Genomic DNA, 57671 nt, shown 5'->3' on the forward strand with positions numbered 1-57671 from the left:
GGACCGCACCGTCTGGACCGGTCAGGCGGCGCAGGTCGTCGTGCCGGCGATCGACGGCTCGATGGGCATCCTGCCCAAGATGCAGCCCACCCTGGCGATCCTCGGCACCGGCGTGGTGCGGATCATCGACCAGGACGGTCACGTCGAGGCGCTCGAGGTCGACGGCGGCTTCGTCTCCGTCGACGCGGACGTCGTGACCATCGGCGTCGATGACGCCGCGATCGTCGAGCCCACGGCTTCTCGTCTCTGAGCCGACTGCGCACAACGCATGGACGACCTGAGCATCCCGATCCCCCTCCTGGGGATCGGGATGCTCTTCGTCGTGCTGGTGCTCCTCCTGCTGGTACTCCTGCTGCTGGCGCTGCGTCAGCGGATCGTGTCCCGTCGGCGGGAGGCCTTCGAGTGCACCGTGCGGCGACGGGGGCTCATGGGCGGAGCGACCTGGCAGCACGGGCTGATGCGCTTCGGCACGGATCGGCTGCGCTGGTTCCGGGCGTTCTCCCTGCGGGTGCGCCCCGAGGTGGTGCTGCGGCGCAGCGACATCCGTGACGTCACCCGCGATATCCTGCCCTCCCCGGGCGAGGGCATCGCGGCTCGCTGCCTGGTGGAGTTCACGCTGCGCGACGGTCGGGAGATCAGCGCGGTCGTCGACCTGGCCTCGGGTGCGGCGCTGAACTCCTGGCTGGAGGCCGCGCCGACGGGCTCGGTGCTCGGCGACGCCGACTGAGGCGCGGCGGCATCGGAGGAGCCGGGCGGTTCCCGCCTCGTTGCCGCTCGGTCTCCGGCATCGTCCCGAGAGTGTCCGGCACCGTCCGGAGACCGGGGGAGATCAGTCGGTGACGACCGCGCCACCGCGGAGGACAGTGACGGGCTCGAGGGCCGCATCGACCAGCACCACGTCCGCACGACGTCCCGCTGCCAGGGCCCCGATCCGATCCTGCTGGCCGAGCACCGCGGCCGGGACCGTCGAGGCGGCCCGCACCGCGCGCACCAGGTCGACGCCGGCCTCGGTGACCGCGAAGCGCACCACGTCGAGGAGATGAGCGGTGCCTCCGGCGATCGCGGTGCCCCCGGTGAGGGTGGCGACGCCACCCTCGACGGTGACATCGAGCGAGCCGAGCCGATACTGGCCCTCGGGCATCCCGGCCGCCGCCATCGCGTCGGTCACGAGGACCACGTTCTGCTCGGCGGCGATCGCGAAGACATGGGCGACGGTGCGGGCATCGAGGTGCACGCCGTCGGCGATCACCTCGACCACCAGATCCCCGGCCGCCGCCGCGTCCAGCGCCGCCAGAGCGGGCCCGGGATCGCGGTGGTGGATCGGCCGCATGCCGTTGAAGAGGTGGGTCGCGGTGGGGAGAGGGGAGCGGCCGTTCTCGCGGCGCAGCTCGGCGACGGAGTGCGCGATCGCGCGGGTCATCTGGGCGCTGCTGCCGTCGGTGTGGCCGAGGGAGGGGAGCGCGCCGACCTCGGCGAGGGCCTCGATGACTCCTTCGGCGCCCGGGGTCTCCGGAGCGACCGTCATGGTGGCCAGCGCACCGCCGGAGATCTGGGCGAGCTCCCGCACCAGGTCCGCGTCCCCGTCGGTGATGTGCTCGGGATTCTGGGCGCCGCGACGCTCGACCGAGAGGAACGGCCCCTCGAGGTGGATCGCCGCGATCTCCCCGTCGGCAGCGAGCCGTGCGAGGTCCGCGACGCGGGAGCGGAGGGTGGGGGCATCAGCCGTCACCAGGGAGGCGACCAGGCTCGTGGTGCCGTGTCGACGATGCTCCCGGACCGCGGTGAGCATGTCCTCGGCGGACTCGGCGTCGGGGAACGAGGCGCCGCCACCGCCGTGGCAGTGGAGATCGACGAGACCGGGCAGGATCATCCCGTCGTGGGAGATCTCCTGGGCGGCCGTGTGCTGCGGTGCCCGGCCGGCGGGACCGGCCCAGAGGATGTCGCCGCCTGCGATCAGCAGCAGAGCGTCGGGGACGAGCCCCTGCTCGAGCACCGCGGTCCCGCGGAGCGCGATCTCGGCGGCGACCTCATCGGAGCCGGGGGAGTGCGGGGCGGGGGCGGTGCTCATGTCTTCTCCTGGTGCCCGGGGGCTCGGGCGGCGCGCGGGACGGGCAGGACGGTCAGAACAGACGGGACTCGGCGTCGTCGATGCCGCGCAGGGCGTCGTAGTCCAGGGTGACGCAGTCGATGCCGCGGTCCTCGGCGAGCACGCGGGCCTGCGGCTTGATCACCTGCGCGGCGAAGATGCCGCGCACCGGCGCGAGGAGCGGATCGCGGTTCATGAGCTCGAGGTAGCGGGTCAGCTGCTCGACGCCGTCGATCTCGCCGCGGCGCTTGATCTCGATCGCGACGGATCCGCCGTCCGCGTCACGGGCGAGGATGTCGACGGGGCCGATGGCGGTGAAGTACTCCCGGCGCACGAGAGACCAGCCGTCGCCGAGAGTGTCGATGTTCTCGGCCAGCAGCGCCTGCAGATGAGCCTCCACGCCATCCTTCTGCAGGCCGGGATCGACGCCGAGGTCGTGGGAGGAGTCCTCGAACACCTCGTGCAGACGCACCCGCAGGCGGTCGCCGGACTTGTCGTGGACCACGTCCCACTGCTCGATCCAGTCGCCCTCGGGATCCTCGCCCGCCTCCTCGTCGCCACGACGGGACGTGGTGAGGGTGCACGGAGGGCTCATCCAGTTCAGCGGCTTGTAGCTGCCGCCGTCGGAATGGATCAGCACGCTGCCGTCGGCCTTGACGATCAGCAGCCGGGGGGCGAGCGGGAGATGGGCGGTGAGCCGACCGGTGTAGTCGACAGAGCAACGGGCAACGACGAGACGCACCCGGCCAGGGTACGGCACCACCAGCACCGCTGCGACGCGCGCCCCGCGCCGGCGCCGTCCATGAGAGGCCGATGAGACGCCCATGAGAAGGCCTTTACCCAGGTGCAGATGCTCACTCGGCCCTGGTCCGGGCCTCTCCTCGCCCGTATCGTGGCCGGGTCATCTCCTCGGCCACGTGTCGAGCCCCCCTGAAGGAGCTTCAACCGTGCAACGACTCCTGGCCGTCCTCCTGGTCCTGATCGGCCTGACCGGGCTCGTGCTGGGCCGTCTGGGTGAGACCACCTGGGCCCCCGCGACCGAGACCACCGCCACGGTGGACCTCTCCGGTGCCGGACCTGCGGTCGTGATCGATCCGGGCGTGCTGTACGTGGGAGGAGAGCAGGGCGAGGTCGTCATCGAGGGCGCCTCCGACGTCTCGGTGATCACCGCGAACAACGCGGACATCGACGCCTACCTCGAGGGCGTCCACCACACCCGGGTGACCGGGGCGAGCGACTGGACCACCCTCAGCACCGAGGACGTCGACCCCGAGGGCGCCGATGAGCTGAAGAACCCCACCTCCTCCGATCTCTGGCGCACGGTCGAGACCTCGCCCAGCCCCACCACGATCGACGTCGGCGAGTTCCACGCCGCGGAGAACGGCAAGAACGAGCAGGTCTACCGCTCGCTGCTCATCGTCACCGACGGCACGCAGCAGGGCGCCGAGAAGATCTCGATCACCTGGCCCGTCGACGCCGAGAACGAGTGGGTTCCCTTCGCCTACGCGGGCGGCGCGGCGATCGCCGTGATCGGCCTGGTGCTCCTGGTCGTCTCCCTGGGCGGCCGGCGCCGTGACGAGGACGAGCTCGAGGACGGCGAGCCCGCCGTGCAGGAGCCCGCCGTTGCAGGTGCGGCGGCAGGCTCCGGTGGCGCAGTCGCAGGTGCGGAGTCCGACGCCGACGGGGCGCAGGGCGCGGGTCTCGACGAGCTCTTCGCGGACACCGGCGAGAAGCCGCGCGAGGAGAACGTGTGGTCGCTGGGCGCGGACTCCACCGCATCCGGTGACTCCGTCGCCCCGAGGGACTCCGACGCACCGAGCACCGAGGACGCGCAGCAGAGGGGCGAGAGCGCCGAGGACCGCACCCAGCCGATCGATCCCGTCGACGACGGGGGAGACCGCCGATGACCCGCCACGACCTGCGCCGCACTGCGCGGAAGGACCTCACCATGAGCACTCTCCCCGTCGGCCGTCGCGGCCTCTTCCTGGGGGCGGGCAGCCTCCTCGCCACCGGGCTCCTGGCCGCCTGCGGCTCGGAGCCGACGCCGCCCGCGGCTCCGCCGACGGGCAAGGAGCTCGCCGAGCCCGCTCCGGCGCAGACCACCGGGCAGATCACCGCGATCGTGCCTGAGGTCAACGCAGCCGTCGCCGCCGCGGACAAGGCGCTCGATCCCAAGAAGCTGGGCCCGCGCGTCTCCGGCTCCGCCGTGAAGTTCCGCACCGCCGCCTACGAGATGATCGGCAGGGCGAAGGAGTGGAAGGAGGAGCTCCGCGTCCCCGGCGCGAAGCTGCTCGTCCCGCTGACCTCCCTGTCCGAGGAGTTCCCCCGGGTCTCGATCGCCCTGGTCGAGGATTCCGCGAAGGAGGGCGTGCCGTACTTCCTCGCGCTCCAGCAGGCCGATGCGAAGTCCGGCTACACCACCTGGGGTTGGGCGCAGCAGGCCGTCGGCGTCGAGATGCCGATGGTGCCCGACGCCGCGGTGGGCTCCGAGCAGGTCACCGCCGATGCCGAGGGCCTCGTGATGACTCCGAAGAAGGCGCTCGAGCTCTACGCCGCGGTGCTCTCCAACGGCGCGGAGAGCGATCCTGACGGCCAGCTCGGGGCGAACCCGTTCCAGACCGCCACCCACGAGCGCATCCAGACCGAGCGCAAGGAGCTCAACGCGGGCGTCGAGAAGGACGAGGCCGCGACCATCCACGAGAAGTTCTCGGTCAACACCGAGGAGTTCGTGGGCCTGCGCACGGATGACGGCGGAGCGATCGTGATGGGGACCCTGACCTCGTCCCGCAAGGTCGCCATCAAGGACGGGGCGAAGGTGAGCTACGCGGAGGACAACGCGTACACCAAGGTGATCGGGAAGAAGGAGTTCTCCTCCGAGTTCGTCCGCACCTATGGCACCCACGTCGCGATGTATCTCCCCTCGGCGGATGCCGGCGGCAAGGTCCAGCCCATCGGCGCGACCCAGACCGCGCTCGGCGCCAGCGGCAAGTGATCCGGCGGTGCCGTCCGGCACCGCCCAGCCGCACTCCCTAGACTGAGGGCATATCACCGTCTTCGAAGGAGCTCACCCGTGACTGATCCGTACGGAATCATCGACCTCGCCGCGCTCAAGAAGCCCGCCGGGGCCGCGTCGGGCGGGTCGGCGAACGCCGGCACCCCCTCCGCCCACGAGATCGCCGTCACCGAGCAGGGGCTCGAGCAGATCATCGCCGACTCGCAGCAGATCCCCACCCTGCTGCTGGTCACCAGTGCCCGCGTGCCCGAGGCGGATCAGTTCCTCTCCGCGCTGCGTCGCGGCGCCGATGCGCGCGGCGGTGCGATCCGTCTGGGCGTCGTCGACGCGGACACCGAGCAGCGGGTCGCCGGCGCCCTGCGCGTCCAGCAGCTGCCCACCCTGCTCCTGCTGATCCAGGGCCAGCTGCAGCCGATCGTCGAGTCGGTGCTGCCCGAGTCGGAGATCGACACCCTCCTCACCCAGGTCATCGAGGTCGCGCGCCAGCAGGGCATGGAGCTCCCCGAGGGGGAGGGTGCCGCCCAGGAGGCTCCCGAGGAGCCGCTGCCGCCGCTGATCGCCGAGGCCTACGAGGCGATCGAGCGCGGTGACCTGGACACCGCCGTCGCCGCCTATCAGAAGCAGCTCCAGGAGAGCCCGGCCGATGCCGAGGCGAAGGCCGGGCTGGCCACCGTGTCGCTCATGCGACGCACCCAGGACGCCGACCTCGCCGCAGCCCGGGAGGCGGCGGCGCAGCAGCCCTCCGATCTGGACGCACAGCTCCTGGTCGCGGACCTCGACATGCTCGGCGGGCACGTCGAGGACGCCTTCGCGCGGCTCCTGGACCAGCTGCGCGGCGCGGACCAGGAGACCAAGGACACCGTTCGGGGACGCCTGCTCGAGCTCTTCGAGGTGGCGGGTCCTGACGATCCGCGGGTGGCTCCGGCGCGCAAGCGCCTCGCGAACCTGCTCTTCTGAGCCGTCGGGCTCGACCTTCCGCTCACGACGAGGGGCCGCGGCATCGTGCCGCGGCCCCTCGTGCGTGTCGAGCCCTGATCAGCCCCGGAGGCGCTCGGGGACCAGGATCACCGCACCCAGCGGCGGCACCGACAGCCGCACCGAGTGCTCGCGTCCGTGACGGGGGAGCGGCTCGGCGTGGACGCGGCCCAGGTTCCCCACCCCGCTGCCGCCGTACACGGGGGCGTCGGAGTTGAGCACCTCGAGCCAGGACCCGCCCTCGGGCAGCGGGACGCGGAGGTCGTGCCATGGTTCCGCCGAGAAGTTCACGACCACGACCACCGGATCGCCGGCGGCGTCGCGGCGGACGTACGAGAGCGTGTTGTGGGCGGAGTCGTCCCCGATCAGCCACTCGAAGCCGGCCGGGTCCTGATCCCTCTCGTAGAGCGCCGGGAACTCCGCCTGGACGGCGTTGAGATCCTTGACCAGCTGCTGGGCGCCGCGATGCAGCGGGTACTCCAGCAGCCACCACGGCAGCCCGGACTGCTCCGACCACTCGGTGCCCTGGGCGAACTCGATGCCCATGAAGATCAGCTGCTTGCCGGGATGCGTCCACTGGAAGGCCAGGTAGGAGCGAAGCGTCGCCGCCTGCTGCCAGTCATCGCCCGGTGCCTTGCGCAGCAGCGATCCCTTGCCGTGCACGACCTCGTCATGGCTCAGCGGCAGCACGAAGTTCTCGGAGTACTGGTAGACCATCGAGAAGGTCATCTCGCCGTGGTGGTGCTGGCGGTGCACCGGGTCCTCGGCGATGTACTCGAGGGTGTCGTGCATCCAGCCCATGTTCCACTTGAAGCCGAAGCCGAGCCCGCCGGCGTCGGTGGGACGGGTGACGCCCGGGAACGAGGTGGACTCCTCGGCGATCATCACGATGCCGGGGGCGCGCTTGTACGCGGTCGCGGTCGCCTCCTGGAGGAAGGCGATGGACTCGAGGTCCTCACGACCCCCGTGGCGGTTGGCGACCCACTGGCCCTCCTCGCGCGAGTAGTCGAGGTACAGCATCGAGGCGACCGCGTCGACGCGCAGGCCGTCGACGTGGAACTCCTCCAGCCAGTAGCAGGCGTTGGCGACCAGGAAGTTGCGCACCTCGTGGCGTCCGGTGTCGAAGATGTACGTGCCCCAGTCGGGATGCTCCCCGCGGCGCGGGTCGGCGTGCTCGTACAGCGGGGTCCCGTCGAAGCGGCCCAGCGCCCACTCGTCCTTGGGGAAGTGCGCGGGCACCCAGTCCAGGATCACGCCGATGCCGGCGCCGTGGAGGGTGTCGATGAGGTGGCGCAGCTCGTCGGGGGTGCCGAGCCGGGAGGTGGGGGCGTAGTAGCCGGTGACCTGGTAGCCCCAGGACCCGCCGAAGGGGTGCTCCGCCACCGGCATGAACTCCACGTGCGTGAAGCCCATCTCCGAGACGTACTCGGTGAGCTGGCTGGCCAGCTCGCGGTACCCCAGACCCGGGCGCCAGCTCGCCAGGTGCACCTCGTACACCGACATCCGGGAGGCGAGCGCGTCGTGCGAGGCGCGCTCGGCCAGCCAGTGGTCGTCGGTCCACTCGAAGTCGCTGTCGGTGACCACGGAGCCGGTGGCCGGGGGGACCTCGGCGAAGCGGGCCATCGGATCCGCCTTGTCCCGCCAGGTGCCGTCGGCGCCGAGGATCCGGAACTTGTACGTCTCGCCGACCCCGATGCCGGGGACGAAGATCTCCCAGACCCCCGAGGAGCCGAGCGAGCGCAGCGCGTGCAGCCGCCCCTCCCAGCCGTTGAAGGTGCCCACCACCTGGACCGCGCGGGCATTGGGCGCCCAGACGGCGAAGGAGGTCCCCGCCACGTCGTCGAGGGTGCGCACGTGCGAGCCCAGCGCCCGCCACAGCTCCTCGTGCCGTCCCTCGTGGATGAGGTGGAGATCCAGCTCGCCCACCGTGGGCAGGAAGCGGTACGGCTCCTCGAGATCGACGGGATCGGCGCCCTCCGTCCAGGTCACGCGGATCCGGTGCGAGGGGAGCTCGGCGGCCTCCACCACCGCGACCCAGATGCCGTCGTGCTCGTGCTCCATCGGCACGGTGCCTCCGTCGGGAAGCACCACGAGGACCTCGTGCGCGAAGGGCTTGAGCGTGCGGACGGTGATCGCGCCCTCGTACTCCTGGGCCCCGAGCACCGAGTGCGGGTCGTGATGGCTGCCGGTCGCGGTGGCGCCCAGCTCGTGCTCGCCCAGCGGCATCGCCGTCGGCGCCGCAGGCGTCGGAGCTGCCGGGACGACGTCCCGGGGACGGTCGGGGATCTCGGACATGTCAGCTCTCCTCGGGATGGATGATCCGCAGGATGTGCGCGGGCCGGTCGGCCGCGCGCAGGATCACGTAGGGGTCGCGACCCCAGCTGAACCGCTCACCGGTCAGCAGGTCCTCGACCTCGAAGGCCTCGCCCACCCCCAGGGCGTCGAGGTCCAGGCGCAGCGCGGTGTGGGCGTCGCGATCGTGCTCGGTCAGGGAGACCACGAGCACGGTGTCCGGCGACCCGGTGCCGCTCGCGGCGGCGTCGAGGTGCTTGGAGAAGACCAGCACCTGCTCGTCCTCGGCCTCATGGAAGCGGATCGCGGTGAGGCTCTGCAGCGCCGGGTGCTCCCGGCGGATCCGGTTCAGCGTCCCGAGCAGCGGCCCGAGGCTCTCCCCACGAGCCAGCGCCCCCGCATGGTCACGGGGCTTGAACTCGTACTTCTCGTTGTCGATCTGCTCCTGCGCCCCGGGCCGGGGCACGTCCTCGACGAGCTCGTAGCCGCTGTAGATGCCCCAGGTGGGGACCAGCGTCGCGGCGAGGATCGCGCGCAGCACGAAGGCGTTGCGACCCCCTGTGCTCATGTACGGGGTGAGGATGTCGTGGGTGGTGGGCCAGAAGCTGGGCCGCATGTACGGCGCCGACTCCACGAGCTCCTCGAGGTACTCGCGCAGCTCCTCGGCGCTCTCGCGCCACGTGAAGTAGGTGTAGCTCTGGTGGTATCCCACCTTGCCCAGGGTGTGCATCATGGTGGGCTTCGTGAACGCCTCGGCCAGGAAGATCACCTCGGGGTGCTTCGCGTCGAACTCCGCCAGCAGCTCCTCCCAGAAGCGCACCGGCTTGGTGTGGGGGTTGTCGATGCGGAACAGGGTCACGCCGTGCGCCACCCAGTGCTCGAGCATGTCGCGGATCGCGGCGTACAGGCCCTCGTAGTCGGTGTCGAAGCTCAGGGGGTAGATGTCCTGGTACTTCTTCGGCGGGTTCTCCGCGTAGGCGATGGTTCCGTCGGCCCGCACGGAGAACCATTCCGGATGCTCCTGCACCCAGGGATGGTCCGGCGAGCACTGCAGGGCGATGTCGAGGGCGACCTCGAGATCGAGCTCCTTCGCGCGGGCCACGAAGGCGTCGAAGTCCTCCAGGGTGCCCAGCTCGGGGTGCACGGCGTCGTGGCCGCCGGCGGGGGAGCCGATCGCGTAGGGGGAGCCGGGGTCACCGGGCTGGGGGTCCAGCGTGTTGTTGCGCCCCTTGCGGAAGGTGGTGCCGATCGGATGGATCGGGGTCAGATAGGCGACGTCGAAGCCCATCTCGGCGATCCTGTCGAGGGACCGCGCGGCGGTGCGCAGCGTGCCCGAGGTCCAGCCCTGCTCGGGATCGAAGTGCGCGCCCTCGGAGCGGGGGAAGAACTCGTACCAGGAGCCGTACAGGGCGCGCCGGCGCTGGACGATCAGCGCGTGCGGGCCGGAGACGGTGACGCCCTCGCGCAGCGGTCGCTCGGCGAGGACGCCGCGCAGATCCGCGGCGAGCGCCGGGGCGACGCGGGCGCCGGCGGACAGGCCGGGGGCGCGCAGGCTCTCGAGGGCGGCGCGCACGAGCGGGCCGTCGGCGGCGGGACGGGTGCCCTCCTCGACCTCGGCGAGCACACGGCGCAGGACGAGCGCTCCCTCGGCGCAGACCAGGTCCGTGTCGATCCCGGCGGGGATCTTCACCTCGGCGACGTGCGCCCAGGTCTCGTACGGTGCGGAATGCGCCTCGATCCGGAAGCTCCAGCGGCCCAGAGCATCCGGGCGGATCGTGGTCTCCCAGCGGTCCAGCCCCGGATTGACGCATCGCAGGGCCTGGCGATGCTCCTCGCCCTCGGGGGACGTCAGCACGAGCTGCACGCCCATCTCGTCGTGTCCCTCGCGGAAGGTGTTGGCGCTGACCGTGACGGTCTCGCCCTCGACGCAGCGGGCGGGGAACCTCCCCCCGTCGACCACCGGCTGCACGTCCATGATCGGGATCCGGCCGACTCCGGCTCCCAGTCCCGTGAGGTCTGTGGTCTCGGACATTGGCCCTCCTGCCTGAGCCCCCGTCCTGGACGAGGCGCCCCGCGACGGTCGTGGTGACAGCCCTCACGATAGCCGCTCGGCGGGCCCCTACGCCGCGTCGGGCGTGATCCCGAGGACCACCACCGCCCCGGCCTCGACCAGGACCGTGCGGTCGGTCAGCGGGGTGGGGACGACGTCGTCGGGGGATTCGAGCGCGGTGTCCAGCAGCACCCGGGCCGTGCCCTGCGGCCAGGGCGCCCTCGGAAGGGCGACGCGCACCGGATGCGGCTCGGAGGAGAGGACCACCAGCAGGTGCTCCGCGCCCTCCCTCCCGGGGATCGCCGGGCGCAGCATCACCAGCAGGTGCTGGGACGGGTTCATCCAGTCCTCATGCGCCATCGGACGCCCGTCCGCGGCGAACCAGGCGACCTGACCGGCGTCCAGCGCCGCGGGGTCGGCGGGGCGCAGGAAGTGCGGGGCGCGCAGCTGGGGATGCTCCCCGCGCAGCTGCAGCAGCCGCGAGACGGTCCCGCGCAGGGCATCCCGGCGCGGGCTCCGCTCCCAGTCCATCCACGAGATCTCGTTGTCCTGGCAGTAGGCGTTGTTGTTGCCCTGCTGGGTCCGCCGGCGCTCGTCGCCCGCAGTGATCAGGGGAGTGCCCGAGGCCAGCAGCAGCGTGGCGAGGATGCTGCGCGCGGTGCGCCGACGGGCCACCTCGATCTCCGCGGCGCCGTCGGCGCGCGGGTCCAGCTCGCCCTCGTGGCCGTGGTGGTACGAGCGGTTGTCGGAGGTGCCGTCGCGGTTGTCCTCCCCGTTGGCCTCGTTGTGCTTGGTCTCGTAGAGGGTGAGGTCGCGCAGAGTGAAGCCGTCATGTGCGGTGACGTAGTTGACCGAGGCCCAGGGCGAGCGGAGGCTGCGCCCGGCGGGCAGCTCGAGAGGATCGGCTCCGGTGAACAGATCGCTGGAACCGGCCAGGCGCGTCGCCAGATCCCGGACCCCGCCGATCGCGGGATCGCCGGTCCGCTCGCGCACCGCCCGGTCGGAGAGCCAGAAGGCCCGCACGTCGTCCCGGAAGGCGTCGTTCCACTCCGCGAAGGGTGCCGGGAAGCTCCCGGTCTGCCACCCGCCCGTGCCCACGTCCCAGGGCTCGGCGATCACCTTCACGCCCCGCAGCACCGGGTCGGTGGCGATCGCGCGGAGCAGGGGATGGTCGGCGCGGAAGCCGTGGTCGTCCCGGCCCAGGGTCGCGGCGAGGTCGAAGCGGAAGCCGTCGACGTGCATCTCCTGCACCCAGTAGCGCAGGGAGGCGAGGACCAGGTCCATCACGTGCACCGAGCGCGGATCCAGCGTGCCCCCGGTCCCGGTGACGTCGACGAACCGGCTGTGGTCGGTCCAGTAGTACTCGAGGTTGTCCAGGCCCCGCAGCGAGAGGGAGGGGCCGTCGGCGCCTCCCTCGGCGGTGTGGTTGTAGACCACGTCGAGGATGACCTCGAAGCCGGCGGCGTGGAGGCTGCGCACCATCGTCCGCACCTCGTCGACCACGGCCTGCGCACCGGCGGCCTGGGAGGCCGTGGTGGCCAGCGAGGGGTCCGGGGCGAAGTAGGACAGGGTCGAGTAGCCCCAGTAGTTGGTCAGGCCCAGACGGGTCAGATGGGGCTCGTCCATCGCCGCATGGATGGGCAGCAGCTCGATGCTGGTCACGCCGAGGCCGCGCAGGTAGTCCGTCACCGCGGGGTGGCCGAGCCCCGCATAGGTGCCCCGCTGCTCGGACGGCAGCGCGGGATGCAGCTGGGTGAAGCCCTTGACGTGCATCTCATAGAGCACTGTCGAGCTCCAGTCCACGAGCGGCCGCAGATCGTCCTGCCAGTCGAAGGAGTCGGAGACGACCACGGACCAGACGCCGTCCTCGCCGCTGTCGGTCCCGTCGGGCCGGGCGGCGTCGCCGACGCGGTCGAGCATCGCATCGACCTCGAAGGGGAAGAACGAGCTCAGCAGCGGCGAGGAGTGGGAGACTCCGCGCGCCCACGGATCCAGCAGCAGCTTGCGCGGATTGGCCAGCAGCCCGGCCGACGGATCCCAGGGCCCGTCCACGCGCAGCCCGTACCGGGTGCCGGGGACCATCCCGCTCACGTGGTCCCAGTGCAGGCCGCCGTCGACGTGCCGGAGGCGCTGGCGGTGCTCGGCCGTGCCCTGGCGGATGCAAAGGTCCACCGACTCCGCGCGGGGGGCGGCCACGGCGAAGGTCCCACGGCCCTGCTCGTCGACGACGAGACCGGGGGAGGTGGGGGCGACGGGCGGGGTCGCACGGTCGACGCGGTCGGTGGGCACCCGGGCATTCTGCCACCGCGCCGCGCGTGGTTGACCGCCGAGGTGACCGGGGCCGCTAGGATCGTCGCGGTGGTCCTGGTTCCGTCGCCGACGGGACGCGGGATCGCAGCACGATCGACCGGCATCACAGCACGGCACCGCCGCATGACAGCACTGCACGACAGATCCGCAGGACCGATCCGCACGGCCTCGGCCGTCCCGGCCTCCGGCCGCCTCGGGGGAGGGCCCGCGGAATCACGTCGTGCACCGGGTGCCCCTGGGGTGGCGGGCGAGCCGTGGACCGACGGACGAGCGGCACCGGCCGCACGAGAAGAACGCATGACGGGGGAGCCGCAGCGCATGAGCATTCCACCCAGCCAGCAGTCAGGGGACCTGGCGCGACCGGCCGCGCCTCCGGCACCGTCCGGGCCCTCGGCGGCCTCCGCCTCGGGACCGGGGCGACCTGTGGGACGGCCGCCGCGGCGACCGGGGGAGTTCGCCCCCTCGGCCCCGGCCATCGCTCCCGGGGACCTCGAGCGCAGCGCTGCGATCATCGGCACGATCACCGGGGTGTTCCACTCCCGCGTGGTCGGCCAGGAGAACCTGCGCCTGACGCTGCTGGCCGCGCTCGCCGCCGGCGGGCACGTGCTGCTGGAGTCCGTGCCGGGCCTGGCCAAGACGACGGCCGCCAGCGCGCTCGCCTCGTCGATCACCGGCTCCTTCGCCCGGATCCAGTGCACCCCGGATCTGATGCCGAACGACATCATCGGCACCCAGATCTTCAACTACGGCTCGGGGACCTTCACCACCCAGCTGGGGCCTGTGCACGCCAACGTCGTGCTCCTCGACGAGATCAACCGCTCCAGCGCGAAGACGCAGTCCGCGATGCTCGAGGCGATGCAGGAGCGCCAGACCTCCATCGGCGGCGAGGTCCACCGCCTGCCCGAGCCGTTCATGGTGCTGGCGACCCAGAACCCGATCGAGGAGGAGGGCACCTATGTCCTCCCCGAGGCGCAGATGGACCGCTTCCTGATGAAGGAGATCCTGACCTACCCGCGCCCGGCCGAGGAGCACGAGATCCTCGACCGCTCGACCGCGGGCAACCTGACCGGTCCGCGCCAGGCCGTGGGCACCGTGTCCCTCGAGGACGTGCGCTTCCTGCAGGCGATGGTGGACCAGGTGTACGTCGATCCCGCGGTCAAGCGGTACATCATCGACCTCATCTTCACCACCCGCGGCTCCGGCCCCCGCCCGGTCCCGAACCTCACGCAGTCGGTGCGCGTGGGCGCGAGCCCCCGCGGCTCCCTCGCGCTGATGCGGGTCGCGCAGGCCAATGCGCTGCTCCAGGGCCGTGACTACGTCACCCCGGACGATGTGCGCACCATGCGATACGGCGTGCTGCGCCACCGTCTGGTCCTCACCTTCGACGCGCTGGCCAGCGGCATCAAGCCCGAGCAGATCATCGACGCGGTGTTCCACGCCGTGCCGATGCCCTGAGCGACGAGACGAACGGAGGGCGGGAGCACCCCATGGCGACCTCGCTGATGACCCGGGTCAAGGCCCGGGTCGACCTGCACACCTCGAACCGGGCGCGCGGGCTCATCCAGGGCCGCGGCCGCTCGCTGTTCAAGGGCAGCGGCGAGGACTTCGACGACCTGAAGTACTACCAGCCCGGGGACAAGATCTCCGACATCGACTGGAAGGCCACCGCGCGCTCCGGCGAGCCGCTGATCCGGCAGTTCAACGAGGAGCGGGTGCGTCACCTGTCGATCGTCGTGGACACCTCCTCGGCGATGGCCGCCACCGCCGGGGACGGCAGCTCGAAGCGCGACGCGATGATCCTCGCCGCCGGCATGGTCTGCTTCCTGGCCCAGAAGAACGGCGACCTGGTGGGCATGGTCGCCGGCCACGAGCAGCAGCCGATCCAGCTTCCGGCGCGCTCGAGCGACGGCCACCTGGAGCTGCTGCTCCGCACCGCCCAGCAGGCCACCACCACGGCCGCCGGGCCGGCGGACAGCTCCTGGCTGCTCGAGCGGGCGTTCCGCGTGACCATGCGGCCCACGCTGATGACGATCATCACCGACGAGGCCCATCCGACGGTCGAGGACTTCACGCTGCTGCGCCGCCTGACCACGCGGCACGACGTGATGGTCATCCGCATCGCCGATGCCGACCCGCTCCAGGGGGCCGCCCTGGAGCAGGACGTGGTGGACGTCGACTCCCCGCGGGAGATCGCCTCCCTGGCCCGGACCTCCAAGCGGGTCGCGCACGACGTCGAGGCCTACCGGGCGGCGCGCCGGGACGGGATCGCCGAGATGCTGGACCGCCTCCACATCACCCACATGCTCACCCAGGGGGAGACCACCGTCGTGGACGACATGATCGCCCTGCTGCGGTCGAGGGAGTACCGCAATGCCCATTCCTGAGCTGCTCGGCCGGGCGCCGGCGCTGCTGGCCGAGCCCGCGCCGGCCGAGATCATCGACCCGCCCCAGTACTCCATCGCCTGGATCATCCTCGCGGTGCTCTGCGTGCTGGTGATCGTCGCCCTGATCGTGGGCACCCTGAAGATCACCCGGGCCATCGAGAAGCGGGTCGCCTACCGCCGTCGGCCCGATGACGTCCAGGCCCTGAAGGCCGAGTTCCTCCGCGCCGTCAACGACATCGCGGACCGCCATGAGGCCGGGGAGCTGGAGAGCCGGGAGGGGCATCACGAGCTCACCGGCGTGATGCGCCGCTTCGTGCGCCGCACCACGGGGCACGACGTCACCAGCCAGGACCTCGCCACGCTGCTGGCGGACCAGCGCACCCGCGCCGTCGGCGAGCTGATCGGCGACCTCTACGAGCCCGACTTCGCGAAGTCCTCCGGGCGCGACCTGCGCGATTCCGTGCGCCGGGCGAGGGAGGTGATCCGCACGTGGTCATGACGTTCTGGTGGGTCACGGGGCTGCTCCTGGTGGCCGCGCTCGCGGTCTGGGCGATCACCTTCTGGAACCGCCGCGCCATGCGTCGATCTCCGCTGCTGGTGGCGAATTCCCAGTACATGGATCGGATCCCGAGCTTCGTGCGGGCCCAGCGCGCGGCGCGGGTGCTGCGCGTGCTGCAGGTCGGCGTCGCCGTGTTCGCGGTGATCGCCGCCTCGGTGCTGTCGGGGAGGATCGCCAGCGAGCGCATCGAGACCCCGGAGTTCTCCTCGCGCGACATCGTCCTGTGCCTGGACGTGTCGGGGTCGATGTACGAGTACGACGCCGAGATCCTCTCGACCTTCGCGCAGATGGTCGACTCCTTCGAGGGGGAGCGGGTGGCGCTGTCGATCTTCAACTCGACCAGTCGGACCGTGTTCCCCCTGACCAACGACTACGACCTGATCAAGCGGGAGCTGGAGAACGGCGCGACGGCGATCGACTTCGACGAGTTCGGCTACCGGCTGGGCAACCGGGACTACTCGGAGGAGAAGGTGCGCCAGTACGTCGAGTTCACCGAGGGCACCAAGGGCATTGCCGACGAGGCCTCCGTCGTCCCCGACGGCCTCGCCTCGTGCGGGCAGGTCTTCGACCGGGGTGAGGAGGACCGATCCCGGTCGATCATCTTCGCGACCGACAACGAGGTCAACGGGCAGCCGGTCTTCACGCTGCAGGAGGCGACCCAGCGGATCGCCGACCGTGACGTGGACCTGTACACCTTCTACCCCGGCGCCTACGAGTGCGGTCCCCAGTGCTTCGAGGAGCTCCAGACGGCCACCGAGGACCAGGACGGCGAGCTGTACGAGTCCTCGGACCCCGAGGCGATCCCCTCGATCATCAACCAGATCCAGAAGTCCCAGGCGGAGGTGCTCGGGGCGACCCCGACCGTGGTGCGCACCGATCACCCCGGCATCGGGTTCGTGCTCACCTTCCTCTCCCTGGTGGGGATCCTCGTGCTGGGATGGAGGAACCGCTGATGCGACTGATGCCCCTGATGCCCCTGTGGGCCCTGATCCCGCTGTTCCTCGCGATGCTGACGCTCTGCACGGTGCTGCTGGTGCGCCGCTCGCGGCAGCGGGTCATGTGGGGACGGCGCCTGCTGATGGTGCTGCTCCTGCTGGGGGTCGCCCTGCGACCGGTGACCCCGCTCGAGGCCGAGCAGACCGAGCGGATGAACGCCAACGTGTTCTTCGTGGTGGACCGCACCGGCTCGATGAACGCCGAGGACTACGCCGGCGACTCCCCGCGGCTGGACGGGGTCAGGGCGGACATGAACCGGGTCATGTCGATGACCGAGGGCGCCCGCTACTCGATCATCGCCTTCGACTCCACCGCCACCCAGCAGCTCCCGCTCACCACCGATGCCGGGGCCGCGAAGGCCTGGGTGGACACGCTGACCACCGAGCCCACCGCCTACTCGAAGGGTTCCAACGTGGATCGTGCGCTGAACCCTCTGATGGTGGCGATCACCGAGGCCCAGCGGGACGATCCCGACTCGAGCGTGCTGGTGTACTTCCTCTCCGACGGCGAGAACACCGACGGCAAGGAGTCCGAGTCCTTCAGCCAGGCGGCCGGTTTCATCGACGGCGGCGCCGTGCTCGGCTACGGCACCCCCGAGGGCGGACCGATGAAGGCCCAGGGTGGCGCGGACGACGGCGAGTACATCACCGGCGCCGACGGGGCGCAGGGAGTCTCGAAGATCGACACGACGCAGCTCGAGACCATCGCGGGCGAGCTGGGCACGCCCTATCTGCATCGCGATGACCCGGAGGCGGAGATCGAGGGCACCATGGAGGGGATCACCCTGCGCGCGGTGCCCACCGAGTCGCACCGGGATGTGGCGAGCTTCGAGGACTGGTACTGGGTGGCCTCGATCCCGCTGGCCGCGCTGCTGATCTGGGAGCTGGGCGAGATGACCTACCGCCTGCCCCGCAGGCTCGACCGCTACGACATCCGAGGAGCACAGGGATGAGCACACCGTCGGTCCAGGATGCGCGTCCCCGGCCCTCTGCCGCGCCGTCGGCCCCTGTCGGGGCGCTGGAGCAGGATGTCAGCGGCAGCCCGAAGGACTTCGGGCTGAACGTGAAGCGGCTGCGACGGACCCGCCTGATCGTCTTCGCGATCCTCTCGCCGGTGATCCTTCTGCTCGCGCTGCTGGCGGTGCGCTTCGTCTCGATGCCCATCACCCAGGCCACGCATCTCTCCTCCTACGGGGACGGTGACTACCCCGCCTCGATCGAGCGCCTGGCGCCCGTGGAGTTCGTCAACTGGTTCGAGCCGTACCTGCCCCACCTGTCCAAGGGCACGGCCCTGCTGCAGCAGGGCGAGGACGCCGCCGCCGAGGAGGAGCTGCGCACCGCCCTGGACGAGTGGAACTCGCACCAGGACCTGAACGCGCCGCTGCACGCCCAGTGCAAGATCCTCAACAACCTCGCGATCTCCATCGAGCGCCAGGCCGATCAGATCGAGGATCCGCAGCAGCGCGCCGACCGCCTCTACGAGGCCGAGGAGCTGCTGGCCCCCTGCGCCGGCGGCGGCGGCGGTGGTGAGGGCGAGGGCGAGGGCGGCGGTGGCGGCGGTTCCGGCAACGAGGACTCCGAGACCACCGAGGGCAACGGGGAGCGTGTCGAGGAGAAGCGTCGCGAGGCCGACGAGGAGGCCGGCAACGACCCCGACGACCGCGGCGAGGAGGCCCCTTCCGAGCCCGGCGACGAGCAGGGCGGCACGCCCGAGCAGCAGGATCCCGGCGAGCCCAAGAAGTCTGATCCCGAGGGGGACGGGCCTGACGAGGAGGCACCCACCAGCGGCGGCTCCGAGGACGAGAAGAAGGACGACGAGGTCGAGAACCGCAACCGCGACGCACAGGGCGGTCAGGGCGAGGAGGATCCCGGGGGCGGCTCCGAGGACCCGGTCGAGCCGTGGTGAGCGGAGGCCTCCGATGACGATCGCCGACCACGAGCGCGCCTACCTCGACCACGCCGCGACGACGGTGCTGCGCCCGGTGGCGAGGGACGCCTTCCTCGAGGCCTCCCTGGTGCGGGGCAACCCGTCCTCGGTGCACTCCTCGGGCCGTCGCGCACGGGCCGTGCTGGATGACTCGCTCGCACGGATCGCCGAGCTGCTCGGGGTCCCGCGCAGCTGGCTGATCATGACCTCCGGGGGCACCGAGGCCGACAACCTGGCGCTGCGGGCGGTGCCCCTGGGTCGGCGCGAGAAGGATCCCGCCCGCCGCGTGGTCGCCGTCGCGGCGACCGATCACCCTGCGGTGCTCGCGACCGCGCGTTCACTGGCCGGCGCCGGGACGTCCGACGGCACCGGCTTCGAGGTGCGCGAGCTGCCGGTGGACGGCGCCGGCGCGCTGGTCCGCGCCGGGGTGGTGGACGCGCTGGCCGACGGGACGGTGGGCGTGATCAGCGCCGCGCTGGTGAACAACGAGACCGGCGCCGTCCAGGACATCGCCGCGCTCGCGGAGCTCGCCCGCGCGCACGGCACCCTGGTGCACACCGACGCGGTGCAGGGTGCGGGCCACGTGCCCCTGCCGGACTGGCGGCACGTGGACCTGATGTCCCTCTCCGGGCACAAGGTCGGCGCCCCGGTCGGGGTGGGCGTGCTGGTGGCCCGGCCCGAGGTGCCCTTCGCCTCCCTCAGCACCGGCGGCGGCCAGCAGCGCGGGGTGCGCTCGGGCACGCTGGACGCCGCGCACACCGCCGCCTTCGCCGCGGCGCTCGGCGAGGCCCTGGCCGAGCGCGAGGAGCAGTCCGTGAGGCTGGGCGCCCTGGCCGCGCGTCTCCGAGCGGGGTTGCGCGAGATCGATCCGGAGGTCCGCTTCACGCTCGAGGAGGGCGCGCCGCGCGCCCCGCACATCGTGCACGTGGTGTTCCCCGGCGCGGATCCCGACTCCCTGCTCTTCCTGCTCGACGAGCGCGGGGTGGACTCCTCGGCGGGCTCCGCCTGCTCGGCCGGTGTGACCCAGGCCAGCCCCGTCCTCGCCGCGATGGGCATCCCGGACGCGCAGGCCCGCGGCGCGCTGCGTCTGTCGCTGGGCTGGACCAGCACCGATCGAGACGTGGACATCCTGCTCGCAGCCCTGCCCGAGTCGCTCGCCCGGGCCCGAGCCGTCGGGGCGCTGATGCGGGGCTGAGCCCTCGGCGACAGGGGCGCATCTCACGTCACCCCGACCCCTCCGTCGGCTGCTGCCCTCCGTAGACTGCCAGGCGCAGAAGCAACCGCGAGGAGGGCGACGAGGCATGAAGGTGCTGGCAGCGATGAGCGGCGGAGTCGACTCCGCCGTGGCCGCCGCGCGCGCCGCCGAGGCCGGCCACGAGGTGGTCGGCGTGCACATGGCGCTGTCGAAGAACCGCGACCAGACCCGCACCGGATCCCGTGGCTGCTGCACCGTCGAGGACGCCTCCGACGCCCGACGGGCCGCCGAGCGGATCGGCATCCCGTACTACGTCTGGGACCTCTCGGACGACTTCCACGACCTCGTGGTCCAGGACTTCCTCTCCGAGTACTCCGCCGGCCGCACCCCGAACCCGTGCGTGCGCTGCAACGAGCGGATCAAGTTCGCCTCCCTGCTCGAGCGCGCCACGCTGCTGGGCTTCGATGCCGTGTGCACCGGCCACTACGCCTCGATCCGCGCCGACGGCCCGGACGGCGCGCCCTCCCTGCACCGTTCGCGCAACATGGCCAAGGACCAGTCCTACGTGCTCGCCGTGATGGGGCCCGAGGCCGTGGGCCGTTCGCTGTTCCCGCTGGGGGAGTACGAGACCAAGGACGAGGTGCGCGCCGAGGCGCGCACGCGCGGGCTCGGCGTCTCCACCAAGCCCGACAGCTACGACATCTGCTTCGTCGCCGACGGCGACACCCGCGGCTTCCTGGAGAGTCATCTCGGCGAGGCGCCGGGGGAGGTCCTCGACACCGACGGAGAGGTGCTCGGCACGCACCGCGGCACCCATGGCTTCACCATCGGGCAGCGCCGCGGCCTGGGGATCCAGCAGCCCGCCCCCGACGGCGCCCCGCGCTATGTCGTCGACATCGACCCCGCCGCGAGGCAGGTGGTGATCGGCGCCGCCGAGCTGCTCTCGACCAGCGAGCTGGTCGCCACCGACGTCGTCTCCTTCGAGCCCCTCGACGAGGGGCGTCCCGTCCATGCCCAGATCCGCGCCCATGGCGAGGCGGTCCCCGCCCGGATCCTCGAGGCCCCCACCTCCGGCGAAGGCACCCTGCGGGTGGGGCTCAGCACCCCGCTGCGCGGTGTCGCGCCCGGTCAGACGCTCGTCCTGTACGACGCCGACCGGGTCCTCGCCGCCGCCACCCTGGAGCGACGCGCATGAAGCCTCTGGTCACCCTCACCGGGGACGGCACCTTCCGGCCCCCGACGTCCGACGAGACCCTCCGCCTGGAGCTGCCCGACGATCCGCACCTGGCGGCGCTGCTGCGCGTGCGGGCGCTGCTCGGCGACGACCTCGAGGAGCAGATCGCCACCCGGCTCTACCTGCCCTCCGCCCTCGGCCTCGACGAGACCGACCACCTCCTGCCCGCGACCCTCGCGCTGCTCGCCGACACGACCGGCGATCTCGTCAGCTACGGCTGGCGCCTGGGCACCGGCACCGGCCGTGCCTGGCAGCACGCCCGGGAGCTGCGCGAGCGGATGCTGGATGCCGCGCGGATCGCCCTGCTCGGCTACGAGGGCCCGCTCATGACCACGGCGCTCGGCCCCGCGACCCTCGCCGGCGCGACCTTCCTGCAGTCCGGGGAGCGCACCCTCGGGGATCCCGGAGCGGTGCGCGACCTGCCGATGCTGCTGGCCGAGGGGCTCGTCGAGCACCTCGGCGTGCTGGCGGAGCGGGTGCCCGGCGCCGAGCAGCACGTGCTGCTGCGCGAGGACGCCGTCGCCGCGGTCCACGAGGGCCGCATCCCCACGCCCTCCGGTCGGCGCCGGTACTCGCCGCTGCCCGCCCCGGAGATCGGCATGCTGTGGCGGATCCTCATCGTCGCGCTCGAGGAGTACGGCCTCGGGGCTGATTCCGTCACCGTGGGCGTCGGCGCCGATCTCGAGCTGCTGCGCGCCGCGCGCGAGGCGGGCATCCGCCGCCTGGCGATCGCTCCGCGGCGCCTGCCGTCCCTGTCCACGGACACCGGCCGTGCGCTCTGGGAGGGCATCGCCGAGGCCTGCGACGACGGTGCCGTGCTCGAGCTGGTCGTCGACCCGCGTCCGGGCGGCAACCTCGGCCCCGAGCTGGAGACGATGTTCGAGACCTGGCGCCGCCTGGGCCATTCCGATGCCGACGCCGCGGGCGTCGCCGTGATCGCGCACACCGGCGCCTCGCACGATCTGCACTCCGGCCGCGTGGATCCCTCCGAGCAGCCGCGCACCTCGACCCTGCTCGACGAGCGGGCGCTCGAGGCCCTGCTGCGCATCGCGCCGGCGTGGGCCGAGCGACTCGTCTCCTGAACCGGGGCTCGGCCGTGCCGCTGTCTCCCCGGTGCGTCACAATGATGCGGTGACGACGAACGAGATCCCGACGGCCGACGAGACCGCCCAGCAGCGCATCGCGGAGCTCACCGCGCAGATCGAGCAGGCCCGCGTCGACTACTACGAGCACGACGCGCCCACCCTGGCCGATGCCGAGTACGACCAGCTCGAGAAGGAGCTGCGCGCGCTCGAGGAGGCCCACCCGCAGCTCGCGGCCGAGGACTCGCCCACCCGCACCGTGGGCGGTGCAGCCGCCGCCGGCCTGCCCACGATCGATCACGCCGAGCGCATGCAGAGCCTGGACAACGTCTTCTCCCTCGAGGAGCTGCGCGAGTGGTGCGCCCATGCCGCCGCCGAGCTCGGCGGGAGCGCGCGCTACCTCACCGAGCTGAAGATCGACGGCCTCGCGATCAACCTCCGCTACGAGGACGGCGTGCTGGTCACCGCCGCGACCCGCGGTGACGGCCGCACCGGTGAGGACGTCACCGTGAACGCCCTGCGCATCGAGGGCATCCCGCAGCGCCTCTCCGGAGACGGCCATCCGCCGCTGGTCGAGGTGCGCGGCGAGGTGTTCATGCCGACGGCGGACTTCGAACGCCTCAACGACCTCCAGGTCGAGCTGCGCGGTCGCGCCGTCGAGGAGTCGCGGAAGCGCTGGGAGTCCCGTCAGGCGAGCGGCCGCCGCGCCTTCGACGAGCAGCGCGAGCAGCTGGCCGCCACCCGGCGCTTCCCCACCTTCGCCAATCCGCGCAACACGGCCGCCGGCGGCCTGCGTCAGCAGCTGGACAAGAAGGACGGGCTGGAGCGGGAGGCCGGGGAGGCCCGACTCGCCGGGCTGCGCCTGACCGTCCACGGCCTCGGCGCCTGGCCCGATCCTCCAGTGGACTCCCAGAGCGAGATGTACGAGCTGCTGGCCTCCTGGGGTCTGCCCACGAGCCGCCACCTGGGTGTCGCGGACACGATCGACGAGGTCGCCACGTACGTCGAGCACCACGGCGAGCACCGCCACGATCTCGAGCATGAGATCGACGGCATCGTCGTCAAGGTCGACGCCTTCGCCCAGCAGCGGGCGCTGGGCTCCACCTCCCGCGCCCCGCGCTGGGCGATCGCGGTGAAGTTCCCGCCCGAGGAGGTGACCACCAAGCTGCTGGACATCCAGGTGCAGGTGGGCCGCACCGGGCGCGTCACCCCCTTCGGTGTGATGGAGCCGGTGACCGTCGCCGGGTCCACCGTGGAGAAGGCGACCCTGCACAACCAGTTCGACGTGGAGCGCAAGGGCGTGCTGATCGGGGACACCATCGTGCTGCGCAAGGCCGGTGACGTGATCCCGGAGATCCTGGGCCCGGTCGAGTCGCTGCGCGACGGCAGCGAGCGCCCCTTCGTGATGCCGACCGCCTGCCCCGCCTGCGGGACGGAGATCCGCCCCGAGAAGGAGGGCGACAAGGACTGGCGCTGCCCCAACCAGCGCGACTGCCCTGCCCAGGTCACCGGCCGCGTCGAGCATGCCGGATCGCGCGGCGCCTTCGACATCGAGTCGCTCGGGGAGGAGAGCGCGATCGCGCTCACCGACCCGGACAAGCGCCGCCCCGAGGCCCTGGCCGCCCTCGCCGAGGGCCATGCCGTCTTCCTGCCCATCCGGGATCTGGAGGACACCGAGGCGGAGGCCTTCGCGGTGGTCAAGAACGGCCGGGTGGTCGAGGGGACCGACGGGGTGCCGCTGCTGCGGATCACCTCGGCCGAGGATCCGCTGCTCCCCGCGCTCCAGCAGCCCGTGATCGACACCGGCGCGGACCTCTTCGACCTCACCTCGGAGCAGCTGGCCGAGGTGGTGGTGTGGCAGCCCGAGCGCCGCGACGGCGAGCCGACGGGGGACTGGCGCATCCAGCCGGCGTTCTGGACCCGAGCCCAGTTCCGCCACTACAAGCGCGAGAGCACCTGGAAGCAGGTGAAGTCCCCGGCCGCCCTGAAGACCACCGAGGAGCTCCTGGCTGAGCTCGAGCGGAAGAAGGACCAGCCGCTGTGGCGCGTGCTGGTCGCGCTCTCGATCCGCCACGTGGGCCCGTCGGCGGCCCGCTCCCTCGCGACCGCCTACGGCACCATGGACGCGATCCGCGCGGCAGGCGTCGAGGAGCTCGCCGGGACCGACGGGGTCGGCCAGATCATCGCCGAGGCCGTCGTGGAGTGGTTCGCCGTGGACTGGCATCGCGAGATCGTCGACGGCTGGGCCGCCTCCGGCGTGCGGATGGCCGACGAGGTCGAGGAGGGCTTCGTCAAGACCCTCGAGGGCCTCACGATCGTCGTCACCGGCGGGCTGGACGGATTCAGCCGCGACGGCGCGAAGGAGGCGATCATCTCCCGCGGCGGGAAGGCCTCCGGCTCCGTCTCGAAGAAGACCGACTTCGTGGTGGTCGGCGAGAACGCCGGCTCGAAGGAGACCAAGGCCCGGGACCTGGGCCTGCGCATCCTCGACGAGGCCGGGTTCGTGGCCCTGCTCGCGGGCGGCGCCGACGCGATCGCCCTTCCGGAGGACGAGGCGGACGGCACGGAGGGTGTCGAGGAGACTGCCCCCGAGTGAACAGGCGGTGAGCAGCCCCCCGGGCCGCGGCCTTCGCTGATCGGCGTCCTCGACATCGCCCACCGGTGATGGAAGGGTGCGTGATGCACATCGCACCCGACAGGAAGGCTGCTCGGCCATGAGCGCCCTGCGTCCCGCACAGGACCCCCGCCCGACGACAGCCGCTGACGGACGGTCCGCGCGCCTCGACCTCGACCGACGCACGCTGCTGCGCGGTGCCGGACTGCTCGGCACCCTCACCGCCGCCACCGCGGCCGGGGGAGTGCTCGCTCCCGCGCACGCGGCGTCCGCGCCCACCGAGGTGGATCCGGCCGCCTACAGGCTGACCGCGGACTACACGGAATACACCGCGCGCGTCGAGGCGCTGCTCGAGCAGGCCGGGCGGGCGAGCGTCAGCCAGGTGATGGACGACGCGAACCACGAGCGCACCCCGGCCACGGTGATCGACACCCAGGTGCACGGGTTCCGCTTCGCCACGAGCGACGAGAACGACCCCGATGCCTTCCCGCAGGGGATCGCCACCAGCCGCGACGCGGTGGGCACCGCGGGGGACGGCCGTTACGACGGGCGCCAGGTGATCGCCGTCAGCTTCTACAACAACTCCCCGAAGTCCAGCCGCATCAACCTCATCGACTGGGACGCGAACCACCCGAACGCCTATCGACGGATCCTGCTCGTCGAGCCGACCGGTACGGCCGAGGAGCCCAGCTTCCAGGACGTGAAGATCCACGCCGGCGGGATCGCCTGGTACGGGGACCTGCTCTACGTCGCGGACTCCGCCGCGAAGCCCGGCGGGATGCGGGTGTTCGACATGAGCAGGATCCTCACCACCGACACCGGCGGCACGAAGGACCAGATCGGCCGGGTGGGCGACACCTTCCACGCGCACAACTACGCCTACGTCCTGCCGCAGGTCGGCACCATCACCTCCGCGGTGGACGAGGGCACCGAGCCGCTCGTGTGGTCGACGATCTCGCTGGACCGGGTGACTCGGTCGATCGTCATGACCGAGTACCGCTGCGAGGACTGCACCGACTACCCCATGGGCACGACCCGTGCGCTGCGCTTCGACTTCCAGGAGGGTTCACCCACCTTCGCCGCGTCCACCACGGCCTCCGATGCGCTCGAGGTGCCCCTGCACTACCTCAACGGCGTCGGCTCCCACAACGGGCGTTGGTGGTTCAACAGCTCGCGGCACAAGACCCTCGACCACTGGCCCGGCACGGGCGAGCTCACCACCTACCCCTGGGTCTCCTGGGGGCAGTCGCTGAGCTACTGGGAGGACGAGGACGGCCCCGACCTGCTGTGGTCCCTCACCGAGGGCGAGGGGTTCCGCGCGGTGTTCGCGGTCGAGCAGGGCGACTACAGCTGACCGTCGGCGGCGCTCAGGCCTGCTGCGCCAGCGCCAGCGGCAGCACCGGTCCGGAGCCGGCGCGGCGCAGCAGCCGGGCGGCGACGGCGCTCGTCCAGCGGGTGTCGATCACGTCGTCGACCAGCAGGACCGGCGCACCGTCGAGGGCGTCGAGCCGCGACTGCAGCTCGGGACCCACGGCGAAGCGCTCCCACAGGTCCGCGACGCGGAAGGCGCTGTTCCCGCCGCCGCGCAGCGGGCCGGCGCCCGGAGCGAGGTCGAGCGTGCCGAGGTCCTCCAGCCGACCGATCGAGGCGATGCCCGCGGCGAGCGATCCCACCAGCTGCGGCCGGGTGGTCGAGGGGACCGCGACGACCGCCACGGGACGCTGATCCCATCCCCAGTCCTTCAGCACCTCGACGATCCGGGAGCCGATCCGCTCCGGCACGACGGCATCGACGGGGCGTCCGTCCTCGTCGGTGCGCAGCAGCTCCCGCAGCGGCACCGCCCACCCCAGATCCGACATGCGGGCGATGACCCGCCCCTCCGCAGCGCGCTCTCCCTCCGGGATCCGACCCTTCGGTGCTCCGGCGCCGAGCAGCCGGTCGAGCCCCGAGGGCCAGCTCGCCCGCGGCTCGACCGGCACGCCGACCCGCTCGAGCAGGGCCGCGACGCGCTCGTCGGCCCCGTCGGACGCGGTCGTGTCCCCGCCGGCGGTGGAGGCCGGAGCGTCGGGAGCGGGGAACCAGGGCCCTGCGCACACGTCGCAGCGGCCGCAGAGCTCGGCGGTCGTGTCGTCGAGCTGCCGGGCGAGGAACACCATCCGGCACTGCTCGGGACCGCCGGCGAGCCGTTCGTACTCGAGCATCGCCTGCTGCTCCTCGCGGCGTGCGCGGGCCACGGTCCCGTAGCGCTCGGCGTCGTAGTGCCAGGGCGCCCCGGTGGAGATCCAGCCGCCCTTGACGTTCTGGACCGCCCCGTCGACGGCGAGCACCTTGAGCAGCAGCTCGAGCGCGCTGCGGCGCACGTCCACCCGCGCCTCCAGCGCAGGGGTGCTCAGTGGTGAGCCGGCCTCCGCCAGCGCCGTGAGCACCTGCGCGGCGCTCTCCTGCGAGGGCATCGAGGAGGTCGCGAAGTACTCCCAGATCGCCCGATCCTCCTTGCCGGGCAGCAGGAGCACATCCGCCCGGTCCGTCGCGCGCCCCGCACGTCCCACCTGCTGGTAGTAGGCGACGGGGGAGGAGGGCGCCCCGAGATGGATGACGAAGCCGAGGTCGGGCTTGTCGAAGCCCATGCCCAGCGCGCTCGTCGCGGCCAGGGCCTTGACCTCGTTGTCCTTGAGCGCCTGCTCGAGCTCGGCCCGCTCCTCGGGGTCGGTGCGACCGGTGTAGGCGCGCACGCGCCGTCCGGGTCGGTCCAGGAGGGAGGCGAGATCCTCCGCGGCGGAGACGGTCAGCGCGTAGATGATCCCGGAGCCCTCGAAGGAGTCCAGGTGCCGTACCAGGTAGTCCAGGCGCTGTCGGTCATCGGCCAGGCTCAGCGAACCCAGCCGCAGGGACTCCCGGGTGAGGGAGCCGCGCAGGGTGAGCACGTCCGAGCCTTCACCGCCCGTGCCGAGCTGCTCGGCGACGTCGGTGACCACCCGGGAGTTGGCGGTCGCGGTGGTGGCGAGGACCGGCACATGAGCTCCGAGCTCGGCGACGAGGTCGCGCAGGCGGCGGTAGTCGGGTCGGAAGTCGTGCCCCCAGTCGGAGATGCAGTGCGCCTCGTCGATGACCAGCAGCCCGCAGCGGTCCACGAGCCGCGGCAGCTGCTCCTCCCGGAAGCGCGGATTGACCAGGCGCTCGGGGGAGACCAGGAGCACGTCGATCGCATCGGCGGCGAGGCCCTCCTCGATGTCCCGCCACTCGGTGGGGTTCGCGGAGCTGATCGCCTCGGCCCGCACCCCGGCGCGGTGGGCGGCCGCGACCTGATCGCGCATGAGGGCGATCAGCGGGGAGATGATCAGCGCGGGTCCCGAGCCGCGACGACGCTGCAGGAGCGCCGAGAGGAAGTACACCGCGGACTTCCCCCAGCCGGTGCGCTGCACCACGAGGACCCGTCGGCGCTGCTCGACCAGCGCCTCGATCGCCTCGAACTGGCCGTCGTGGAAGCTCGCGTCGGCGCGACCGGTCAGGGCGCGGAGGGCCTCGAGGGCCTCGTCGCGCAGCGCCGAGCTGCCGTCGGGTCCGGGAACGGTGGCGGTGGTGTCCATGCCCCCAGTGTGGCAAGCCGGGCCGACGTCCGGGCGTTCCGGCCTCCCGATGTGGACGGCCGACCCTTTCTGAGACCACTCTCATGGTGCTCTCATCCTGCTGGACACCTGTCTCATCCCGCATCCCTACGGTGTGCCCATGAGCCTGGACGCCACCTCCCCCCGATCCCTGGGCGCCTCGACGCCCGACACCGCCGCGAGCCGAGCGATCGTCGGTCTGCTGACCGCTGCGCTGCTGACCGCGGTCGCCCTGCCGGCCCGGAACCTCGGCCGACGGGGCGAGGTGCGCGACTCCTTCCCCTTCAGCCACTACCCGATGTTCTCGGCGAAGCGGAAGCCCCACTACTGGGTGACCCATCTGCTGGGCATCGAGGCCGACGGCACCTCCCGGCCGCTGCACTATTCCTATCTCGGCACCGGAGGGCTGAACGCCGTGCGCCGCCAGGTGCGCCGACGTGTGCGCGACGGGGACGGGCCGCTGCTGGCCGAGCACGTCGCCGAGCTCCTGGCCCAGCGCGACCGCCCCGCCGACCGGGGCGTGGTCCGGGTGGAGGTGGTGCGCGGCCGCTACCTCGTGGACCCGTTCATGCGGGGTCGGGACCGCGACGAGTTCACCACCGCCCTGCGGGTCAGCGGCACCGCGGTGGTCCCCGGGCGGGCGATGCTCCGTGCCGGTCGCGATCCGCTGGGCGTCACCGAGGGACAGGGGCATGAGCATGCTGCGTGAACTCGCCTCGGCCGCCCGTCGGCACCTCGCCCCCCGTGCCTCCGCGACCACGCCTGCTCTGCTGCGCATCGCGGTGGGCGGCTACCACCTGTGGCACGTCGGCTCCCGACGGAAGCTGTACCGGGGCGTGCACCGCACCGATCCGGCGAGCTTCGATCCGGTGGGCCCTGCCCGGGTGCTGCGCAGGCCCCTGCCACCCCGAATCGCGGACGCCCTGCTCGACGCCTCCCTGGTCACCGGTGCACTGTTCACCGCGGGCATCGCCCATCGGGTGACCGGTCCTGTGCATTCGGCGCTGCAGACCTGGAACTTCTCCTACCGCAACTCGTGGTCGATGGTCTTCCACCACGAGAACACCCTCGTGCTGCACACCATGGTGCTCGGTGTCGCACCGGCGGCGGATGCGCTGAGCTTCGACGCCCTCGTGCGGGACGGCGCCGCGTGCCCGCCTCGCCGCTCCTGGATGTACGGCGCGACGCCGACCGTCATGAACGCGGCCGTGACGATCACCTACCTGCTGGCCGGGATCGCGAAGTTCACCGGCGGCGCCGGGACGTCCTGGGCGGACGGGGCGAACATGCGCGGTCAGGTGGCCTTCGACGCGCTGCGCAAGGAGATGCTGGGGGAGGAGTCCTCACCCCTGGGACGAGCCCTCTACCCGCACCAGGGGCTCTTCACCGTGATGGCGGCGGTCTCCCTGGTGCTCGAGCTCGGCGCTCCGCTGGCCCTAGCGGATCGGCGCCTGGGCAGGCTCTTCGCGCTCGGTGCGTTCTGCATGCACTGGGGGATCAAGGTGATCATGCGGATCACCTTCCCGTACAACCTCTCGGGAGTCCTCTACCTGCCGTTCCTGCTCATGCCGCCGCCCGATCCGAGGGCCTGAGCGTTCCCGGGGGCCGGTTCAGGACTCGGTCGAGTCCTCCTGGGCGGACTCCGCCTCCAGACGGCGCAGCCGCTCCGAGGTCGACTCGTCGTCTCGCAGCGGATCCTCCTTGGTGGCCAGCGCCCGGCGCATCCGCGCCTCGAGCTCCTGGGCCTCGCGGAGCACCGGATCCTCGGACGGCGTCTCCCCGTCCTCCGGGTCGTGGGCGTGGAAGTCGATGTTCGGGTCGACGGACATGGCGGAGTCCCTTCGTCAGCGGTGGAGGCGCCGAGTCTAACGAAGCCGGCCAGCCGACGCCCTGAACGGATCGGTAGGCTCGGCCGGGTGAACCGACGCTCCCGCACCTCCTCCACCCCGCCTCTGCGCCCCCTGACGGGCACCCGTCTGGCCGAGGCGCTGATCGCCGGCTGGCAGCCCCTGCAGCGCCTGGACGCCGACGGCTTCGCCGTGCTGCGCTCCCGAGGGGTCACCCGTCGGGCACACAGCATCATCGCGCTCGAGCCGCCCGCCGACGGCCCCGAGCTCGCAGCGGCGCTGGAACGGGTGGAGTCCCTCGTCGCGATGGCGGGGGAGCGGCCCACGCACCGGATCCTCGAGGACATCACCCCGCCCGCCCTCGAGGACCTGCTCGCCGAGCGCGGCGACGAGGCGACCGGGAGCAGCGAGATCCTCGAGCTGCCGCTCACCGGGACCCTGCCCCGCCCCCACCCCTCCGCAGTGATCGCGACCGGGGCGCTGGACGAGGACTGGTTCGACGCCGCCTGGCGCCTCGCCCCGCGCGACGGCGAGGGCGCCCGCGACACGCTGCACGACATCCTCGCCGGCACTCCGTCGGTGCAGGTACGCCTCCCGGCCGGCGAGGAGCCGGACGCGGGCGTGGGCCGGGCCGCCCTGGTCACCGCCGGCAAGGAGACGCTCGTGGTGATGAACATGATCGCGGTCGACCCCGCCCAGCGCCGTCGAGGTCTGGGCCGGGCGCTGTCCGGCACGCTGCTCGCCCTCGCCGCCGTGCAGGGAGCCAAGCGCGCGCTGCTCGAGGTCGAGTCCGACAACACCCCCGCGCGCACCCTCTACCGGAGCCTCGGCTTCCGGCGGATCGGCGGCTACCACTACCGGGTGCGCACCGAGGCGGATTCCGCGGCCTAGAATGAGCACCATGCCTTCGATCGGACGAGATGACGTCGCACGCCTCGCCGACCTCGCACGGATCCAGCTCACCGAGGAGGAGATCTCCCGCTTCGCCGGCGAGTTCGACTCCATCATGGACGCTGTCGCCTCCGTCTCCGAGGTCGCCTCCGAGGATGTTCCCGCGACGTCCCACCCCATTGCCATGACCAACGTCTTCCGCGAGGACGTCGTCGAGACCACCCTGACCCAGGAGCAGGCGCTCGCCGGCGCTCCTGAGGCACAGGACGGCCGCTTCGCCGTTCCGCAGATCCTCGGGGAGGAGTGACATGACCGAGATGATCCGCCGCAGCGCCGCCGCCCAGGCCGCAGCGCTCGGGGCCGGGGAGATCTCCTCCGAGGAGCTCACCCGCGCCCACCTGGACCGCATCGCCGCCGTCGACGGCGACCTGAACGCCTTCCTCCACGTCAACGAGGAGCAGGCCCTGACCACCGCGCGCGACATCGACTCGCGCCGCGCCGCCGGCGAGGAGCTGCACGGCCTGGCCGGTGTGCCCGTCGCCGTCAAGGACGTCGTGGTCACCGAGGGACAGCCCACCACCGCGGGCTCCAAGATCCTCGAGGGCTGGATCCCGCCCTACGACGCCACCCTGGTCGAGAAGCTCCGCGCCGCGGGCCTGCCGATCCTCGGCAAGACCAACATGGACGAGTTCGCGATGGGCTCCTCCACCGAGACCAGCGCCTACGGCCCCACCCGCAACCCCTGGGACCGCGACCGGATCCCCGGCGGCTCCGGCGGCGGCTCCGCCGCAGCGGTCGGCGCCTACGAGGCCCCGCTCGCGATCGGCACCGACACCGGCGGCTCGATCCGCCAGCCCGGCGCCGTGACCGGCACCGTCGGCGTGAAGCCCACCTACGGCTCCGTCTCCCGCTACGGCCTGATCGCGATGGCCAGCTCGCTGGACCAGGCCGGTCCCGTGACCCGCACGGTCGAGGACTCGGCCCTGCTGCACGAACTCATCGCGGGCCACGACCGTCGGGACTCGACCTCGCTGACGGACCCCGTCGGCGCGTTCGCCGCGGCCGCCCGCAGCCAGGACGTCAAGGGCCTGCGCGTCGGCGTCATCGCCGAGCTCGAGGGCGAGGGCTTCGCGCCCGAGGTCCGCGCCCGCTTCACCGAGTCGCTCGCGCAGCTCGAGCAGGCCGGTGCCGAGATCGTGCGGGTCTCCTGCCCGAACTTCTCCTACGCCCTGGGCGCCTACTACCTGATCATGCCCTCGGAGGCATCGAGCAACCTCGCGAAGTTCGACGGCATGCGCTTCGGCCTGCGCGTCGTCCCCGAGGAGAGCCCCACCGCCGAGTCGGTCATGAAGGCCACCCGCGGCGCCGGCTTCGGCGACGAGGTCAAGCGCCGCATCCTGCTGGGCACCTACGCGCTCTCGGCCGGCTACTACGACGCCTACTACGGCAGCGCCCAGAAGGTGCGCACCCTCGTGCAGCGCGACTTCGCCGCAGCCTTCGAGCAGGTCGACGTGCTCGCCTCGCCGACCGCTCCCACCGTCGCCTTCCGCCTCGGCGAGAAGGTCGACGACCCCACCGCGATGTACATGAACGACATCGCCACCATCCCCGCCAACCTCGCCGGCGTCCCGGGCATCTCGCTGCCCAGCGGCCTCGCCGAGGACGGCCTGCCCGCCGGCATCCAGTTCCTCGCCCCGGCCCGCGCCGACGAGCGCCTGTACCGGGTGGGCGGCGCGCTGGAGGCGCTGCTGGAGGACTCCTGGGGCGGCCCCCTGCTGGCCAAGGCCCCTGAGCTCACCGGAGGAGCGAACTGATGAGCACTGCACCCGACATCGACCTCGTCGACTACGACGACGCCATCGACCGCTACGACCCGGTGCTCGGCATCGAGGTCCACGTGGAGCTCGGCACCGCCACCAAGATGTTCGACGGCGCGCCGAACATCTTCGCCGCGGAGCCGAACACGGCGATCACCCCGACCTCGCTGGGCCTGCCCGGCTCCCTCCCGGTGGTCAACGGCAAGGCCGTCGAGTACGCGATCCGCATCGGCCTCGCGCTGAACTGCTCGATCGCGGAGACCTGCCGCTTCGCCCGCAAGCAGTACTTCTACCCGGACCTCACCAAGAACTTCCAGACCTCGCAGTACGACGAGCCCATCGCCTTCGACGGCTGGGTCGACGTGGAGCTCGAGGACGGGGAGATCATCCGGGTCGAGATCGAGCGCGCGCACATGGAGGAGGACGCCGGCAAGAACACGCACGTCGGCGGGGCCACCGGCCGCATCCACGGCGCGACCCACTCGCAGGTCGACTACAACCGTGCCGGCGTGCCGCTGGTCGAGATCGTCACCAAGCCGATCCCGAACACCCAGGGGCGCGCCCCCGAGGTCGCCGCGGCCTATGTGCGCACCCTGCGCGACATCTTCCGGGCGCTGGACGTCTCCGAGGCGCGGATGGAGCGCGGCAACGTCCGTGCGGACATCAACGTCTCCCTGCGCGAGACCGCCGAGTCGCCGCTGGGCACCCGCACCGAGACCAAGAACGTGAACTCGTTCCGCTCGATCGAGCGCACGGTCCGCTTCGAGATCTCCCGTCAGGCGGGGATGCTGGACGCGGGCGAGAAGATCATCCAGGAGACCCGGCACTTCCACGAGGACACCGGCGGCACCTCCTCGGGCCGCCCGAAGTCCGACGCGGAGGACTACCGCTACTTCCCCGAGCCGGACCTGGTGCCGGTCGCCCCGAGCCGCGAGTGGGTCGAGGAGATCCGTGCCGGACTGCCCGAGCTGCCCGCGGCCCGTCGTCGTCGGCTGCGCGAGGAGTGGGGCTTCAGCGACCTCGAGATGCGTGACGCCATCAACGCCGACGCGCTGGACCTCATCGAGGCCACCGTCGCCGCCGGGGCGAGCGCCCAGAGCGCCCGCAAGTGGTGGATGGGCGAGCTGGCCCGCATCGCGAAGGACCGCGACACCGAGCTCCCCGCCCTCGAGATCACCCCGGCGCAGGTCGCCGAGCTGCAGGGTCTGGTCGACGGCAAGAAGATCAACGACAAGATCGCCAAGCAGGTCCTCGTCAAGGTGCTCGACGGCGCCGGCGACCCGGCCGCGATCGTCGAGGCCGAGGGCCTCGCCGTGGTCTCCGACGACTCGGTCCTCACCGGCGCGGTCGACCAGGCGATCGCCGACAACCCCGACGTGGTCGAGAAGATCCGCAGCGGCAAGGTCCAGGCGATCGGCGCGCTCATCGGCCCGATCATGAAGGCCACCCGCGGCCAGGCCGATGCCGGCCGCGTGCGCGAGATCATCATGGAGAAGCTCGGCGTCACCGGCTGATCGCCGGGCGCTCTCCTCGACGGCCGGGCCCGAGGAGCTGGATGCGATCCAGCTCCACGGAGCCCGGCCGTCGTGCGTCCGGGCCCCGTGAGCGCCTGCGCTCGCCCCGGAGGAGATCCACGAGCTCTGGTGCGCGACGATCCGGCGGTGCGGACAGGAGCGGACGGAGCTGATCGCCGACGGCGGACTCGACGTCGCGCTGCAGAGCGATCCGAGATATGTCGTGAACCGTCGGCGTCGCCTGGTGGACATCCTCGAGGAGAACCTCCTGCATACCGGGCAGACCTCGGTGATCCGCGAGGCGCTCGACGGATCGGTGGGCGACGACCCGCCGTGAGACGGGCCGGCCCGACGCCCGACATGCACGACCTCGTCGCGCTGTCCACGGCTTTTGTCCGTTCCGGGGTGCCAGTGGTGCTTCTCATGCCGACCACTTCCGGATTTGCGCGCCTCCAGTGTTGCGTTATTAGGGTAGGCAACCCTTAGTGATGTAGGTCCACCGGGCCTGCCCGACCCCGGGAGGTCCCTCTCATGGATCCGATGCCTGCCCTCTCCCTGACCGCCCCGGACCCGACCGGCGTGCGCACCGGGTCCCTGCTGGGCGGCAGGACCGCCGATGACTATCGGGAGCTGCTGCACCATGTCGTCGACGACCTCGCCGAGCGTTTCCGCACCGTCAGCTCCCCCTCCGTCGGCCCGGATCGCCCCCTCCTCGACGACCTGGTCGGCGGGGTCGATCTCGACGGCCCCGGCATCGGGTCCCGGGCCGCACTGGACGAGGCGGGCGAGCTGTACGCCCAGAACGCGGTCTGGTTCCACCATCCCTCCTACCTCGCGCACCTGAACTGCCCCGTGGTGCTCCCGGCGGTCGCGGCCGAGGCGATGCTCGGTGCGATCAACACGTCGGTGGACACCTACGACCAGTCCCTCGTCGCGACCCTCATGGAACGTCGCCTGGTGCGCTGGACCAGCGAGAGGATCGGCTTCGCCGGCGGCGACGGGGTGTTCACCTCCGGAGGCACGCAGTCCAACCTGCAGGCCCTGCTGCTCGCCCGCCATCGCGCTGAGCACACCTCGGAGGAGGGCCGGGAGACCCTGCTGCCGCGGCTGCGCGTGCTCGCCACCGAGGCCGCCCACTTCTCCGTCTCCCGCTCCGCGGAGCTGCTCGGCCTCGCGCCCGACGCCGTGCGCACGGTGCCCGTCGATGCCGACGGTCGCATGGACCCCACGGCTCTGCGCCTCCTGCTCGCCCGACTCGACGCGCTCGGGGAGCCGGTCATGGCGGTGGTCGCGACCGCCGGCACCACCGACCGGGGCCTCATCGACCCTCTCGACGCGATCGCCGACCTCGCCGCCGAGCACGGGGTCTGGCTCCACGTCGACGCCGCCTACGGCGGTGGTCTGCTCGTCTCCACCACCCGTCGGCACCTGCTCGACGGCATCGAGCGCGCGGACTCGGTGACGGTCGACTTCCACAAGACCTACTTCCAACCCGTCTCCTCCAGCGCCCTGCTGGTGCGCGAGCCCGCTGATCTCGCGGCCGTGGCGCACCACGCCGACTACCTCAATCCCGCCGCCGAGGCCGCCTCTGCCGAGGCCGAGCCCAATCAGGTCGACAAATCCCTGCAGACCACGCGCCGCTTCGACGCGCTGAAGCTGTGGATCACCCTGCGCGCCGTCGGCCCCGAGGAGCTGGGAGGCATGGTGGACCGGGTCTGCGATCTCGCGACCCAGGTGCGCGGCCTGCTCGAGGACGATCCCGACCTCCACGTGCTCGGCACGACCGACCTCAGCACCGTGGTCTTCCGCTTCCATCCGGCGGGACTGGAAGACTCCCGGGCCGACGAGCTGCAGCCCCTGATCCGGAGGATCCTCTTCCAATCCGGCCGCGCCATGGTGGCGCGCACGACCATCGAGGGCACCGCCCATCTGAAGCTCACCCTGCTCAACCCCGAGGCGACCCTCGCCGACATCGCCGCCGTGCTCGACCTGGTGCGGGCCACCGGGCGGGGACTCCTGGCCGGGACCCGCCTCGCCGCCGCGGGGGAGGGGCGATGAGCGCGAGCAGCACCGTCCATGACCTCGTCGGGATCGGGATCGGACCCTTCGGGCTGGGACTGGCGGCCCTCGCCGACACCCTCCCGGACGTCGACGCGGTCTTCGTCGACCAGGCCGACGGCTTCTCCTGGCACCCGGGACTCCTCCTCGAGGGAGCCACGCTCCAGGTGCCCTTCCTCGCCGACCTGGTGACGATGGCGGACCCCACCTCTCCCTACTCCTTCCTCGCCTTCCTCAAGAGGACCGGCCGGATCTATCCCTTCTACATCCGAGAATCCTTCTACCCGCTGCGGGGCGAGTACGACGAGTACTGCCGCTGGGTGGCCGACCAGCTGGACTGCCTGCGCTGGCGACGCCGCGCCGTCTCCGTCGAGGAGGAGGACGATCATCTGCTCGTGACGACCGCCGTGCTCGATGCCTCCGGCGAGGTGGTCGGCTGCGAGCACCTGCGCGGCCGCCATGTCGCTCTCGCCCTCGGCACAGCACCCCATCTCCCCGCGCCACTCGCCGCGCTGGCGGGGGAGGCGGACGACGGGCCGGCCGTCGTGCTCCACAGCGCCGACTACCTCTCGCGCAAGGAGGAGCTGCTCGCGGCCGGCTCGGTGACGGTCGTGGGCAGCGGACAGTCCGCGGCCGAGGTCTATCGGGACCTGCTCGAGGGGAGCGGGGCGAGGGACCTGCGCGTGGACTGGGTGACCCGCTCGCCGCGGTACTTCCCGATGGAATACACCAAGCTCACGCTCGAGATGACCTCGCCGGAGTACACCGACCTCCATCGGAGCCTGCCCGAGGCGACCCGCGACCACCTCGCCCGCGAGCAGCGCGCGCTGCACAAGGGCATCAGCGCCGAGCTCCTCGATGAGATCCACGATCTCCTCTACCGGCTCTCCGCCGGGGGGCGCGAGGTGCCCTCGACCCTCCACGCCGGGTCGACCGTGCGCGCTGCCCGCCGGGATCCTGACGGCGGTGTGGTGCTGGAGCTCGAGCACGCTCTGACCGGCGCGGTCGCAGATCACCCCACCGGCGCCGTCGTCTCCGCGACCGGGTACCGACCGCGCTCGGCGGAGCTGCTCACGCCGCTCGGCGACCGGGTCCGGCGCGACGCCGCAGGCCGTCTCGACGTCTCCCGCGACTACACCGTCGATGCGGAACAGCGCCTCCACGTGCTGGGCACCGAGGAGCACACCCACGGCGTCACCGCGCCGGATCTCGGGTTCGGTGCCTGGCGCGCGTCCGTCGTCCTCGCGGCGATCACGGGGCGCGAGCCCTACCCGATCGAACGCCGCATCGCCTTCCAGACCTTCGGCCTGCCGGCCGCGCACTGACCAGGAGACCCCTGATGGACCTGACCTTCACCCCGCTGGATCCCGCCGCCCACGCCGAGCTGCTGCACGGCTGGCTCGCCACCGAACGCTCCCGCTTCTGGGGCATGACGGAGCACAGCCCTGCCCAGGTGTTCGCCTACCTCGACCGCATCGCCGCCTCCGAGCACGAGCAGGGCTGGATCGGTGCGCGCGACGGCGCACCGCTCGTCTACGTCGAGACCTACGACCCCGCGCATCTGCTGCCAGACGGGCTGCTCGCGCCCGAGCCCGGAGACCTCGGCATGCACCTGCTCATCGCGCCGCCGTCCGGGACTCCCGAGCACGGGCTCACCGCCGCGGTGATGGGGAAGGTGGTCTCCTGGTGCCTGCATGAGCGCGGCGCCGCCCGCGTGGTCGTCGAGCCCGACGAGCGCAACACCGCGGTGCTCGCGAAGAACGCGGCGGCCGGCTTCCGGGTGCTGGAGCACGTCCTGCTCCCCGAGGGGGCCGGCGCCAAGCGCGCGGCGCTCAGCGTCTGCACCCGCGCGGACTTCGACGCCTCGCCCCTCGGTCCCGGGACGAGGCCCACCGCCCACCTCCGCCCCGACACCGGGGAGCGGGCCCACCGCCATCTCGTCGCGAAGGCGCTCGCCGAGCTCTCCCACGAGCGGGTGCTCGCCCCGGAGCCGGACGGCGAGGGCGGCTTCGCGCTCGGGGTCCCCGGGACCGAGGTCCGCTACCACTTCTCCGCCCGGGTGCTGCCGCTCGAGCACTGGCTCATCGATCCCGTCTCGATCACCCGCACCGTGGGAGGCGCCCGCACGCCGCTGGACGTGCAGGTCCTCGTCGCCGAGCTGCAGGACGTCCTCGCCATCCCGGACGGCCTCCTGTCCACCTACCTCGAGGAGCTCGCCTCCACCTTCGCGGCCCGCTGCGCGACCCTCGACGAGGGCCGACGCGGCGAGCGGCCGTCGGCCGAGGACCTCCTGTGCGCGGACCTGCCGCAGATCGAGGCCGCGATGACCGAGGGACATCCGGGCTTCCTCGCGAACAACGGCCGCATCGGCTTCTCCCTGCCCGACTACCGCGACTACGCCCCGGAACAGGGCCGCTCGACGCGTCTGGAGTGGGTCGCGATGCGGCGCGAGCAGAGTCACCTCGCCCTCGGCGAGGGGCTCACCGAGGAGGATCACGCCGTCTGGTCGCTGTCGCCGGAGGAGCGGCATGCCCTCGAGGGGCGTCTGGCCGGCCGTGGCCTCGACCCGTCGGACTACCACCTGATGCCCATGCACCCCTGGCAGGCGGAGCATCGTCTGCCGATCACCTTCGCGCCGGACATCGCGCGCGGAGACCTCGTGCCCCTCGGCGCCGGCGGCGACGAGATGCAGCCCCAGCAGTCCCTGCGCACCTTCCTCAACCGCACCCGACCCGGCGCCCCCTACGTGAAGGTCGCCCTCGCGATCCAGAACATGGGGTTCCTGCGCGGCCTGTCCCCGCACTACATGCGGGACACCCCCGCGATCAACGACTGGCTCGCCGCGCTCGTCGCGGAGGATCCCGAGCTCTCCGCCCAGGGCTTCCGCGTGCTGCGTGAGCGCGCGGCGATCGGGTACACGGGTGACGCCTACCACCGCACCCGCACCACGAACCCGCACCGCAAGATGCTCGCGGCGCTGTGGCGCGAGAGCCCCGCCGCGCAGCTCGCGCCGGGGGAGCGGGCCTTCACCATGGCGGCGCTGCTGCACCGCGACCACGAGGGCCGCTCCTTCGCCGCGGCGATGCTGCGTGCGTCGGGGCTGCCGCCCGAGCAGTGGCTCGCCGGGTACCTGCGCGCCTCTCTGCGCCCGCTCGTCCACCTCCTCCTCGCCCACGACGTGGTGGTCATGCCCCACGGCGAGAACCTCATCCTGCGGGTGCGCGAGCAGCAGGTGGTCGGCGCCTTCTACAAGGACATCGGCGAGGAGATGGCAGTGGTGGGGCACCGCCCGCTGCCGGACGGGATGGAGCGAGTGCGGGCCGTGGTGCCGGGGGAGGAGAAGGCGCTGTCGATCTTCACCGACGTCTTCGACGGGGTGCTGCGCCACCTGGCCGGCATCCTCGACGCCGACGGGATCCTTCCGGCAGACCGTTTCTGGCGTCAGGTCGCCGGCGTGCTCGACGAGTACGAGGCGGACCACCCGGATCTGGCCCGCGGCCTCGCCGGCGATGTGGAGCTGCGCACCGGCTCCTTCGCCCACTCGTGCCTGAACCGGCTGCAGCTGCGCAACACCCTGCAGATGGTGGACCTCGGAGACCAGTCCTCCTCGCTGCTCCATGCGGGGAGGATGGCGAACCCCGTCGCGAGGGTCGGCGTCTCCACCGGTCGCCCACCGTCCGGATGCTGACACCACCATCTCGCATGGCGGCGTAGCATGGCGGCATGGCTCAGCTCCGATCCCGCACCTCCACCCATGGCCGCAACATGGCAGGCGCCCGCGCCCTCTGGCGCGCCACCGGCATGAAGAGCGGCGACTTCGGCAAACCGATCATCGCGATCGCGAACTCGTACACGCAGTTCGTCCCCGGCCACGTGCACCTCAAGAACATGGGCGACCTGGTCGCCTCGGCGATCGCCGAGTCGGGCGGCATCTCCAAGGAGTTCAACACCATCGCGGTGGACGACGGCATCGCGATGGGCCACGGCGGCATGCTCTACTCGCTGCCCAGCCGCGACATCATCGCCGACTCCATCGAATACATGGTCAATGCGCACACGGCGGATGCCCTCGTGTGCATCTCGAACTGCGACAAGATCACCCCCGGCCATCTGATGGCCGCGATGCGGCTGAACATCCCGGTCATCTTCGTCTCCGGCGGCCCCTCCGAGTCCGGCAAGCCGGTCGAGGGCGTCACCGACGGACGCATCGACCTGGTGGACGCGATGTCGCTGTCCGCGGACGAAACGGTGACCGACGCGCAGCTCGCCGAGGTCGAGGAGAACGCCTGCCCCACCTGCGGCTCCTGCTCCGGCATGTTCACGGCCAACTCGATGAACTGCCTCACCGAGGTGCTCGGGCTCTCCCTGCCCGGCAACGGCACCACCCTCGCCACCCACGCCTTCCGCAAGGAGCTCTTCCTCGAGGCCGGGCGGAAGATCGTGGATCTCGCCCGCCGCTACTACGAGGACGACGACGAGTCCGTGCTGCCGCGCTCGATCGCGACGAAGGCCGCCTTCTCCAACGCGATGGCGATGGATGTCGCCATGGGCGGCTCGACCAACACGATCCTGCACATCCTCGCCGTCGCGATCGAGGGCGGGGTCGACTTCGGCCTGGACGACATCGACCGCATCTCCCGCCTGGTCCCCACGCTCTCCAAGGTCGCCCCCAACGGCACCGCCCATGTGGAGGACGTCCACCGCGCCGGAGGCATCCCCGCGATCCTCGGCGAGCTGGACCGGGCCGGGCTGCTGGACCACACCATCCACACCGTCCACTCGCCCGACCTCACCAGCTGGCTGGACGAGTGGGACGTGCGCGGCGGCAAGGCGTCGAAGAAGGCTGAGGCCCTGTTCCACGCCGCTCCCGGAGGTGTGCGCACCACACAGGCGTTCTCCACCACGAACACCTGGGACGACCTGGACCTCGACGGCGAGAACGGCGTGGTCCGCGCCGTGCCGCACGCCCACACCAAGGACGGCGGTCTCGCCGTGCTGAAGGGCAACCTCGCCCGCGACGGCGCCGTGTTCAAGACCGCCGGCATCACCGAGGACCTCTTCCACTTCGAGGGCACCGCGGTGGTCTGCGACTCCCAGGAGGAGGCGGTCCAGAAGATCCTCGACAAGACGGTCAAGGCCGGGGACGTCGTGGTGATCCGCTACGAGGGCCCGCAGGGAGGCCCGGGCATGCAGGAGATGCTCTACCCGACCTCCTTCCTCAAGGGGCGCGGGCTCGGCAAGACCTGCGCGCTCATCACCGACGGCCGCTTCTCCGGCGGCACCAGCGGCGTCTCGATCGGCCACATCTCCCCGGAGGCCGCCGAGGGCGGGCTGATCGGCCTGATCGAGGACGGCGACCGCATCATCATCGACGTGGACAAGCGCCTGCTCGAGCTCGACGTGCCCGAGGAGGAGATCGAGCGGCGCCGCACCGCGAAGGGGCCGCTGCCCTGGCGCCCCGAGAACCGCGAGCGCCAGGTCTCCCAGGCTCTGAAGGTCTACGCGCACCTGGTGCGCTCGGCGACCTACGGCGCGACCCGTCGGCCGCTGGACTGAGCATGGCCCGGAGCGCTACCCGCGGCGCCGGTTCCCTCCCGGGAGCGGGCGCCGCAGCGCGCCTCCACCCGGTGGAGTCCGCATGCTGGACTCGTCGGGCAGGCCCTGTCCGGGCCGCTATGGTGATCCCATGCACACGACGATCCTCGTAGTTACCGAGCGCGGCTGACGCCCGTTCGTCCTACGAGCACGTCACCCGCGCCCCTCCCTGAGCCCCAGGCGGAGGGGCTTTTTCGTGTCCCGGCCGGGAGGCGAGCAGCAGGGGAGGGGATTCCCCGCAGTGCACCGCCACAACCACCGTCCGAGACGACGAAGGAGTTCCGATGAACGGACAGCAGATGACCGGCGCGCAGGCGCTGGTCGAGTCCCTCAAGCACGCCGGGGCCGAGGTCGTCTTCGGCCTTCCCGGCGGCGCCATCCTGCCCACCTATGACCCGCTGATGGACGCGGAGGGCCTGCGCCACGTGCTGGTCCGTCACGAGCAGGGCGCCGGCCACGCCGCCAGCGGCTACGCCCACGCGACCGGGAAGGTCGGCGTCTGCCTGGCCACCTCCGGTCCCGGCGCCACCAACCTCATCACCGCCATCGCGGACGCCCAGATGGACTCGATCCCCCTGGTCGCGATCACCGGTCAGGTCGGCTCCTCCTTCATCGGCACCGATGCCTTCCAGGAGGCGGACATCGTCGGCATGACGATGCCGATCACCAAGCACAACTTCCTGGTCAAGAACGCGGATGACATCCCGCTGGCGATCAAGCAGGCCTTCCACATCGCCTCGACCGGTCGGCCCGGCGCGGTGCTCGTGGACGTCACCAAGGACGCCCAGCAGGCGATGACCGAGTTCTCCTGGCCCGAGGCCCTGGGGCTGCCCGGCTACCGTCCCGCCCCCCGCCCCCACGGCAAGCAGATCCGCGAGGCGGTCTCCCTTCTGCTCGAGGCCAAGCGGCCCGTGTTCCTGCTCGGCGGCGGCGTGCTGCGCGGCAAGGCCACCGAAGAGGTCGGCGAGCTCATCGAGGTCTCCGGCGCACCCTTCGTGACCACGCTGATGGCCCGGGGCGCGCTGCCCGACTCCCACCCCAGCCACCTGGGCATGCCCGGCATGCACGGCACGGTCGCCGCGGTCTCCGCGCTGCAGCGCTCCGATCTGATCGTGAACATCGGTGCGCGCTTCGACGACCGCGTGACCGGTGTCCTGGAGTCCTTCGCCCCCGGGGCCAAGGTCGTCCACGCGGACATCGATCCGGCGGAGATCTCGAAGAACCGCATCGCCGACGTCCCGATCGTGGGCGAGGCCGCCGAGATCGCGCGGGCCCTGACCGCCGAGCTCACCGAGCGCCTGGCCGCCGAGGACACGCGCGACTACGAGACCTGGTGGAACACCCTGGACATGCTCCGGGACAACTACCCGCTGGGCTGGACCGAGACCGAGGACGGCCTGACCGCCCCGCAGAAGGTCATCTCCCGCATCGGTGCGATCTCCGGACCGGACTCGATCTTCGTGGCCGGCGTGGGCCAGCACCAGATGTGGTCCAGCCAGTTCATCAAGTACGAGCAGCCCTACAGCTGGCTGAACTCCGGCGGCCTGGGCACCATGGGCTACTCGGTGCCCGCGGCGATGGGCGCGAAGGTCGGCCAGCCGGACAAGGTCGTGTGGTCCATCGACGGCGACGGCTGCTTCCAGATGACCAATCAGGAGCTCGCCACCTGCGTCATCAACGAGATCCCGATCAAGGTCGCGGTCATCAACAACTCCAGCCTCGGCATGGTGCGCCAGTGGCAGAACCTGTTCTACGACCAGCGCTACTCCAACACCGAGCTGAACACCGGGCACGGCTCGCGCCGCATCCCCGACTTCGTCAAGCTCGCCGACGCCTACGGCTGCGCGGGCCTGCGCTGCGAGCGGGACGAGGACATCGACGCCACCATCGCGCAGGCGATGGAGATCAACGACCGCCCCGTGGTCGTCGACTTCACCGTCAGCGCCGACGCGATGGTCTGGCCGATGGTGCCGTCCGGCGTCTCCAACGACGAGATCCAGATCGCGCAGGGCATGAGCCCCGAGTGGGAGAGGGACATCTGATCATGACCACCAATCCGACGAACCAGACCGCCGCGCAGACCGCGTCGGCGGCGAGCACCACGGACTACGTGATGACCCCCGACAGCCAGACCCTCTCGGTCCTGGTGGAGAACACCCCCGGTGCGCTCACCCGCGTCACCGCGCTGTTCTCCCGCCGCGGGTACAACATCTCCTCCCTCGCGGTCGGACCGACCGAGCACCCGGAGATCTCCCGCATCACGGTGGTGGTCGATGTCGAGCAGCACCGGCTCGAGCAGATCACGAAGCAGCTCAACAAGCTCGTCAACGTGCTCAAGATCGTCCAGCTCGATGCGCGCTCGACCGTGCAGCGCGAGCTCATCCTCATCAAGGTCACCGCCGACAACTCGACGCGGACCTCGGTGCTGGAGATCGTGCAGATGTTCCGGGCCAAGGTGGTCGATGCGGCCGCCGACTCGGTGACCGTCGAGGCCACCGGCACCCAGGACAAGCTCTCGGCGCTGCTGGGAATGCTGGAGTCCTTCGGCATCCGCGAGATCGTCAAGTCCGGCGAGGTCGCCATCGGCCGCGGCGGGCGGGCGATCACCGATCGCAGCCTGCTCGGCTGACCTCGCGGTCGCACCCCGCGATCCCGCATCCCAAGACCGTTTCTCACGACGTAAGACACCCGGCGATAGGATCGACCTGTCGCCCGCACCCCACAACGAAGGAGCACATCGTGGCTGAGATCTTCTACGACGACAATGCCGACCTGTCCATCATCCAGGGCAAGAAGGTCGCCGTCGTCGGCTTCGGCTCCCAGGGCCACGCCCACGCGCTGAACCTGCGCGACAGCGGCGTCGAGGTCCGGGTGGGCCTCCGCGAGGGCTCGAAGTCCGCCGCCAAGGCGCAGGAGGAGGGCCTCACCGTCGGCACCGTCGCCGAGGTCTCCGAGTGGGCCGACCTGATCATGATCCTCACCCCGGACCAGGACCAGCGGAAGGTCTACGCCGAGTCCATCCAGCCGAACCTGAGCGAGGGCAAGGCGCTCGCCTTCGCCCACGGCTTCAACATCCGCTTCGGCTACATCGAGGTCCCCGAGGGCGTCGACGTGCTGCTGATCGCCCCGAAGGCTCCCGGCCACACCGTGCGTCGCGAGTTCGTCGGCGGCCGCGGCATCCCGGACATCGTCGCCGTCGAGCAGGACGCCACCGGTTCCGCCTGGGACCTCGCGCTCTCCTACGCCAAGGGCATCGGCGGCACCCGCGCCGGCGTCATCAAGACCACCTTCACCGAGGAGACCGAGACCGACCTGTTCGGTGAGCAGGCCGTCCTCTGCGGCGGCATGAGCCACCTCGTCCAGGCCGGCTTCGAGACCCTCGCCGAGGCGGGCTACCAGCCCGAGATCGCCTACTTCGAGGTCCTCCACGAGCTCAAGCTGATCGTCGACCTCATGTTCGAGGGCGGCATCGCCAAGCAGCGCTGGTCGATCTCCGACACCGCCGAGTACGGCGACTACGTCTCCGGCCCCCGCGTCGTCACGGCCGACACCAAGAAGGCCATGAAGGACGTCCTCGCGGACATCCAGAGCGGCGCCTTCGCGAAGCGCTTCATCGACGACCAGGACGCCGGCGCCCCGGAGTTCAAGGAGCTGCGCGAGACCGAGGCGAAGCACCAGATCGAGGTCGTCGGCAAGGACCTGCGCAAGATGTTCTCCTGGAGCGCCCAGGCCATCGACACCGACTACGTCGAGGGCAGCGCCGCGCGCTGATCTGCGATCGTCGACCGCGCGGCGGGTGCACCCCAGCAGGGGAGCACCCGCCGTCGTCGTCCGAGGGATCACCGCAGTCTCGAATCCTGACCTCCCAGCCCGAATGGCGGACAGCGCAGTACGCTGTCCTCGGTTCCGATGACGGCTGCGTCGTCGGCCGTCCCACCCCTTTCCGAAAGGCACCCCCGTGACGCGTCCCGTCGTGCTGCTCGCCGAAGAACTCTCGCCCGCCACCATCGAGGTCTTCGGTGATGACGCCGATGTCCGCCACGTCGACGGCACCGACCGCGGTGCGCTGCTGGCCGCCGTGGCCGACGCCGACGCCCTGCTGGTCCGCTCCGCGACGACGGTCGACGCCGAGGTCTTCGCGGCCGCCCGCTCGCTGAAGGTCGTCGCCCGTGCGGGCGTGGGCCTGGACAACGTCGACGTCCCCGCCGCCACGAGCGCGGGCGTCATGGTCATCAACGCCCCCACCTCCAACATCACCTCGGCCGCCGAGCTGGCGGTCGCGCTGATCCTCGCCTCCCTGCGCAACCTCGGGCGCGCCGACGCGTCGGTGAAGGCGGGTCGGTGGGAGCGCAAGCAGCTCACCGGTGTCGAGCTGCTGGGCAAGACCGTCGGTGTCGTGGGCTTCGGCCGCATCGGCCAGCTCGTCGCCGAGCGCCTGCGCCCCTTCGGCGTGAACCTCCTGGCGTACGACCCCTACGTGAACCATGCCCGCGCCGCCGAGCTCGGTGCGCGCGTCGTGGAGCTCGACCAGCTGATGCGCGAGTCGGACATCGTCACCGTGCACATGCCGAAGACCCCCGAGACCACCGGGCTGATCGGCGCCGAGGAGTTCGCGCTGGCCAAGCCCGACCTGCACGTGGTCAACGCCGCCCGCGGCGGCCTGATCGACGAGGAGGCGCTGCACGTGGCGCTGACCACGGGTCAGATCGCCGCCGCCGCCCTGGACGTCTACAGCTCCGAGCCGCCGGCCGCCTCCGAGACGGCCAAGCGCCTGCTCGAGCTCGACAACGTCACCCTCACCCCGCACCTCGGCGCCTCCACCGCCGAAGCCCAGGAGAAGGCCGGCGTCGCGGTCGCGAAGTCGGTGCGCCTCGCACTGGCCGGCGAGCTGGTCCCGGACGCGGTGAACGTCGCCGGCGGCGCGATCGACGACGAGGTGCGCCCCGGCGTCGCCCTCGCCGATCGGCTCGGCCAGCTCTTCACCACTCTCGCGGGGGAGGCCCCCGAGCTGCTGGACATCGAGGTGCACGGCGAGATCGCGACGCGCGACGTCACCGCGCTGAAGCTCTCCGCCCTGCGCGGTCTCTTCCGCTCCGTGGTAACCGAGCAGGTCAGCTACGTCAACGCGCCCGTCCTCGCCGAGGAGCGCGGCATCGGCGTGCAGCTCGTGACCGACGAGACCTCCGAGCGCTTCCGCAACGTCATCACGCTGCGCGGCACCCTGCGCAGCGGCGAGGTCGTCAGCGTCTCCGGCACGCTCAGCGGCGTGGACCAGGAGCACAAGCTCACCGAGGTCTTCGGCCACGCCCTGGACCTCGCCATGAGCGACCACCTGCTGATCATCCGGTACGAGGACGGCCCGGGCCTGATCGGCACCTACGGCCAGCGCCTCGGTGCGGCCGGCATCAACATCGCCGGCATGCAGGTCTCCCGCGCCGGCAGCGTCCGGGGCGCCGAGGCGCTCGTCGTGCTGAACCTCGACGAGTCCGTCGACCGCGAGTTCGCCGAGGAGCTCGGCGCCGCGATCGAGGCGCGCTCCATCCACGCCGTCGATCTCGTCTACTGATCCCCGTCCTGTCCCTCGTCGAGGAGAACACGCCATGAGCACCCCCACCCCCGGATCCGCCAGCACCCTGCGCCTCGCCGTCATCGAGGGCGACGGCATCGGCAAGGAGGTCGTCCCGCAGGGCGTGCGCGCGCTACGCGCCGCCCTCGAGCCGGCCGGCGTCACCGTCGAGACCACCGACTTCGACCTCGGCGCGGGTCGCTGGCACCGCACCGGCGAGACGCTGACCGACGAGGACATGGCCCGCCTCGCCGAGCACGACGCGATCCTGCTCGGCGCCGTGGGCGATCCGGGGGTGCCCTCGGGCGTGCTCGAGCGCGGACTCCTGCTGAAGCTCCGCTTCGCCTTCGACCACTACGTGAACCTGCGCCCCACCCGGCTGTTCCCGGGCGTGAGCTCCCCGCTGGCGAACCCCGGCGAGATGGACTTCGTGGTGGTGCGCGAGGGCACCGAGGGGCCTTACGTCGGCAACGGAGGCTCGCTCCGCACGGGCACCGATCTCGAGGTCGCCACCGAGGTCTCGCTGAACACCGCCGTCGGGGTCGAGCGCGTGGTCCGCTACGCCTTCGAGCAGGCCGAGAGCCGCCGCAGGAAGCTCACCCTCGTGCACAAGCACAACGTGCTGGTCCACGCCGGTCACCTCTACCGCCGCATCGTCGAGAAGGTCGGCGCGGAGCACCCCGAGGTCGAGGTCGATTACGCCCACGTCGACGCGATGATGATCTACCTGGTGCAGGACCCGTCCCGCTTCGACGTGATCGTCACCGACAACCTCTTCGGCGACATCGTCACGGATCTCGCCGGCGCCGTGGGCGGCGGCATCGGGCTGGCCGCGAGCGGCAACATCAACCCCACCGGCGCCTACCCCTCGATGTTCGAGCCGGTGCACGGCTCCGCTCCGGACATCGCCGGGAAGGATCTCGCCGACCCCACCGCCACGGTGCTCTCGATCGCGATCATGCTGGACCACCTGGGCCACGTCGAGCCGGCAGCGGCAGTGCGTGCTGCCGTCGAGAACGACGTCGCCGCCCGCGCCGGCTCCGAGGAGCTCTCCGGCCGCGGCACCGCTGCGATCGGGGACGCCCTGGTCGCCGCGATCTCCGGTCGCTGACGCCCCGGCCCTGACAGACTGACCCCGCCCGTCCCCATCACCGAGGAGACCCCCGTGAGCGCGCTCGACTTCACCCAGACCAGCACGACCCGTCGCACCGGCGACGCCGAGCGCGCACAGATCCTCGCCGACCCCGGGTTCGGGTCCCACTTCACCGACTTCATGGCGCATGCGCGCTGGACGGCGGAGGGCGGCTGGGAGACGTCGGAGGTCCTCCCGTACGGGCCCCTGCAGCTCTCCCCGGCCGCCGCGGTCCTTCACTACGGCCAGGAGATCTTCGAGGGCCTGAAGGCGTTCCGGCATGCCGACGGCTCGATCTGGACCTTCCGCCCCGAGGTGAACGCCGAGCGCCTGCAGCGCTCCGCGCGACGACTCGCGCTGCCCGAGCTGCCCACCGAGGAGTTCCTCGCCTCGCTGCGCGCGGTGGTCGCCGCCGACGAGCCGTGGGTCCCGGAGGCGACCAGCGAGGAGTCGCTGTACCTGCGTCCCTTCATGTTCGCGAGCGAGGAGTTCCTCGGCGTGCGGGCATCGCACACCGTGGACTACTACGTCATCGCCTCACCGGCAGGTCCGTACTTCCCGCGCGGCGTGCAGCCGCTGGTCGTGTGGATCACCGACGAGTACGCCCGCGCCGGCGCCGGCGGCACCGGCGCCGCCAAGTGCGGCGGCAACTACGCCTCCTCGCTGCTGGGGAAGCGCGAGGCCGCCGAGCACGGTGCCGACGAGGTGCTCTTCCTCGACTCGGAGACGCACACCAGCATCGACGAGCTCTCCGGCATGAACGTCTTCGCGGTGACCCGCGACGGCCGCCTGCTCACCCCGGCGCTGACCGGCTCGATCCTCGAGGGCGTCACCCGCGCCTCGATCCTCCGCCTGGCCGAGGATCGCGGGCTGGGCGTGAGCGAGCAGCCGCTCGTGATGAGCGAGGTGCTCGAGCAGCTGGCCAGCGGCGAGATCACCGAGATGTTCGCCTGCGGGACCGCCGCGGTGATCAACCCGATCGGTGAGTTCAAGGCCCACGGCGGCACCTGGACCGTCGGCGACGGCGGTTCGGGAGAGACCACCCTGGCGCTGCGCAAGGAGCTCACGGACATCCAGTACGGCCGGATCGCCGACCGTCACGGCTGGCTGACCAGGCTGGTCTGAGCGCGATGACGACCCACGACGCCGTGAAGGCCGCCCCGATCCCCGCGTTCCACCTCTACGACACCACGCTGCGCGACGGCTCCCAGCAGGAGGGCCTGACGCTCTCGGTCGCGGACAAGCTCGCCGTGGCGCGGCATCTCGACGAGCTCGGGATGACCTACATCGAGGGCGGCTGGCCCGGCGCCGTCCCGCGGGACACCGAGTTCTTCGCCCGCGCGGCAGGGGAGCTCGAGCTGCACCACGCCCGGCTCGCCGCCTTCGGCGCGACCCGCAAGGCGGGCGTCGCCGTCGAGGAGGATCTCCAGGTGGCTGCGCTGGTCGACTCCGGCGCGCCCACGATCACCCTGGTCGCGAAGTCCGATCTCCGCCACGTCACCGGCGCCCTGCGCACCACGGGCGAGGAGAACCTCGCCATGGTGCGCGAGACCGTCGAGCACCTCGTGGGGCTCGGCCGGGAGGTCTTCGTCGACGCCGAGCACTTCTTCGACGGTTTCGTCCACGACGCCGACTACACCACCTCCGTCCTGGTCGCCGCCCAGGAGGCGGGCGCCCGTGTGCTGGTGCTGTGCGACACCAACGGCGGGATGCTCCCGCACCAGGTCACAGAGATCATCGAGGACCTCGGCTCCCGCCTCGAGGCGGCCGGGGTCGGGGAGGCCCGTCTCGGTGCACACATGCACAACGACACCGGCTGCGCGGTGGCCAACACCCTGGCCGCCGTCCGCGCCGGGATCACCCATGTGCAGGGCTGCGTGAACGGCTACGGCGAGCGCACCGGCAACGCCGACCTCGTCACCCTGATGGCGAACCTCCAGCTGAAGATGGGGCTGGAGCTTCTCTCGGCCGAGACCCTCGGGGAGACCACCCGCATCGCCCATGCCATCGGCGAGATCGTGAACATGCCGGTCGCCGCCCGCGCTCCCTACGCCGGGGCGAGCGCCTTCGCGCACAAGGCCGGACTGCACGCGAGCGCGATCCGGGTCGATCCCGATCTGTACCAGCACACGGATCCGCTGCTGGTCGGCAATGACATGCGGATGATCATCTCCGACATGGCAGGCCGGGCCTCGATCGAGCTCAAGGGGCGCGAGCTGGGCTTCGACCTGGCCGGCGAGCCGGAGCTGCTCTCGCGTCTGGCAGCGGCGGTCAAGCAGCGAGAGGCGGTCGGCTACTCCTATGAGGCGGCCGACGCCTCCTTCGAGCTGCTCCTGCTCGACGCGCTCGGCCAGGTGCCGAGCTACTCGACGGTGGAGTCCTGGAGGGCCACCTCGCAGCTGGGACGGGACGGCACCCTCGAGTCCGAGGCGACGGTGAAGCTGCTCGCGGACGGCGAGGGCGAGCACGAGCGCAAGGTCGCGATCGCCGAGGGCAACGGGCCGGTCAACGCCCTGGACCTCGCACTGCGGGCGGCGCTGCGCGAACGCCACCCGGAGGTCGACGAGTTCGAGCTGCGCGACTTCAAGGTGCGCATCCTCGACGCCCACCACGGGACGGACGCCACCACGCGCGTGCTGGTGCGCACCTCCGGTCGCGGTCTCGAGTTCCAGACCGTGGGCGTGGGCCCCAACGTCATCGAAGCCTCCTGGGAGGCGATCTACGACGCGTACACCTACGGTCTGTTCAAGTCCGGGGTCTGAGCCCCGGGATCCCGCCATCCCCAGCGGTGTCGGAGGTTACGCTGAGGCCATGACGACCCATGCGCCGACCACCGCCTATGTGCTCACCGCCATCGGGGACGACCGCCCCGGTCTCGTGGCGGCCCTCGCCGCCGCCGTCGACGAGCACGGCGGCAGCTGGGTGGACAGCCAGCTCGCGCTCCTCGCCGGGAAGTTCGCCGGGATCGTGCAGGTCGAGCTCCCCGACGAGCGCGCCCAGGACTTCCTGGATGCGCTGCCCTCCCTCGCCGACGAGGTGGGGCTCGAGGTCGAGGCCGCGGCCGCCGGCAGCCCGGTCGGGGCGACCGCCCACAGCACCCTGCGGCTGCACCTGCTGGGCCAGGACCGCACCGGCATGGTCCGCGAGATCTCCTCGGCGCTGCGCTCGCAGGGCGCGACCATCGATGCCCTCCGCAGCTGGACGCGTGAGGCCCCGGAGGGCGGCGGGATGCTGTTCGAGGCCGAGGCCGAGGTGCGCCTGCCGGCAGAGGCCGACGAGAACGGGGTCAGAGAAGCCCTCGAGACGATCGCCGCCGAGCTCATGGTGGATCTGGAGCTCGACCCCTCCTGACGGAGTCCGGTCGGCAGAGACGACTGTCGGCAGGAATCTGACACTTGTGCAGTACCGCGAACCCGGTATTCTGGGGCAAGGCGGACTTTCCCTCTGATGCCGCCCCATTGTTTCGTCGAGAGGACGATCGCCGTGACCGCTGACAAGGATGTGCAGGGAATGGACCAGGCGCAGCACCGCTCGCTGGGGCGCGCCGCCCGGCTGGCCGCAGGCGTGGGCCTCGCCGTGGCGCTGGGCGTCGCGGGCGCCGGTGCCGCGGCTGCCGTGGAGATCAACCCCCAGGCCCGCACGGTAAAGGCTGTGGAGATCACTCCGCAGGCCCGCAAGGCCGTGGAGATCAATCCGCAGGTGGAGATCAACCCGCAGGTCGAGATCAACCCGCAGGCCCGCAAGGCTGTGGAGATCAACCCCCAGTGATCGGTGACCGATCCGCTCGATGTCGCGGATCGGTCACAGCAGACCTGACGTGATGGGCCGGGCGCTCCGAGGAGCTCCGGCCCATCGCGCTGTTCAGCTCCGGCTCCCGATCACCTCGTGGAGCCCCTCGACAGGCCTCAGGGCCTCGTCGCCGCGGTGCCCACGTGCGTGATCACCAGCGCGGGCTCGCCGGTCTCGTCGGTCTCCTCCAGGTCGAGCTCGGCCTCGATCGCCCAGTCGTGGTTGCCGTCGGGGTCGTCGACCGCCTGGCGGATCCGCCACACCTTGGACTCCTCGGTGATCTGCAGCAGCTCCGGTGACCGGGCCGGGCCGTCGATGCCCACGTGGTCGTAGCTGTCGTAGTACTCGTCCATCGCCTCGGCCCACCGGGCGCGGTCCCATCCGGAGGCGGAGTCCAGCTCCGCCAGACGGCTCTCCCGCTCGAAGGCGAAGTGCTCGATCCTCTGCCACATGGCGGCCCGGACCATGGTGCGCAGCACCTTGGTCTGCGAGGAGAGCCCGCGCGGGGAGCTGGGGCGGATCTCGGAGGCGCCGTCCTCGTCGAGGTCCTCGGGGTGCGTCAGCGCCTCCCACTCGTCCAGCAGCGAGGAGTCGATGCCCCGTACCAGCACGCCGAGCCATTCGATCATGTCCTCGAGCCCCTCGGTGCGCAGATCCTGGGGGATGGTGCGGCGCATCGCCTGGTAGGCGTCGGAGAGGTAGCGCAGCACGATGCCCTCGGAGCGCTGCAGACCGTAGCGCTGCACGAACTCGCTGAAGGTCTGCCCGGTCTCGTGGATCTCACGCACCACGGACTTGGGGGAGAGGTCGTCGGCCCGCACCCAGGGTCGGGACTTCGCGTAGATCTCCAGCGCGGCCTCGAGGTCCTCCTCGAGCGGCTTCGGCCAGGTGACCTCGTCCAGTCGCGCCATCCGCTCCGTGTACTCGACGCCGTCGGCCTTGAGCTCCGCGAGCAGCTCGCCCTTGGCGGCGTTCTGCTGGGCGAGCAGGATCTGGCGGGGGTCCTCGAGAATCGCCTCGATGATCGAGACGGTGTCGAGGCTGAGGGATTCGGACTCCTCGTTCAGCGAGTCGATCATCGCGATCGCGAAGGGGGCGAGCGGCTGGTTCATGGTGAAGTCGAGCTGGAGATCCTCGACCAGGGCGAAGCCTCGACCGAGGTGGTCCGGGGTCTCGAGCACCTCGATGATCTCCGCGTCGCGGAGCCCGCGGAAGAGGTCCACGGCGGCCTTGACCAGGGCGAGCTTCTGGCCCGTCGTCTGATGGCTGGTCATGATCAGGTGGCGGCCGGAGGCGATCGCGTCCCCCGGGCGGGAGATCAGCGCCAGCACCATGCCGGCGGTGATCTTCAGATGGGGGCGCAGCGGCTCGGGGGAGTTCTCGACCAGCTTGGTCATGGTCGCCTCGGACCAGGAGATCGCGCCCTCGGGGATCCGGGGCTTGGGCTCCTTCTTCCGCTTCTTCGCGTTGTTGGAGACCTTCCCGGCCTCCTCGCGGGCGAGGTGCTTGGCGCGCTCCTTCTCGAACTCGATCGTCCAGGAGGGTGCCTGCACCACCACGTGCCCGATGGTGTCGTACCCCGCGCGTCCGGCACGCCCTGCGATCTGGTGGAACTCGCGCGCGTTCAGCAGGCGCATCCGCTTGCCGTCGAACTTCGCGAGCCCCGTCAGCAGCACGGTGCGGATCGGCACGTTGATGCCGACGCCCAGGGTGTCGGTGCCGCAGATGATCTTCAGCAGGCCGGACTGGGCGAGCTTCTCGACCAGGCGGCGGTACTTCGGCAGCATCCCGGCGTGGTGCACGCCGATCCCCTCGCGGACCAGACGGGAGAGGATCTGACCGAAGCCCTTCGAGAAGCGGAAGTCGCCGATGATCTCGCGGATCCGCTCCTTCTCCCCGGCCTCGAGGATCTTCTGCCCCTGGAGCGCCTGGGCCTGCTCGAGGGCGTCCTTCTGGGTGAAGTGGACGATGTAGACCGGGGCGTCGCGGTCCGTGAGGATCGTCTGGATGGTCTCCGGGAGCGGCTCGAGGGACCAGCGGAAGTCCAGCGGCACCGGTCGCGGGGCATCGTCGATCACGCTCACCTCGCGCCCGGTCCGCTCGGTGAGGTCGTCGACGAAGCGCGTCACGTCGCCGAGGGTCGCGCTCATCAGCACGAACTGGCAGTTCGGGAGCTCCACCAGCGGGACCTGCCAGGCCCAGCCGCGCTGCGGGTCGCCGTAGTAGTGGAACTCGTCCATCACCGCGAGGCCCACCTCGCTGCCGGGGCCGTCTCGCAGGGCGTGGTTGGCGAAGATCTCCGCGGTGCACACGATGATCGGGGCGTCGTGGTTGACGGCGGAGTCGCCGGTCATCATGCCCACGTTCTCGGCACCGAACTGCGCGACCAGGTCGAAGAACTTCTCGCTCACCAGGGCCTTGATCGGCGCGGTGTAGTAGGAGCGCTCTCCACGGGCCATCGCGGCGAAGATCGCCGAGTAGGCGATGGTGGTCTTCCCGGAGCCGGTGGGAGTGGCCGCGATGACGTGGTCGCCGGCGGCGATCGCCAGCAGAGCCTCCTCCTGGTGCGGATACAGCGTCCGGCCGACGGATTCCTGCGCCTCGATGAATCCGTCGACGATCGCATCCTGTCCGGCGTCGGCGGAGCTCTCGGGCAGGAACGGCATCAGGATCGGCATGACCACAGTCTGCCAGGGTGCCCGCACCAGCTGTCCCGACCCAGGGGGCTACCCTCGAGACCCGCGACGGAAGGATGACCTGATGCCTGCACGACGATCCGAGGATTCCTCGCTCACCCCGGCCGAGCGGGCCGGCGAGGGAGCGTTCGAGCACTGGGACGAGGGGCGCCGGGAGCGAGCGGTTCCCGCCCCCCATGGGCGATCGTTACCTGATCGTGATAATCCTCCGGGAGCGGGTCGGGGGCCGTCGACCGAGGAGGCTGATGCACCCGGTATGGCCAGCAGGGATGGCGACTGCGGCGAGGCGGAGAGCGCCCGTCTCGGGCGTACCGATCGGTAACCATCGGCGACCTCGGCGAATCGGGCGTACCCGGACTTTCGGTACCGATGGGGTGACGTGGTGCGCGTCACATGACATAGCGTGCCGACACGACGACACCGACGTCGTCCCTCCCTCCCCACGAAAGGCATTCCCCGATGCGCACACCACTCCTCGCCCGCAGCACCCGGACCCTGGGAGGCGTCGCGCTGGCCGCGGTCCTCACCCTGGGCGGTGCAGGCCTCGCCTCCGCCGACGGCCCGGACACCGACCGCGCCGCGGTCCCCGCGTCCTCGCAGGCATCGGCCCACGGCTACTGGACCTCGGAGCGCATGGAGGAGGCGCAGCCGGCCGACGAGCTCGTCCCGGGCGAAGGTGACGCGAGTCCGGATGTCGAGGTCGGAAGCCCGCTGACCGTCCCGGGTCAGAACGCCGCGAACCCGGACGCCAAGGGGAAGCCGGAGGGCAAGGGCAAGCCCGCTCCGCAGCCTGCGGCGGGCGCCAAGGACACCGTGGGCAAGGTCTTCTTCACCCAGGGCGGCGTGGACTACGTCTGCTCCGGCAATGCCGTCGCCTCCGGCAACGGCTCCACCGTGGCCACCGCCGGCCATTGCGTGAACGACGCCGGCACCTGGGCCACCAACTGGGTGTTCGTCCCCGGCTACGACCACGGCTCCGCTCCGTACGGCACCTGGGCGGCGACCGATCTGGTCTCCACCGACCAGTGGGTGCAGCAGGAGGACATCAGCTACGACGTGGCCTTCGCGAAGGTCGTCCCCGAGAGCGGCAGCGGCACGCTGGAGGGCACGGTCGGCACCACGGGCATCGCCTTCAACCAGGCGCGCGGCCAGCACTACACCTCCTACGGCTACCCGGCCGCCTCGCCCTTCGACGGCCAGTCCCTCGAGTCCTGCTCGGGCACCGCGAGCGATGACACGCTGGGCGGGACCCTCTCCCAAGGCATCCCCTGCAACATGACCGGTGGCTCCTCCGGTGGCCCCTGGTTCCTGGACAACGGAGCCCAGAACTCGGTGAACAGCTTCGGCTACAACACCCAGAAGGACGTCATGTACGGCCCCTACTACGGCGCTGATGCGCAGGACGCCTACTCGGAGGCCGCCGCTCTCTGAGTCGCACCCTCCTCGGCGACGGGCCGGTCCTCCTCGGAGGCCGGCCCGTCGCTCTGTTCACCACGTAGCAGGATGCAGTCCGCTGAGGACGGCGAGCATCCGCTCGCGCAGCGCATCGGCCCGCTGGGCCAGCGCTCGCTGGCGCCGCACGTACTCCGCCTTCCCGGCGGGCGTCTCGATCGCCACGACCCCGTAGCCCAGGCCCCGGACGTCGTACGGGCTCGCCTCCATGTCGAGCACCCGGGTGTCCCGGGCGTGCTCGAAGCAGTCCAGCACGAGGGACGAGGGCATCAGCGGGGTGAGCTTCATGGCCCACTTGTAGAGGTCCATCCCCACATGGAGGCACGCCGGGTTGTCGTTCTCGACCTGCGTCGCGCGGGTGGGCTCGAAGGCGTTTCGCGGTGCGGCCGACGGGGTGAAGAAGCGGAAGGCGTCGAGGTGGGAGCACACCAGGTTCTCGCGCTCCACGACGGCGTCGGTCTCGGCCGCCGTGAGCCGGAGGGGCAGGTCCTCGTGGCGCTGACCGCCCTCGGGGACCCGGTGCACCATCGCCCATTCGTGGAGCCCGAAGCAGCCGAACTCGGGCCTGCGGCGGGACAGCGACGAGGCGGAGAGCAGCCGCGTCATGAAGCCCAGGGCGTCTCCGCGCTCCGAGAGGTACCGCGCGACGTCGGCCCTGCGCAGTGCCGGTCTCCCTGCCGAGTCGACGTACCAGGAACGATGTCCCGCCTCGTCCACGTCGACGATCAGGCTCGTGCCGTCCGCTCCGATGTCCGCGGCCGCGTCATACGAGACCGCCCAGCCCGGATGCCAGCGCCGCAGCCTCGCCGCGGAGAAGGGGTAGTAGGTGAACAGGAAGTCCTCCACCGCGTGCTTCTCGCCGCGGGCCCTGCGCTCGCGATGCGCGGCGGTGAGCGCGTCGGCGCGCTCCTCGTGGGCGCGACGGGCGGCCGTCGCCCCGGCCACCGAGAGCATCGTGGTGGGCTGTCCGGTCATGTGTCGAGCCTACGGGGG

At 71.4% G+C, this 57671-nt stretch carries 45 protein-coding genes (1 of these 45 only partly in view); 36 read left to right on the plus strand and 9 right to left on the minus strand.

All coding sequences use genetic code 11. The features are described 5' to 3' along the window. Both CFK41_RS07070 and CFK41_RS07075 read left to right on the plus strand, forming a co-directional pair. A protein-coding gene (locus CFK41_RS07070; protein WP_096799018.1) for a F0F1 ATP synthase subunit epsilon crosses the window boundary here: on the plus strand, positions 1-250 show its 3' portion. It extends 32 nt beyond the left edge of the window; only the last 250 of its 282 coding nucleotides appear in the window; the start codon falls outside the window, past its left edge; it ends in the stop codon at positions 248-250. 18 nt (positions 251-268) lie between these two features. Then, positions 269-727, plus strand: a complete 459-nt coding sequence (locus CFK41_RS07075) for a DUF2550 family protein (protein ID WP_096799019.1) — start codon at positions 269-271, stop codon at positions 725-727. 102 nt (positions 728-829) lie between these two features. Here the strand turns inward: CFK41_RS07075 and CFK41_RS07080 are convergent, their stop codons facing one another. Beyond that, positions 830-2068 (minus strand): N-acetylglucosamine-6-phosphate deacetylase, encoded by a 1239-nt coding sequence (locus tag CFK41_RS07080; protein WP_096799020.1) that lies wholly within the window; start codon positions 2066-2068, stop codon positions 830-832. A 52-nt stretch (positions 2069-2120) separates the two neighbouring features. After that, positions 2121-2828, minus strand: coding sequence for an endonuclease NucS (gene nucS, locus CFK41_RS07085; RefSeq protein WP_096800984.1), 708 nt, complete (start codon positions 2826-2828; stop codon positions 2121-2123). A gap of 205 nt (positions 2829-3033) precedes the next feature. Here nucS and CFK41_RS07090 point away from each other — a divergent pair, with 205 nt between their 5' ends. From CFK41_RS07090 to CFK41_RS07100, 3 genes are all read left to right on the plus strand, one after another. Continuing rightward, positions 3034-3993 carry a hypothetical protein gene (locus CFK41_RS07090; RefSeq protein ID WP_096799021.1) on the plus strand — a complete coding sequence of 320 codons (960 nt, stop codon included), beginning with the start codon at positions 3034-3036 and terminating at the stop codon, positions 3991-3993. 41 nt (positions 3994-4034) lie between these two features. Further along, the gene (locus CFK41_RS07095) at positions 4035-5078 is read left to right on the plus strand and encodes a hypothetical protein (protein ID WP_227873242.1); all 1044 of its coding nucleotides are present in this window, start codon (positions 4035-4037) and stop codon (positions 5076-5078) included. Between the two features lie 78 nt (positions 5079-5156). Then, positions 5157-6056, plus strand: a complete 900-nt coding sequence (locus CFK41_RS07100; RefSeq protein WP_096799023.1) for a tetratricopeptide repeat protein — start codon at positions 5157-5159, stop codon at positions 6054-6056. 78 nt (positions 6057-6134) lie between these two features. Here CFK41_RS07100 and glgB read toward each other — a convergent pair whose 3' ends face one another. From glgB to glgX, 3 genes are all read right to left on the minus strand, one after another. Beyond that, positions 6135-8369 carry a 1,4-alpha-glucan branching protein GlgB gene (gene glgB / locus CFK41_RS07105; RefSeq protein ID WP_096799024.1) on the minus strand — a complete coding sequence of 745 codons (2235 nt, stop codon included), beginning with the start codon at positions 8367-8369 and terminating at the stop codon, positions 6135-6137. Position 8370: 1 nt separating this feature from the next. Then, positions 8371-10398 (minus strand): alpha-1,4-glucan--maltose-1-phosphate maltosyltransferase, encoded by a 2028-nt coding sequence (locus CFK41_RS07110; protein WP_096799025.1) that lies wholly within the window; start codon positions 10396-10398, stop codon positions 8371-8373. 87 nt (positions 10399-10485) lie between these two features. Next, entirely contained in the window at positions 10486-12705 is a 2220-nt protein-coding gene (glgX, locus tag CFK41_RS07115; RefSeq protein WP_096799026.1) for a glycogen debranching protein GlgX, read from the minus strand. Positions 12706-13044: 339 nt separating this feature from the next. Here glgX and CFK41_RS07120 point away from each other — a divergent pair, with 339 nt between their 5' ends. From CFK41_RS07120 to CFK41_RS07170, 11 genes are all read left to right on the plus strand, one after another. Further along, the gene (locus tag CFK41_RS07120; RefSeq protein ID WP_096800985.1) at positions 13045-14181 is read left to right on the plus strand and encodes an AAA family ATPase; all 1137 of its coding nucleotides are present in this window, start codon (positions 13045-13047) and stop codon (positions 14179-14181) included. Positions 14182-14213: 32 nt separating this feature from the next. Beyond that, positions 14214-15110, plus strand: coding sequence for a DUF58 domain-containing protein (locus CFK41_RS07125; RefSeq protein WP_096799027.1), 897 nt, complete (start codon positions 14214-14216; stop codon positions 15108-15110). Further along, on the plus strand, positions 15097-15609 hold the full coding sequence (locus tag CFK41_RS07130) for a hypothetical protein (protein ID WP_096799028.1): 513 nt from the start codon (positions 15097-15099) through the stop codon (positions 15607-15609). The genes CFK41_RS07125 and CFK41_RS07130 overlap by 14 nt, the downstream gene beginning before the upstream one ends. Beyond that, positions 15606-16622 carry a vWA domain-containing protein gene (locus tag CFK41_RS07135; protein WP_227873243.1) on the plus strand — a complete coding sequence of 339 codons (1017 nt, stop codon included), beginning with the start codon at positions 15606-15608 and terminating at the stop codon, positions 16620-16622. Before CFK41_RS07130 ends, CFK41_RS07135 begins: the two co-directional genes overlap by 4 nt. After that, the gene (locus tag CFK41_RS07140) at positions 16622-17617 is read left to right on the plus strand and encodes a vWA domain-containing protein (protein WP_096799030.1); all 996 of its coding nucleotides are present in this window, start codon (positions 16622-16624) and stop codon (positions 17615-17617) included. The genes CFK41_RS07135 and CFK41_RS07140 overlap by 1 nt, the downstream gene beginning before the upstream one ends. Next, complete coding sequence (locus tag CFK41_RS07145; protein WP_227873244.1) at positions 17614-18570, plus strand: ICP22 family protein; 957 nt, start codon at positions 17614-17616, stop codon at positions 18568-18570. Before CFK41_RS07140 ends, CFK41_RS07145 begins: the two co-directional genes overlap by 4 nt. A 13-nt stretch (positions 18571-18583) precedes the next feature. Further along, positions 18584-19786, plus strand: coding sequence for a cysteine desulfurase family protein (locus tag CFK41_RS07150; RefSeq protein WP_096799031.1), 1203 nt, complete (start codon positions 18584-18586; stop codon positions 19784-19786). A gap of 106 nt (positions 19787-19892) precedes the next feature. Beyond that, positions 19893-20981 (plus strand): tRNA 2-thiouridine(34) synthase MnmA, encoded by a 1089-nt coding sequence (mnmA, locus tag CFK41_RS07155; protein WP_096799032.1) that lies wholly within the window; start codon positions 19893-19895, stop codon positions 20979-20981. Further along, positions 20978-22102, plus strand: a complete 1125-nt coding sequence (locus tag CFK41_RS07160; RefSeq protein ID WP_096799033.1) for a hypothetical protein — start codon at positions 20978-20980, stop codon at positions 22100-22102. Before mnmA ends, CFK41_RS07160 begins: the two co-directional genes overlap by 4 nt. Before the next feature lie 49 nt (positions 22103-22151). Beyond that, positions 22152-24698 (plus strand): NAD-dependent DNA ligase LigA, encoded by a 2547-nt coding sequence (locus CFK41_RS07165; RefSeq protein ID WP_227873245.1) that lies wholly within the window; start codon positions 22152-22154, stop codon positions 24696-24698. Positions 24699-24816: 118 nt separating this feature from the next. Continuing rightward, entirely contained in the window at positions 24817-26070 is a 1254-nt protein-coding gene (locus CFK41_RS07170) for a hypothetical protein (protein WP_227873246.1), read from the plus strand. Between the two features lie 13 nt (positions 26071-26083). Here CFK41_RS07170 and CFK41_RS07175 read toward each other — a convergent pair whose 3' ends face one another. Then, positions 26084-28303 (minus strand): RecQ family ATP-dependent DNA helicase, encoded by a 2220-nt coding sequence (locus tag CFK41_RS07175; protein ID WP_096799035.1) that lies wholly within the window; start codon positions 28301-28303, stop codon positions 26084-26086. Between the two features lie 139 nt (positions 28304-28442). Here CFK41_RS07175 and CFK41_RS07180 point away from each other — a divergent pair, with 139 nt between their 5' ends. Beyond that, positions 28443-29030, plus strand: a complete 588-nt coding sequence (locus CFK41_RS07180) for a hypothetical protein (protein ID WP_096799036.1) — start codon at positions 28443-28445, stop codon at positions 29028-29030. Then, positions 29014-29913 carry a hypothetical protein gene (locus tag CFK41_RS07185; RefSeq protein WP_096799037.1) on the plus strand — a complete coding sequence of 300 codons (900 nt, stop codon included), beginning with the start codon at positions 29014-29016 and terminating at the stop codon, positions 29911-29913. The genes CFK41_RS07180 and CFK41_RS07185 overlap by 17 nt, the downstream gene beginning before the upstream one ends. Before the next feature lie 18 nt (positions 29914-29931). Here CFK41_RS07185 and CFK41_RS07190 read toward each other — a convergent pair whose 3' ends face one another. After that, positions 29932-30150 (minus strand): hypothetical protein, encoded by a 219-nt coding sequence (locus CFK41_RS07190; protein ID WP_096799038.1) that lies wholly within the window; start codon positions 30148-30150, stop codon positions 29932-29934. An 87-nt stretch (positions 30151-30237) separates the two neighbouring features. On the opposite strand from CFK41_RS07190, the gene CFK41_RS07195 reads away from it, so the two are divergent. From CFK41_RS07195 to CFK41_RS07275, 17 genes are all read left to right on the plus strand, one after another. After that, positions 30238-31059, plus strand: a complete 822-nt coding sequence (locus CFK41_RS07195; protein WP_096799039.1) for a GNAT family N-acetyltransferase — start codon at positions 30238-30240, stop codon at positions 31057-31059. A 10-nt stretch (positions 31060-31069) separates the two neighbouring features. Next, positions 31070-31366, plus strand: coding sequence for an Asp-tRNA(Asn)/Glu-tRNA(Gln) amidotransferase subunit GatC (gene gatC / locus CFK41_RS07200; protein WP_096800987.1), 297 nt, complete (start codon positions 31070-31072; stop codon positions 31364-31366). Between the two features lies 1 nt (position 31367). Continuing rightward, a complete protein-coding gene (gatA, locus tag CFK41_RS07205) occupies positions 31368-32873 on the plus strand; it encodes an Asp-tRNA(Asn)/Glu-tRNA(Gln) amidotransferase subunit GatA (RefSeq protein ID WP_096799040.1) in 1506 nt (501 codons plus the stop codon). Then, positions 32873-34390, plus strand: a complete 1518-nt coding sequence (gene gatB, locus CFK41_RS07210; protein WP_096799041.1) for an Asp-tRNA(Asn)/Glu-tRNA(Gln) amidotransferase subunit GatB — start codon at positions 32873-32875, stop codon at positions 34388-34390. Before gatA ends, gatB begins: the two co-directional genes overlap by 1 nt. 540 nt (positions 34391-34930) lie before the next feature. After that, the gene (locus CFK41_RS07215; protein ID WP_096800988.1) at positions 34931-36448 is read left to right on the plus strand and encodes a pyridoxal phosphate-dependent decarboxylase family protein; all 1518 of its coding nucleotides are present in this window, start codon (positions 34931-34933) and stop codon (positions 36446-36448) included. Beyond that, positions 36445-37773 (plus strand): lysine N(6)-hydroxylase/L-ornithine N(5)-oxygenase family protein, encoded by a 1329-nt coding sequence (locus CFK41_RS07220; RefSeq protein WP_096799042.1) that lies wholly within the window; start codon positions 36445-36447, stop codon positions 37771-37773. The genes CFK41_RS07215 and CFK41_RS07220 overlap by 4 nt, the downstream gene beginning before the upstream one ends. A 14-nt stretch (positions 37774-37787) precedes the next feature. Next, positions 37788-40136, plus strand: a complete 2349-nt coding sequence (locus tag CFK41_RS07225) for a GNAT family N-acetyltransferase (protein WP_096799043.1) — start codon at positions 37788-37790, stop codon at positions 40134-40136. Positions 40137-40171: 35 nt separating this feature from the next. Beyond that, on the plus strand, positions 40172-42004 hold the full coding sequence (gene ilvD / locus CFK41_RS07230) for a dihydroxy-acid dehydratase (RefSeq protein ID WP_096799044.1): 1833 nt from the start codon (positions 40172-40174) through the stop codon (positions 42002-42004). Positions 42005-42327: 323 nt separating this feature from the next. Further along, the gene (locus CFK41_RS07235) at positions 42328-44085 is read left to right on the plus strand and encodes an acetolactate synthase large subunit (RefSeq protein WP_096799045.1); all 1758 of its coding nucleotides are present in this window, start codon (positions 42328-42330) and stop codon (positions 44083-44085) included. 71 nt (positions 44086-44156) lie between these two features. Continuing rightward, complete coding sequence (gene ilvN / locus CFK41_RS07240) at positions 44157-44672, plus strand: acetolactate synthase small subunit (RefSeq protein ID WP_096800989.1); 516 nt, start codon at positions 44157-44159, stop codon at positions 44670-44672. Between the two features lie 110 nt (positions 44673-44782). Continuing rightward, positions 44783-45814: a ketol-acid reductoisomerase gene (gene ilvC / locus CFK41_RS07245; RefSeq protein WP_096799046.1), complete on the plus strand. Its 1032-nt coding sequence runs from the start codon at positions 44783-44785 to the stop codon at positions 45812-45814. A gap of 187 nt (positions 45815-46001) precedes the next feature. Next, a complete protein-coding gene (gene serA, locus CFK41_RS07250; RefSeq protein WP_096799047.1) occupies positions 46002-47609 on the plus strand; it encodes a phosphoglycerate dehydrogenase in 1608 nt (535 codons plus the stop codon). Between the two features lie 34 nt (positions 47610-47643). Next, the gene (locus CFK41_RS07255; RefSeq protein WP_096799048.1) at positions 47644-48720 is read left to right on the plus strand and encodes a 3-isopropylmalate dehydrogenase; all 1077 of its coding nucleotides are present in this window, start codon (positions 47644-47646) and stop codon (positions 48718-48720) included. Positions 48721-48774: 54 nt separating this feature from the next. After that, the gene (locus CFK41_RS07260; protein ID WP_096799049.1) at positions 48775-49866 is read left to right on the plus strand and encodes a branched-chain amino acid aminotransferase; all 1092 of its coding nucleotides are present in this window, start codon (positions 48775-48777) and stop codon (positions 49864-49866) included. Between the two features lie 5 nt (positions 49867-49871). Beyond that, positions 49872-51503, plus strand: coding sequence for a citramalate synthase (gene cimA / locus CFK41_RS07265; RefSeq protein ID WP_096799050.1), 1632 nt, complete (start codon positions 49872-49874; stop codon positions 51501-51503). 49 nt (positions 51504-51552) lie between these two features. Continuing rightward, complete coding sequence (locus CFK41_RS07270; RefSeq protein ID WP_096799051.1) at positions 51553-52092, plus strand: glycine cleavage system protein R; 540 nt, start codon at positions 51553-51555, stop codon at positions 52090-52092. Between the two features lie 132 nt (positions 52093-52224). Then, on the plus strand, positions 52225-52509 hold the full coding sequence (locus CFK41_RS07275) for a hypothetical protein (protein ID WP_151904701.1): 285 nt from the start codon (positions 52225-52227) through the stop codon (positions 52507-52509). Positions 52510-52646: 137 nt separating this feature from the next. Here CFK41_RS07275 and CFK41_RS07280 read toward each other — a convergent pair whose 3' ends face one another. After that, complete coding sequence (locus CFK41_RS07280; RefSeq protein ID WP_096799053.1) at positions 52647-55208, minus strand: DEAD/DEAH box helicase; 2562 nt, start codon at positions 55206-55208, stop codon at positions 52647-52649. Positions 55209-55685: 477 nt separating this feature from the next. Here CFK41_RS07280 and CFK41_RS07285 point away from each other — a divergent pair, with 477 nt between their 5' ends. Continuing rightward, positions 55686-56657: a trypsin-like serine peptidase gene (locus tag CFK41_RS07285; RefSeq protein ID WP_096799054.1), complete on the plus strand. Its 972-nt coding sequence runs from the start codon at positions 55686-55688 to the stop codon at positions 56655-56657. Positions 56658-56714: 57 nt separating this feature from the next. Here CFK41_RS07285 and CFK41_RS07290 read toward each other — a convergent pair whose 3' ends face one another. Further along, positions 56715-57653 carry a 3-methyladenine DNA glycosylase gene (locus CFK41_RS07290; protein ID WP_096799055.1) on the minus strand — a complete coding sequence of 313 codons (939 nt, stop codon included), beginning with the start codon at positions 57651-57653 and terminating at the stop codon, positions 56715-56717. Between the last annotated feature and the right edge of the window lie 18 nt (positions 57654-57671).

The sequence above is a fragment of the Brachybacterium ginsengisoli genome, assembly GCF_002407065.1.
GTDB classification, from domain to species: Bacteria; Actinomycetota; Actinomycetes; order Actinomycetales; family Dermabacteraceae; genus Brachybacterium; species Brachybacterium ginsengisoli.

Bases quoted from the DNA above. Each gene is read 5' to 3' on its own strand.
- CFK41_RS07075 (WP_096799019.1), top strand. From the start codon at position 269: ATGGACGACCTGAGCATCCCGATCCCCCTCCTGGGGATCGGGATGCTC.
- CFK41_RS07080 (WP_096799020.1), bottom strand. From the start codon at position 2,068: ATGAGCACCGCCCCCGCCCCGCACTCCCCCGGCTCCGATGAGGTCGCC.
- CFK41_RS07095 (WP_227873242.1), top strand. From the start codon at position 4,035: ATGAGCACTCTCCCCGTCGGCCGTCGCGGCCTCTTCCTGGGGGCGGGC.
- glgB (WP_096799024.1), bottom strand. From the start codon at position 8,369: ATGTCCGAGATCCCCGACCGTCCCCGGGACGTCGTCCCGGCAGCTCCG.
- CFK41_RS07110 (WP_096799025.1), bottom strand. From the start codon at position 10,398: ATGTCCGAGACCACAGACCTCACGGGACTGGGAGCCGGAGTCGGCCGG.
- CFK41_RS07120 (WP_096800985.1), top strand. From the start codon at position 13,045: ATGAGCATTCCACCCAGCCAGCAGTCAGGGGACCTGGCGCGACCGGCC.
- CFK41_RS07125 (WP_096799027.1), top strand. From the start codon at position 14,214: ATGGCGACCTCGCTGATGACCCGGGTCAAGGCCCGGGTCGACCTGCAC.
- CFK41_RS07130 (WP_096799028.1), top strand. From the start codon at position 15,097: ATGCCCATTCCTGAGCTGCTCGGCCGGGCGCCGGCGCTGCTGGCCGAG.
- CFK41_RS07135 (WP_227873243.1), top strand. From the start codon at position 15,606: ATGACGTTCTGGTGGGTCACGGGGCTGCTCCTGGTGGCCGCGCTCGCG.
- CFK41_RS07140 (WP_096799030.1), top strand. From the start codon at position 16,622: ATGCGACTGATGCCCCTGATGCCCCTGTGGGCCCTGATCCCGCTGTTC.
- CFK41_RS07145 (WP_227873244.1), top strand. From the start codon at position 17,614: ATGAGCACACCGTCGGTCCAGGATGCGCGTCCCCGGCCCTCTGCCGCG.
- CFK41_RS07150 (WP_096799031.1), top strand. From the start codon at position 18,584: ATGACGATCGCCGACCACGAGCGCGCCTACCTCGACCACGCCGCGACG.
- mnmA (WP_096799032.1), top strand. From the start codon at position 19,893: ATGAAGGTGCTGGCAGCGATGAGCGGCGGAGTCGACTCCGCCGTGGCC.
- CFK41_RS07160 (WP_096799033.1), top strand. From the start codon at position 20,978: ATGAAGCCTCTGGTCACCCTCACCGGGGACGGCACCTTCCGGCCCCCG.
- CFK41_RS07170 (WP_227873246.1), top strand. From the start codon at position 24,817: ATGAGCGCCCTGCGTCCCGCACAGGACCCCCGCCCGACGACAGCCGCT.
- CFK41_RS07175 (WP_096799035.1), bottom strand. From the start codon at position 28,303: ATGGACACCACCGCCACCGTTCCCGGACCCGACGGCAGCTCGGCGCTG.
- CFK41_RS07180 (WP_096799036.1), top strand. From the start codon at position 28,443: ATGAGCCTGGACGCCACCTCCCCCCGATCCCTGGGCGCCTCGACGCCC.
- CFK41_RS07185 (WP_096799037.1), top strand. From the start codon at position 29,014: ATGAGCATGCTGCGTGAACTCGCCTCGGCCGCCCGTCGGCACCTCGCC.
- CFK41_RS07190 (WP_096799038.1), bottom strand. From the start codon at position 30,150: ATGTCCGTCGACCCGAACATCGACTTCCACGCCCACGACCCGGAGGAC.
- gatC (WP_096800987.1), top strand. From the start codon at position 31,070: ATGCCTTCGATCGGACGAGATGACGTCGCACGCCTCGCCGACCTCGCA.
- gatA (WP_096799040.1), top strand. From the start codon at position 31,368: ATGACCGAGATGATCCGCCGCAGCGCCGCCGCCCAGGCCGCAGCGCTC.
- gatB (WP_096799041.1), top strand. From the start codon at position 32,873: ATGAGCACTGCACCCGACATCGACCTCGTCGACTACGACGACGCCATC.
- CFK41_RS07215 (WP_096800988.1), top strand. From the start codon at position 34,931: ATGCCTGCCCTCTCCCTGACCGCCCCGGACCCGACCGGCGTGCGCACC.
- CFK41_RS07220 (WP_096799042.1), top strand. From the start codon at position 36,445: ATGAGCGCGAGCAGCACCGTCCATGACCTCGTCGGGATCGGGATCGGA.
- CFK41_RS07225 (WP_096799043.1), top strand. From the start codon at position 37,788: ATGGACCTGACCTTCACCCCGCTGGATCCCGCCGCCCACGCCGAGCTG.
- ilvD (WP_096799044.1), top strand. From the start codon at position 40,172: ATGGCTCAGCTCCGATCCCGCACCTCCACCCATGGCCGCAACATGGCA.
- CFK41_RS07235 (WP_096799045.1), top strand. From the start codon at position 42,328: ATGAACGGACAGCAGATGACCGGCGCGCAGGCGCTGGTCGAGTCCCTC.
- ilvN (WP_096800989.1), top strand. From the start codon at position 44,157: ATGACCCCCGACAGCCAGACCCTCTCGGTCCTGGTGGAGAACACCCCC.
- CFK41_RS07255 (WP_096799048.1), top strand. From the start codon at position 47,644: ATGAGCACCCCCACCCCCGGATCCGCCAGCACCCTGCGCCTCGCCGTC.
- cimA (WP_096799050.1), top strand. From the start codon at position 49,872: ATGACGACCCACGACGCCGTGAAGGCCGCCCCGATCCCCGCGTTCCAC.
- CFK41_RS07270 (WP_096799051.1), top strand. From the start codon at position 51,553: ATGACGACCCATGCGCCGACCACCGCCTATGTGCTCACCGCCATCGGG.
- CFK41_RS07280 (WP_096799053.1), bottom strand. From the start codon at position 55,208: ATGCCGATCCTGATGCCGTTCCTGCCCGAGAGCTCCGCCGACGCCGGA.
- CFK41_RS07285 (WP_096799054.1), top strand. From the start codon at position 55,686: ATGCGCACACCACTCCTCGCCCGCAGCACCCGGACCCTGGGAGGCGTC.
- CFK41_RS07290 (WP_096799055.1), bottom strand. From the start codon at position 57,653: ATGACCGGACAGCCCACCACGATGCTCTCGGTGGCCGGGGCGACGGCC.